Below are 57,434 nucleotides of genomic sequence, written 5' to 3' on the forward strand. Positions count from 1 at the left end.
TGGGCGACGAAGCCGCCGAGATTTCCGACCGAATTGATAGCGGCAAGGCCGGCTGCAGCCCCCGCGCCCTTGAGGAAACGTGAGGGCAGGCTCCAGAACACCGGCTGGGGCGCAAAGATCCCGGCGGCGGCGACGCAGAGGAAGGCGAATTGCAAGGTGTGGTTCGGGATCAGCGCCGAGAGCAGCAGGCAGGCGGCGCCGATGACAGCCGGAATGACGATATAGGGCGTCTTCGATTGCGCCTTGTCGGCCATGGCGGGAACGGCATAAAGCGCGATCGCGACCAGCACCCAGGGAATGATGTTGAGGAACCCGTTCACCGTGTTGCTGACGCCGAAAGCCTTGACGATCGTCGGCAGCCAATAGCTCAGCCCATAGGCCGAAAGCGGAAAGGCGACATAGCAGAGCGCCATCAGCAGGACGCGCGGGTCGATGAGCGCCTTGAAGCCGTTTCCGGCATTCTCGCCCATGCCGGCATTTTCAGAGGTGAGCCTGCGTTCGAGCCAGTCCTTCTCCTCGCTGCTCAGAAAGCTTGCACTTTCAGGCCGGCCGGGAAGATAGAAGAAGGTGACGATGCCGGCGATCACAGCCGGAACACCGGTCGCCAGGAAGACCCACTCCCAGCCGGCAAAGCCGTAGAGACCGTCGAGATCGAGCAGTACGCCGCCGAGCGGCGCACCGACGGCATTGGCGATGGCACTGAAGATCATGAACAGTCCGACCATCCTGCCGCGATAGGCGGAGGGAAACCACAGCGTCAGCAGATAGAGGACGCCAGGAAAGAAGCCGGCTTCGCAGACACCGAGCAGGAAGCGCAGGATATAGAACATCGTCGCGTTCTGCGTGAAGGCGAGCGCGATGGTGACGATGCCCCAGGAGACCAGAATGCGGGCGAACCAGACACGGGCGCCGAGCCTGTCGAGGAAGAGGTTGCTCGGCACCTCGAAGAGAAAATAGCCGATGAAGAACAGCGAAGCGCCGAGACCATAGGCATATTCGCTCATTGCGAGGGCATCGACCATCTGCAGCTTGGCGAAGCTGACGTTCTGCCGGTCGATATAGGCGATGAGATAAAGGATGCCGAGAAACGGCATCAGCTTCCAGGTGATTTTCGAGATCAGCCGTTTCTCGTCGACCATGCGTATCCTCCGGTATGACCATGCTTCGTCATGGCGTAGATAGCGCGGCCTGCCGATAATCAATTGCGCGTTGCATTTTCTCGGGGGGCCGCGCCCGATCATTGGGTCGCACCCGGACACCGGGTGCGACCAGTCTTCAGATCATTCGGCAGCGGCGACGGCGGCGCGGCGGCCGATCGTTACCTGGGTCAGCGCGAAGGCTGAGAAGGCGCAGAGCGCAATGCCGGCGGCCATCGGAACGGCTGTGCCGTCGAAGAAGACGCTCGATATGACCATGGCGACGGCGGCGATCACGAAATGCAGCGTCCCCATCAGCGACGAGGCGGTACCGGCGATCTCGCCGTGATCCTCAAGCGCAAGCACTGCGCTTGTCGGGATGACGAGGCCGAGGAAGCCGTAGCCGATGAACAGGAAGGTCGCCAGGACAGGCAGCTGGTTGAAGCCAGACGCCATCACCACCGCCATCACGACCATCGCAAGCGCATAAGCGCTGACCGCAATCCGCATGACGCGCACCAGGCCGAAACGCTCGCCGAGCCAGCCCGTGGCCTGCGATACCGCGAAGAAGGACACGGCGTTGATCGAGAAGGCGAAGCTGTATTGCGTCGGCGTCAGCCCGTAATGCTGGATCAGCACGAAGGGCGAGTTGGCGAGATAGACGAGGAAGCTCGAAATTCCGAGCCCGCCGATGAACGTCAGCGTCAGGAAATTGCGGTCGGTGAGCAGAAGGCGGTAAGCCGCCATGGCGCTGCTCAGACCGCTGCCGCTGCGTTCGTTCGCCGAACGGGTTTCGTCAAGCTGGGTGGCGAGCAGGACGAGGCCGATGAAGGCGGCGATCGTCACGGCCCAGAATACGCCGCGCCAGCCGTAGAACTCGATGACGGCGCTGCCTGTCAGCGGCGCCAGGATCGGCGAGATCGAGAAGACCAGCATCAGCAGCGACATCAGGCGCGCGGCCTGTACGCCAGTGTGCATGTCGCGAACGATGGCGCGCGGAATGACCATGCCGGCAGCACCGCCGATACCCTGAACGAAACGGAAGGCGATCAGCGTTTCGATGTCGGTCGCCAGCGCACAGCCGATCGAGGCCACGGCGAAGAGGCCGATGCCGAGATAGAGCGGCAGCGTGCGGCCCCACATATCCGACAGCGGACCGTAGACGAGCTGGGCGAGCGCAAAGGAGATGAAGAAAGCAAGAAGGGTAAGCTGGGTGACGTTGTTATCGGCATGCAGGTCCTGGCCGATGGACGGCAGCGCGGGCAGATACATGTCGATGGCGAAAGGCCCGATGGCCGACAGAAGGCCGAGAATGAGGGCAATGCGAAAGAAGGGAGCCGTCATAATGGTGATCTTTCATAAAAGCGCAGCGGAGGCACCGGATTGTCGCTCCGCCGCATTGCTCTGAGAGCGCCGTGCGTCCTCTCGGACGCACAAAGGACGCTCTAACACTTTCAATCTCGCATCGTGCTTTCCGAAAATCGGTTCCGATTTTCGGCCCGATGCGCGGGTTCAATGATGATCGTTCGCGCGAAGACGAAGTTGGGAGCTCATATCTTCAGCGGCGGAACCAGGAGTGTCAACAAATTTGGACACAGATGTAAAACTAGACGCCATTGTCTAAAACGTCAAGACGTCTTATCTTCGCTCTCATGAAAGATCGCATGACACCGGCAGCGCGGATGACGGGGCATACGCAGCGCGGACAATGCGCCAAGCGCATGTCGATCCTCGATGCGGCGGCCGACGTATTCTGCCGCCAGGGTTTTGCCGGCGCCAGCATCGACGAGATCGCCGCCGTCGCCTGCGTATCCCGCCAGACGATCTACAATCACTACCGGGAGAAGGAAACGCTGTTCGTCGCCGTCGTCGAAGACGTCATGAACCGCGCCAATGCCATGCTGTTCTCCGTGCTGTCGACCTTTCCTGATCGTGCCGACGATCTGGAAGACGAGCTGACGGCCTTTGCCGTGCGCCTCAACAAGAACTGCATCTGCAACCACGATGGAAAATTCCTGCGCAAGCTGGTGCAGACCGAGGGCGAGCGATATCCGCACCTCTTCGAAAGCTGGCGCCAGCAGGGGCCCGGCAAGCTGACCACGGCACTTTCCGCACTTTTTGCGCGGCTTGCCCACAAGCAAGCGCTCGTCATCGACGATTTCGACGTCGCCGCCTGGCAATTCGTGGCGCTTGGCAATGCCGACCTGCAAATGATGATCCTTCTTGGCGCAACACCCACCGATGAAGAACTGGAAAAGGCGGCGCGCAACGCCGTGCGTACCTTCCTCAAGGCCTATGGCAGTCCGGAGGCCGAAAAGGCCGGCCATCCGCCGCAGCTCGCAGCCATATCAGGCTGATCAGGTCTTTCAGATAAAGCCGGCAGATAAAGCCGGCAGATAAAGCCGGCAGATCAGGCCGGCCGATCAGGCAAAGATCGTCATCTGTGCGGGCACGACCGCGAACATGCCGACGCGGCGCGCGGCCAGATATTTCACCAGCTGCTCGACAACCGAAGGCATGACCGGCTTCTGGACCACGCCGACCGCGCCCTTGACGCCATCGGCGACCACCTCGGGATTGCCGGTCATGAAGACGACGGCAATGCCGTGCTCTTGCGCCAGCTGTCGGCCGATCTCAGGCCCGGTCGGGCCGTCGGCGAGATTGACGTCGACGAAAGCGATATCGGCAAGCGGCGCCAGCCGCAGCGCCTGTTCGCGATCATTCGCAAGGCCGGCGACCTGCATGCCCATGCCTTCCACCGTCGCCTCGAGATCGAGCGCGATCAGGAATTCATCTTCGACGATCAATACTCTCTGTTTCATGAGATCATCTCGTTGCCAGCGCCGCACGACATTGGTGGCCATGATACGTCCCCTTGGTTACGCCCATACTTCTAAAGAGGGATCCGCTCCGGCAGCCTATCCCACGCGAAACTCACGGTGGTAACGGGCAACTCAACGATATGTTCCGCGGTGGAACGCCATTTTTTGTATTTAAGATATTGTTAACGTTGATAAATTCTTAAAATGTCAAAAGCTGAAGCAAAAAGGCGGCACCATGGCCGCCTTGATAACGCACGACGGGGAGGATTAATCAGCCCTTGGCCTTCAGCACGAGGACCGGTTTGCCGCGGTAGTCGACCGGAAACAGCGACTTCAGGTTCTCGATTTTCGGCAAGTCGTTGTAGACGATATAGGGATAGGTCGGATTGAGCGTCAGGAAGTCCTGATGATAGGCCTCGGCAGGGTAGAAGCCGGTGGCATCAGAGACCTTGGTGACGATTGGCTGCGAGAAGACATGCGCCTTGTCGAGCTGGCTGATATAGCTCTCGGCGACCTTGCGCTGTTGCGGATCCGAGACGAACAGCGCCGAACGGTACTGCGTTCCCCGGTCCGGACCCTGGAAATTCAGCTGCGTCGGATTGTGTGCCACCGAGAAGAAGATCTGCAGCAATTTGCCGTAGCTCACCTGTTTCGGATCGAACTTCACCTGCACGGATTCGGCGTGACCTGTCGAGCCGGCGCTGACGGTTTCGTACTGCGCCGTTTTGGCGTCGCCGCCGGCATAACCGGAGACGGCACTCTCGACACCCTTCACGTGCTGGAAGACGCCCTGGACGCCCCAGAAACAGCCGCCGGCGAAAATGGCCGTCTCGGTGCCTGGCCCGGCGGCCTCGTCAACGGCCGGCGGCGGGATGACGACGGCATCCTCGGCCGCGCCCGCGGCACACACGCCGAGCGAGAAAATGGTGGCGGCAAGGAGCGCGGCAAGGCTCCTGCGGTGGGAAGACGTGGACATGGCGCTACCTCCTGCGATGGTCCAAATCCTTGCTCATCCTTGCAAAAGTCGCAAATCACAAGGCGGTCACTCACGCCGATGTGACAGCCAGACGAAAGCGCCTGTGCGAACATGAAACAGCGCTCAACTTGAGTTGACAATCTCGCGAGGAGTGAGGAGAGTGCCGCCGGTCAGAGCCAGCATTTCCGGGGGGAACCTATGTCCGTGCGCTCGTTCTTCGCTTTCGCGACAATCGCATTTTCCACGATCGCCATCAGCTTTCCCGCCGTTGCTGCGGACACTAAGCGCGACATCCAGACAATCAAGGACGCCGATTTCTTCGGCTTCGATCTTCGCACCGAACAGAACGTCTCGCTCGATCAGTGCAAAACCTCCTGCATCGGCGACAAGAGCTGCAAGGCCTTCACCTACAATCCCAAGGTGAAATGGTGCTTCCTGAAATCCGATTTCAAGACGATGAACGCCTTCCCCGGCGCCATCGCCGGCAAGATCGTCGAAACGGCCGGCCAGCAGGAGCCGGATATCGGGGCTGCGCCGCGCCTCACCTTCCTGACCAGCGACCTCATCCAGCAGGCCCATGATTTCAAGGACAATCTCGAACTCGCTGACGACCAGCAGGGCCAGGGCGTCGACAGCCTGACGGCCAATGCCCGCATCGACCTCACTGCCAACAACCTGGCCGACGCGCTGAAGTCCTTCCACGGTGCGCTGTCGATCACGCCCGACGATGCCGATCTCTGGCTCGAAACCGCCCGCGCCGCAGCGTCGCTTGGCAGCGCCGAAAGCAACACGACCGGCCAGGCCGTGCTCGACGCGCTGAACGGCTACGAGCTGACGCGCACCACCGCCAAACGCGCCGAGGCCTTGGCCGTGCTCGCCACTGCGCTGGAGCGGAATGCCAACTACCGCCCGGCGCTCGACGCCTATAAGGCGAGCCTGGCGCTTGTCGGCGCCAAGGATGTGCAGGCCGCCTACCTGCAGCTGAAATCGACGCAGGGCTTCCGCATCACCGAACACACTGTCGATGCCGACAGCGCCACGCCGCGTGCCTGCGTCACCTTCTCCGAGGCGCTGGTCAAAACCACCGACTACACGCCCTTCGTGACGCTGAACGGCGAAGCACCAAAGGCGCTCGAAACCAAGGACAAGCAGATCTGCGTCGAGGGGCTGACGCATGGCGAGACCTACAAGATCGCCTTCCGGACCGGCCTGCCATCCGCCGTCGATGAAGTTCTGGAAGCGCCTGTCAGCGTCGACGTCTACATCAAGGACCGCAGCCAGATGGTGCGGTTCACCGGTGACAGCTTCGTGCTGCCCTCGACGGCGCGCCGCGGCATCCCGATCGTTTCCGTCAACATGACGTCGGCGAACCTCAAACTCTACCGCATCGGCGATCGCGCCATCGCGCCGCTGCTGACCAATTCGCAGTTCCTGACCCAGCTCGACGGCTACAGCGCCCAGAACATTGAGGACCAGAGCGGCGAACTCGTCTGGCAGGGCTCGATCGACATCGCCAATGAGCTCAACAAGGACATCGTCACCAGTTTTCCGGTCGATGAGGCGCTGCCCGAGCGCAAGCCCGGCATTTACGTGATGACCGCAACGGCGGCAAACGGCCCCGCGCAGGACTGGGATTCGCAGGCGACGCAATGGTTCCTGGTCTCCGATATCGGTGTCACCACCTATGCCGGCACTGATGGCCTCAACGTCTTCACTCGCTCGCTCGCCTCGGCAAAGCCGATATCCGGCGTCGAACTGCAGCTGCTCGCCAAGAACAATGAGGTGCTCGGCACTGCGACCACCGACGAAAACGGCCGCGCCACCTTCACCGCCGGCCTGATCCGCGGCACGGCGGCGCTGACGCCGGCCGTCATCACCGCCAAAAACGGCACGTCGGACTATGTCTTCCTCGACATGACGCGCGCCGGCTTCGACCTCTCCGACCGTGGCGTGACGGGCCGTGCCGCACCCGGCGCGATCGACGTGCTGACGTTTACCGAACGCGGCATCTACCGCGCCGGCGAGACGGTGCATGCCCAGGCACTTGCCCGCGACACCGACGGCAACGCCATCGACAACCTGCCGCTCACCTTCATCTTCAGCCGTCCAGATGGTGTCGAAGACCGGCGGATCGTCAGCCAGACCAGCAATCTCGGCGGCTATACCATCGATTTCCCGACCCAGGAAAACGCCATGCGCGGCACCTGGACGATGAACATCTATACCGATCCCAAAGGCAGCGCGATCGCCACCAAGAGTTTCCTCGTCGACGATTTCGTCCCCGATCGAACCGACATGGAGATCAAGACCGAGGCCAAGGAAGTCGGTCCGGACACGCCAGCGACGATTACGGTTTCCGGCAAATATCTCTACGGCGCCCCGGCCGCCGGCCTGACGCTCGAAGGCGACGTCGTCGTCAAGCCGACGCGCGAGAGTGCGGCCTACAAGGGCTTCCTCTTCGGCCTCGCCGACGAAGAAGCGAGCGAGGATTCGCGCCTGCCGATCGACGGCCTGCCGGAACTCGACGAGAACGGCGAAGCCTCGACCGACCTGACCATCAGCGACCTGCCGGCAACGACACAGTTGCTCAACGCCACCGTCTATATGCGCATGCAGGAGGCGGGTGGCCGCGCCATCGAGCGCTCCTTGACCATTCCGGTGAAGAACCAGGGCGCTTCGATCGGCATCAAGCCGGAATTTTCCGACGATCTGCCGGAGAACGCGATCGCCAACTTCACGGTGATCAGCGTCAAGGCCGATGGACAGAAGCAGGAGACAAAGGGCCTGCGCTGGAAATTCTACAGCCTCAACCGCGAATATCAGTGGTATCGCGAGGGAACGGCCTGGAAATACGAGCCTGTTTACACCGCCGAGCAGGTCTCCAACGGCAGTGTCGACGCGACGATGGACGGCGGCAAGATCTCCGTGCCGGTGACCTGGGGCCGCTATCGTCTCGAAGTGGAAAGCGCCGATGCCGACGGCCCGACTTCCAGCGTCGAATTCGACGCCGGCTGGTTCGTGACCTCGACCTCGACCGAAACGCCCGACGGGCTGGAAATCGCCCTCGACAAGGACAGCTACAAGATCGGCGAAACCGCCAAGCTCAAAGTCACCTCGCGCTATGGCGGCGAGCTGATGGTGACGGCCGGAACCGAAAAGCTGGTCGCCGTACAGAACGCCACGATCGGCGAGACCGGCGGCGAGGTCGACATCCCCGTTACATCAGACTGGGGTGCCGGTGCCTACGTGACCGCCACGCTCTTCCGCCCCGGCGACGCGCAGGACAGCCACATGCCGATGCGCTCGATCGGAATCAAATGGCTGAAAGTCGATCCTGAACAGCGGGCGCTGCAGGTGACGCTCGCAACACCCGAAAAGATGCTGCCGCGGGGACCGTTGAATATCGGCCTGCAGGTGGCGGGCGCCGGCGCCAACGAGGATGCCTATGTAACGGTTGCTGCCGTCGATGTCGGCATTCTCAACCTGACGCGCTACGAACCGCCGAATCCGGAGGACTGGTATTTCGGCCAGCGCCAGCTCGGGCTTGAAATCCGCGACCTCTATGGCCGCCTGATCGACGGGTCGCTCGGCGCCACCGGCAAGCTCCGGACCGGCGGCGATGGCGGTGCCGTGGCACTGCAGGCAAGCCCGCCGACGCAGAAGCTCGTCGCCTTCTTCTCCGGGCCGGTGAAGCTCGACGCCGAAGGCAAGGCCAATGTCTCCTTCGACATTCCCCAGTTCAACGGCACGGCGCGCGTCATGGCGGTCGCCTGGTCGAAATCAGGCGTCGGCCATGGCGTCAAGGATGTCATCATCCGCGATCCTGTCGTGGTGACCGCAAGCCTGCCGAAGTTCCTCGCCCCCGGCGACAAGGCCAATCTGCGCCTCGACATCGCCAATACCGATGCGCCGGCCGGCGATTACAAACTGCAGCTGACCGGCAATGATGCGGTCGGCATCGATGAAGCCTCCGCCTCGCAGACGATCCGTCTCGAGGCCGGTGCGAAATCCGAGCTGACGCTTTCGCTCATCGGCAAACAGCCGGGCGCCGGCAGCGTCTCGATCAACCTCTCCGACGCTTCCGGTCTTTCGCTCGACCAGACGGTCGACGTGCCGGTGCGCCCGGCCTCCTTGCCGATTACCGAACGCAGGGTGCTGGCGCTGAAGCCGGGGGCAAAGCTCACCATCGACAAGAACCTGCTCGCCGACAGCGTGCTGCCCGGCGCCGCAATCAGCGTCAACGTCACCCGTTCGGCTGCCTTCGATATCCCAGCCCTGCTGATGACGCTCGACCGCTATCCCTTCGGCTGCGCCGAGCAGACCACCAGCCGGGCGCTGCCGCTGCTCTACCTCGCCGAAGTGGCGAAGCAGGCGGGCATGGAAAACGACGACGATGTGAAGAAGCGCGTCCAGGATGCGATCTACCGCGTACTCTCCTATCAGGCCTCGGCCGGAAGCTTCGGTCTCTGGGGACCGGATTCGGGCGATGTCTGGCTCGATTCCTACGTCACCGATTTCCTGACGCGGGCCCGCGAAATGAAATACGACGTGCCGGAAAGGGCTTTCGTGCAGGCGCTCGAAAACCTGCAGAACACGTTGTCCTACACCACCGACATCAAGGGCCAGGGCGACCAGATCGCCTATGCCGTCTACGTGCTCGCCCGCAACAAGAAGGCTGCAATCAGCGATCTGCGCTACTATGCCGATACGATGATCAACGACTTCCCGACGCCGCTCGCCAAGGCGCATATCGCCGCCGCACTGGCGCTCTACGGCGATGCGCAGCGTTCAAAGACCATCTTCCTCGATGCGCTGCAGATGTCGGAGCAGTCGATGGTGTCACGCGTGAACCTGTCGCGCACCGACTACGGCACGATCCTGCGCGACGGCGCGGCGATCCTGGCGCTCGCCGCCGAAAGCCGGCCGGTGCCGCCTGTCATCCCGGAGCTTGCCAAGGCCGTCACCAAGGAATGGGGTCGCAGCAAATATAAGAGCACCCAGGAAGAGGCCTGGATGCTGCTTGCCGCCCGCGCCATCCAGGGCGGTGACGACGGCCTCAAGGTCGATGTCAACGGCGCGCCGCATACCGGTGCCTATATGGCGAAGATATCCGGCGATGCGCTGAGCGACCATCCGCTGACGCTGACCAACCAGACGGGTGACGCGGTTTCGGCCGTCGTCACCACGGTTGCCGCGCCCACCGTGCCGTTGCCGGCCGGCGGCGACGGCTTCACCATCGAGCGCACCTATTACACACTCGACGGCGAAGAGGCGAATGTCAGCGAGGCGAAGCAGAACGAGCGCTACGTCGTCGTCATCCATGTGCGCGAAACCAACGCCTGGCCTTCGCGCATCGTCATCACCGATCTTTTGCCGGCCGGCTTCGAGATCGACAATCCGAACCTCGTCGACAGCGCGCAGATGACGAATTTCGACTGGATCGGAGAGATCTCCGCCGCCCATACCGAATTCCGCTACGACCGCTTCGTTGCCGCCTTCAACCGCGCAGAAGGCGACGAGCGCGAATTCAACGTCGCCTATGTCGTGCGCGCGGTTACCCCCGGCAGCTACGACCATCCGGCCGCAAACGTCGAGGACATGTACCGGCCGGAGCTTTCGGCCCGCACGGCAACCGGCAAGATGGAGGTCGTGACGGCGCAATAATGAGGCGGTGGCACAAGTTTGCGATCGGGTCCGCAGCCGGCATCGTTCTTGCCGGCGCGGCTCTCTTTGCGCTCGATGCCGCCGACAAGGCCTTTCCGCCGCCGCTCGACAGGGCGAATGCCGTCTCCGCCGAGGTGCTCGATGCCGACGGACAATTGTTGCGCGCGTTTGCGACGTCGGAAGGCCGCTGGCGGCTGACGACGGCGGTCTCCGACGTCGATCCGCAATTCCTGCGCATGCTGATCGCCTATGAGGACCAGCGTTTCTACGAACACGGCGGCGTCGACCTCTGGGCGCTCGGGCGCGCTGCCGTGCAACTGGTCAGCAACGGCCGTATCGTCTCCGGCGCCTCGACGCTTTCGATGCAGGTGGCGCGGCTGATCGAGCCGCGCGAAGGACGCTCGCTTTCGGCAAAACTGCTGCAACTGGTGCGCGCCGTGCAGATCGAACGCCGGCTGTCGAAGGAAGAGATCCTCGACCTCTATCTGACGCACGCGCCCTATGGCGGCAATCTGGAAGGCGTGCGCGCCGCAAGCCTTGCCTATTTCGGCAAGGAACCGCGGCGCCTGGCGGTCGCCGAGGCAGCGCTGCTCGTCGCCCTGCCGCAATTGCCGGAACGGCGCCGGCCGGATCGCAATCTCAAGGCAGCCGAGGCCGCACGCAAGCGCGTGCTCGACCGGGTGGCGGTCGCCAGAGCCGTTGGTGACGGCGAAGCGGAACGGGCCGAAGGCGTCGCGGTCCCGCCCCAGCGCATGCAATTGCCGGCCCTTGCCGCCCATGTCGCCGAAGCAGCACTGCGCAAGGAGCCGACGGTCCTCAAGCACCAGACGACACTGAAGAAGCAGGTGCAGCAGGGGCTGGAGGCGGTTGCGCGGGCAGCGGCATTCAAGCTCGGGCCGAAGCTCTCGCTTGCCATGGTGATGGCGGATGCGCAGACGGGCGCGATCGTCGGCGAGGTCGGCTCGGCCGATTATTTCGACGCCAGCCGCTCCGGCTGGATCGACATGACGCGCGTCAACCGCTCGCCGGGCTCGACGCTGAAGCCCTTCATCTATGGGCTGGCCTTCGAGCAGGGCCTGGTATCGCAGGAGACGATCATCGAAGACCGGCCCGCCGATTTCTTCGGCTACCGGCCGCGCAATTTCGACATGAGCTATCAGGGCGACGTCACCGTGCGCGAGGCGCTGCAGCTTTCGCTGAATGTGCCGGCCGTCAAGCTGCTCGATGCCGTCGGGCCGTCACGGCTGATGGCGCGCTTCCGCCGCGCCGAGGTACGCCCGGTCCTGCCGCCGAATGAGACGCCGGGGCTTGCGATCGGGCTTGGCGGCGTCGGCATCACCCTGAAGGATCTGGTGCAGCTCTATACGGCGCTCGCCAATCGCGGCCAGCCGGCAAGGCTCGGCGACGGCGTCACCGGCGCACCGGGCAAGCTCGACGGCGAACCGCTGCTGGAGCCGGTCGCGGTCTGGAACGTCGCCGATATTCTCTCCGGCGTCATTCCCCCCGCCGGCGCGCCGCAACGCGGCATCGCCTACAAGACGGGCACGAGCTATGGCTATCGCGACGCCTGGTCGGTCGGCTATGACGGGCGCTATGTGCTCGGCGTCTGGGTCGGACGACCTGACAATAGCGCCGTGCCGGGATTGACGGGCTATGGTACCGCCGCGCCCATCCTCTTTGAAGGGTTCGCCAAGTCAGGCATCGCGACGACGCCGCTGCCCCGCCCGCCTGCAGGCGCCGTACGCATCGCCCAGTCCGAGCTGCCGATCAGCCAGCGGCGTTTCGCCCTCAATGCCAGCGGCCTGCTCACCTCCGGCCGCGAGGCCGCGCCGCAGATCATCTATCCGCCCGAGGGCGCGCATGTCGATCTCGGCGCTGGGCAAGGCAACCTGTCACCGCTGATGCTGAAGCTCCAGGGCGGTCGCGCGCCCTTCCGCTGGCTTGCCAACGGCAAGCCGCTGCCCGACCTCTCCCGCCGGCGCATCCAGCAATGGCTGCCTGATGGCGGCGGCTACTCGAAACTGACCGTTATCGACTCGGCCGGACGCGCCGCAAGCGTCGGCGTTTTCATCGACTGAAGCATCGTTCTTTGCGCGTCTGAAAAGACACGCGGGCGCAGTAAGGGAACAAAAGCCGCGCTGCAACCGTTGGGGACAATCTCCTTCCAACGTCAGAAGGCCCCATGACACTTCCGACAGCGACCTACCGGATACAATTCCGCAACGGCATGACCTTTGATCGCGCCCGCGGGCTCGTCCCCTATCTCAAGACACTCGGCATCAGCCACCTCTATGCCTCGCCGATCTTCACCGCCGTCAGCGGCTCGACCCACGGCTATGACGTCACCGACGCCAACGAAATCGACCCGGCGCTCGGCGGCCGGGCCGGATTCGACCGGCTGACGGAAAGTCTTGCCTCGGCGGGCATGGGGCTGATCCTCGACATCGTGCCGAACCACATGGCAGCCTCGCCGGAAAACGGCTGGTGGCGCGACGTGCTGACATTCGGCCGGCAGAGCACCTATTTCCGCCACTTCGACATCGACTGGTGCGAGCCGCTGACCCTGCCGCAGCTCGGCCAGGATTTCGATCGCGCGCTGGCCGACGGCGAGCTGCGCATCGCACTCGACGAAACGCTTGGCAACTTCGCGTTCCGTTATTTCGAGACGCTGCTGCCGCTGAACCCCGGGAGTTACGGAGCGATTGCCAACCGGCTCGACGATCCGGTGGCAATCAGGATGGCGGAGGCGGCGGCCGTGACCTCCGGCGACAACTTCAACCGTGCGATGCGAGACATCCTCTTCGAAGGCGGCGATCGGGCAGTCCTTGAGCAAAAACTCGATGACGTCTCGGCCGATCGCGATTTCATGAGAAGCCTGCATGAGGCACAGCATTGGCGGCTGACGCACTGGAAGGCGGCGGCACGACATCTGAGCTATCGCCGTTTTTTCGAGGTGACCGGACTGGTCGGCACACGCGTCGAAGATCCCGCCGTGTTCGAGGACATGCATCGGCTGGTGATCGAGCTGGTGCGCCATGGCAAGGTCCAGGGCCTGCGCATCGACCATGTCGACGGGCTCGCCGAACCCAAGGCCTATCTCGACAGGCTGCGGGAGGCGGCGGGACCAGACACCTATATCGTCGTCGAAAAGATCCTGGGAGCCGGTGAGGTCCTGCCGGAAAGCTGGCCGATCGCCGGCACCACGGGATATGAATTCATCGCTGCCCTGAGCGAGCTGTTCATCGACGGCGGCGGCCTGCGCATATTGGACGATGCCTATCGCAGCATCGCCGCCGACACGGGTGATCTCGAGGAGGGCCGGCGAATTGCCAAGCGACTGATGGTCGAACGCAATTTCGCCGGCGAGACCGACAGGCTGGTGTCGATCGCGACAGGCATCTTTCCCGAGCTAAAAAGAGACGAGATCGCCACCGCCCTCAGTGAACTGCTGATCACCTTTCCCGTCTACCGCACCTATGGCGACGGCGGCCCGCTTTCCTGGCAGGATTCAGCAGTGCTTGCCGTCACGGCATCGCAAGCCATGGCGCGGCTCGACGATCGGCGTGCCTGCGACCATGTGCTGAAGCTTCTCGAAGGCAAGGCCAAAGGTGACGCGGCCCACGAGTTCCGTATCCGCTTCCAGCAATTGAGCGGGCCGGTGATGGCGAAAGCGACAGAGGATACGCTGTTTTATCGCTATAACAGGCTGCTTGCCGCAAACGAAGTCGGCGGCGAACCGGGCAAGGCGCCTGGCGGCCCGGAGGAATTCCACCGCCGCATGGCCGAGCGGGCGCGGCTGCAGCCGCATGGGCTTTCGGCAAGCGCCACCCACGACACCAAACGCGGCGAGGATGCGCGGGCAAGGCTTTATGCGCTGAGCGAGGGCGCGGATGTATTTGCACAGGCGGTCGAGCGTTGGCGCGAGATGAACCGGCCGTGGCTGAAGGATCTGCCCGAGGGTGCCGCGCCGGAACCAAATGTCGAATGGATGCTCTATCAGGCGCTGGCCGGGATCTGGCCGGAGGATTTCGACAGAGGACAGACAGAAGAACTGCGCGAACGCTTCACCGATTACGCGCTCAAGGCGGTACGAGAGGCGAAACTGCGCAGCGACTGGACAGAGCAGGATACCGCCTACGAGGAAGCGGTCACCACCTATGCCGCGGCGCTGGTCTCGCCTGACAATGACGTCTTTCTCGAGGATTTCGAAAGGGTGCTGCAGCCTTTCATCGCGGCGGGTTACCTCAACAGCCTGTCGCAGACGCTGCTCAAGCTGACGGCCCCCGGCATTCCCGATATCTACCAAGGTGCGGAGGGTTTCGATTTCAGCCTCGTCGATCCCGACAACCGCCGGCCGGTCGATCATGAGCGGCTGACGGCCTGGCTCGATGAAGCCGGGCCGATCGCCAAGCTGCAGGCGGCGGCGCTGAAGCAGCGCCTCGTCGGGATCGGCCTGCAGCTGCGTCAGCGGCAGGCGGAACTCTTTGCCAGAGGCGACTATCTGCCGCTGAAGGTGACGGGCGCCCGACGCGACCATGTGCTTGCTTTTGCCCGGGTGCATAAGGATGACATCGCAATCATCGCGGCGCCCCGGCTGATGTTCGGCTGGCTTGACCCCGGCGTGCTCTTTGCCGGCCCGGAATTCTGGGAGGATACGGCAATTGCAGTCCCCTCCCCGCTTCACGGTCTGAAGGCCGATCTGCTGACCGGAAAGACGGTGGAGCCCGGGGGCAGCATTTCGGTCGCCACCCTGCTCGGGAGCCAGCCGGTCGGGCTGATCACCCCGATCTGAAAATCAGCCGACGCAAAGATCATATCCATGAAAATAATGCTTGACCTTCCAGTCGCTGGAAGGTGGATAAGCCTATCCAACGGCCCCCGGGACCAGGAGATAGTCATGGATATCAAGCACGAACACGATCACCCTCACGGCCACCCCGACGGCGACGATCATTGCCATTGCGGCCATGAACAGGAGAAGGCTGTCAGCGCCATGATCCGTGATCCTGTCTGCGGCATGACTGTCGATCCACAGGCCGGCAAGCCCTCGCTCGATCATGACGGCCGCACCTATCATTTCTGCTCCGAGGGCTGCCGGACGAAGTTTACGGCGGCACCTGAGGATTACCTGAGTGCGAAGGACCCCGTCTGCGGCATGACCGTCGATCGCTCGACGGCGAAACACTTTCTGAAACACGAGGGCGAAAAATTCTACTTCTGCTCGGCCGTTTGCCAAGCGAAGTTCGAAGCCGACCCCTCAGCCTATCGCGACGGCAGCCGCCCGCCGGCAAAGCCGGCGCCAAAGGGCACGCTCTATACCTGCCCGATGCACCCTGAGGTCGTCAGCGATCGTCCGGGCGACTGCCCGAAATGCGGCATGGCGCTGGAGCCGATGGGCATTCCGCCTGATGACGAAGGCCCGAACCCGGAACTCGTCGATTTCGTCAGGCGGCTCTGGGTCAGCGCCATTCTCGCCATACCGTTGCTGGCGCTCAGCATGGGGCCGATGCTCGGTCTGCCGCTCCGGGAAGCGATCGGCGAGCCGCAAGCGACCTACATCGAGCTGCTGCTGGCAACGCCGGTGGTGCTCTGGGCGGCCCTGCCCTTCTTCCGCCGCGCATGGGCGTCTGTCGTCAACCGCAGCCCGAATATGTGGACGCTGATCGGTCTCGGCGTCGGCACCGCCTATGTCTACAGCGTCGTCGCCACGCTTTTACCAGGCATCTTCCCGATGAGCTTCCATGGCCATGGCGCGGCCGTGCCTGTCTATTTCGAGGCGGCGGCCGTCATCGTCGCGCTCGTCTTCGTCGGTCAGGTGCTGGAATTGAAAGCGCGCGAACGCACCGGCTCGGCAATCCGCGCCTTGCTCGACCTTGCGCCGAAGACGGCAAGGCGCATTGATGCCGGTGATCGCGAGAGCGACGTGCCGGTGGACGATATCCAGCCTGGTGACCGGCTGCGCGTTCGCCCCGGCGAGCGGGTGCCGGTGGACGGCTCCGTTCTCGAAGGCCAGTCGACGGTCGATGAATCGATGATATCAGGTGAGCCCCTGCCGCTGGAGAAGTCGAAGGGCGACCCGCTGACCGGCGGCACGATCAACAAGAACGGCACCTTCGTCATGACCGCAGAGAAGGTCGGCGCAGACACGGTGCTGTCGCGTATCGTCGACATGGTGGCCAAGGCGCAACGCTCGCGGGCGCCGATCCAGGGCGCGGTCGACCGGGTGTCGGCCATCTTCGTGCCGGCGGTGGTCGCCGCCGCCATCCTCGCCTTCCTCGTCTGGGCCGCGATCGGTCCGGAGCCGCGCATGGCGAATGGTCTGCTTGCCGCCGTTGCCGTTCTGATCATCGCCTGCCCTTGTGCGCTCGGCCTTGCGACGCCGATGTCGATCATGATCGCGACGGGGCGCGGGGCGCAGGAAGGTGTGCTGATCAAGGACGCCGAAGCCCTGGAGCGCTTTTCCAAAGTCGACACGCTGATCGTCGACAAGACCGGTACGCTGACGGAGGGAAAGCCGAAGCTTACCGACATCGTCAGCTTCGGCGGGGTCGGGGAAAATCGGCTGCTGTCGCTGGCGGCAAGCCTGGAGCGCGGCTCCGAACATCCGCTGGCCGAAGCGATCGTTTCCGGCGCCGAGGAGCGCGGTGTCCCCTTCGTCGAGGTCACCGGTTTCGAGGCAAAGACCGGCAAGGGCGTTCAGGGCCGTGCCGGCGGCACGACGGTCGCGCTCGGCAATGCGGCGATGCTTACCGATCTCGGCATCGATCCAGCGGTCCTTGCCGAGAAGACCGAAGCCCTGCGCGGCGACGGCAAGACGGTGATGTTCGTGGTGTTCGACGGCGCACTTGCCGGTCTCGTCGCCGTTGCCGACCGCATCAAGCCGACAACGGCAGCCGCCATCAAGGCACTGCACGAGAGCGGTCTGAAGATCATCATGGCGACCGGCGACAACGAGCGCACGGCGCGCGCGGTGGCAAAAAGTCTCGGCATTGACGAGGTCCGCGCCGATGTGCTTCCGGAAGGCAAGAAGGCGCTGATCGACGAGTTGCGTGCCAAGGGCGCCATCATCGCCATGGCCGGCGATGGCGTCAACGACGCGCCGGCGCTCGCCGCCGCCGATGTCGGCATCGCCATGGGTACCGGCGCCGACGTCGCGATGGAAAGCGCCGGCATCACATTGGTGAAGGGCGACCTGAACGGCATCGTCAGGGCACGACGGTTGGCGGAGGCGACGATGCAAAATATCCGGCAGAATCTCGGCTTCGCCTTCGGCTACAATGCGCTCGGCGTGCCGATCGCGGCCGGCGTACTCTACCCGATCTTCGGGCTGCTGCTTTCGCCGATGATCGCCGCGGCGGCGATGAGCCTCTCGTCCGTCTCGGTGATATCAAATGCGCTGAGACTGCGCTTTGCAAAACTATAGGAGATGGCGATGAATATCGGCGAAGCATCGGAACGAACCGGTCTGCCTTCGAAGACCATCCGCTACTACGAGGATATCGGCCTCATCCGCCCCGAAAGGGGCGGAAACGGCTATCGCGACTATGCCGCAACCGACGTCCACAAGCTGCGCTTCCTGCAGCGTTCGCGCGGTCTCGGCTTTTCCGTCGAGGAATGCCGGCAATTGCTGGCGCTCTATGAGGACAAGGACCGGGCGAGCATCGATGTAAAGGATATCGCTCAGACCAAGCTTGCCGAGATCGACCGAAAGATCCGCGAACTGACGGAACTGCGCCGGACGCTGGAGCACCTGGTGCATGCCTGCCACGGCAACGACAGGCCGGACTGTCCGATCCTCGAAGAGCTTTCGGACGGCGGCTGACTGTTCAGGAAAGCGGCGGCATATTCTGGTTGGCTGCCTGCGAGGACGGAGCCGGTTCGTCGGGCTCCTCATCTTCGCAGTCGTCGAGCACGGCATCATCCAGCCGATGCTTGATCGCCAGCGCATAGATCACGTCGAGAATATTGCGGTCCTTCAGATGAGGATCGCCCAGGGCGAGAAGCGAGGCCCGGACGATCTTCTTGCTGGTGGCCTTCGGACAGCGCGCCCTGACAAAATCAAAGAGCGCGTCATCCGTCAGCCCTTCCATGGCGCCGTCTACGAGCGCTTCGTAGACCCGCTTCTTTTCTTTCATTCTTTCTATTCCCCTGCAAATCAGCGGCGTCATGATCTGTCATGTAATTGTCATAAACAATCGCTGATTTGAGGCTTTCCTCCGCCGGGGAAGGATTTGACGTCTATCCAGCGACGGGCTTCCCGCCCTGACTTTTTTTAGTTCCGTCGGGAATAAAACCCGCCGCACGCGCGTATACTCAATCATGGAACGCAAAGAACGCCCCTTCGACGTCATCGGACAGCTTGCAGCGCTGAGGCGCTACGCTCGCTCGCTGGTGCGTAATTCGGACGAGGCGGAGGATCTGGTGCACGATGCGTTGGTGCGCGCCTTCGAGAAGCGAAAGAGCTTTCGCAACGGCGGCAACCTGCGCACCTGGCTGCTCTCCATCCTGCACAATGCCCATATCGATCGTCTTCGCCGCAACCGGTCGCTGACGCGCCGCCACGATGAAGCGGCTGTCGAATCCGAGCAATCGCTGCCGGCCGGCCAGGAACATGCCGTGCGCCTGCAGCAGGTGCGTGACGCCTTCTTCGCCCTGCCGGAGGAACAGCGCGAGGCGCTGCATCTCGTCGCAATCGAAGACCTTTCCTACCAGGAAGCCGCCCAGGCGCTCGGCATTCCTGTGGGGACGCTGATGTCGCGCATTTCCCGCGCGCGCGCGCAACTGCGCGAATTCGAGGAGAAGACGCCGCGGGTTTCGCATCTGAGACTAATCGGAGGGAACGGCAATGAAAGCAGTTGATCCGATCCTCGATGCCGACCTTAACGCCTATGTGGATGGCGAGCTCGATGTCGCCCGTCGCATCCAGGTGGAATCCTATCTTTCCGAGAATCCGGCGATTGCCGCCAAGGTCATGGCCGACCTCAGCGTGAGGGGCGAACTGCGTCTGGCACTGGCCGGCGAAAGTGCCTTTGGCCGCCCCGAGACCCGCGATGCCGCCCGCCGGCTGGAACGTGGCCTTTCCTATGGCCGCATCTTCCATTCCATGCAGCGCGTTGCCGCCGTCGGCATTCTGATCGCCGCCGGCTGGGTGGCGCACAATTCCTTCGGCGCCTTTTCGGCGACTGAGGTGGCGGCATCCGTTCCGGCACCCGCCTATGTCGAGGATGCCGTCCGCGCCTATCAGACGGCGGCTCTGCGCCAATCGATGCCTCCGCAAACGCCGGCCACCTATAGCGCCGACGATATTCGCGCCGCCACCGCGATCGTGATGCCCGAACTGCCCAGGGATTGGAAGGTCGCCGACGTGCAGATCTTCCCGTCCGAGTTCGGCCCCAGCGTCGAGATGGCGATCGAACAAGCAGATGGAAAGCAACTGTCGCTTTTTGCCGTCCGTCCGGGCGCCTTCGAGGTCAAGCCGGTCAGTCATCTCACGCTGGAAAAAGCAGAAGCCGCCTATTGGCAGATCGGCGAGGTCGCTTATGCGCTGATCGCAGAGGATAGCGGTCTCAATCTCGACCAGGCGGCCGAACGGCTCGCCCGCTCGCTCTATTAATTCAAACCGAGGAGATCAGCATGAACCCGATCAATCCCCGCTACGGCGCCGTCGCCGGCCCCCAGGCCCTCTTCGACGAAGGCCTGCGCCAGCATATGCTGCGCGTCTACAACTATATGGCTCTCGGCCTCGTCATAACGGGCCTCGTCGCCTTTGTCGTCGGCTCGACTCCAGCACTCTACGTCCCGATCTTCGGCTCGCCGCTGAAGTGGGTGGTGATGCTTGCCCCGCTCGCCTTCGTCTTCTTCTTCTCGTTCAAGATCCAGACGATGTCGGCCAGCACCGCTCAGATCACCTTCTGGGCCTTCTGCGCCGTGATGGGCCTGTCGCTCGCTTCCGTCTTCCTGGTCTTCACCGGGATGAGCATCGCGCGGACCTTCTTCATCACCGCGACGATGTTCGGCGCCACCAGCCTCTACGGCTATGCGACGAAGCGTGATCTCTCGCGCATGGGCTCGTTCCTGATGATGGGCCTCTTCGGCGTCATCATCGCCTCGGTCGTCAATATCTTCCTGGGCTCGAGCGCGCTGCAGTTTGCGATCTCAGTGATCGGCATCGTCGTCTTCGTCGGTCTGACCGCTTACGACACGCAGAACATCAAGGAACAGTATTCGGAAAACTTTGATCAGGAATCGAACCAGAAGCTTGCCGTCTTCGGTGCGCTCTCGCTCTACCTGAACTTCGTCAACATCTTCCAGCTTCTGCTCAACTTCACGGGCGAGCGGGAATAGCACCGCGCTTCTGGGGGCAAAGGAAGCGCAGAGCGCCCGGTCTGCAATCTGTGACAGGATTGCAGATCGGGTATTCAACTAAACGAGACGGCCGGGTCAACGCCCGGCCGTTTTCGTTTTTAAAGCGCATCGCGTCAAATCGGAATCATGCGACGCGCTTTAAGCCTTTGTTTTATGCCTGTCGTTGTCCCAAAACCGCTGCACACTTTTGGGCAACATGCATTAGATGATGCCCCAGGCGCGATAGCGGCCTCGGCCGGTGATTTCACGAATGCCGATCTCATTGACGAGGTTCAGCGCTCCGCGCGGTGTGATGCGCAGATGACGGGCGATCATCGCCGCCGAGACCATTGGCCGCGACAGAATGAAATCGGCAAGTTCCGGCAGGCTGCTGTTTGAACGGCGGCCGCGAAAGCGCAGCTCCATCTGCGTGCGTGCCAAGGACAAACGATCGATTTCCTTGAGGCCGGCCACAGCACCCAGATGCACCGCCTCCAGAAAGGCTTGCAGCCGCGTGGCGCGATCGCGCGCCCGACGGCGCTCATGGCGCACCAGCTTCAGCCCGCCGTAAAAAGAAAAGAGATGCGAGGCGACCTTGCCGCGGGCGCGTAGATGGCTTGCGACCAGAAGTCCGCCGAGCCAGTGCTGACGCCGCAATGGCTCGATCCTTTCCCAGGCTTCGAAGAGGATGACGGCGCCGAGAACCGGCGGCAAGCTGTCGGCCAATGGCTGGACGCTCCGCCACTCCGCAAGCCGCTGTTCCTCGTCCCACTCGTCGTCACCGAGCAAGCCGAGGGGATCTTCGTTGCGCCTTGCCGGGACAATGGCGGTCGTCTCGCTTGCCGGCGTTTTCCCTGTGTGGATATCGAGCAGCTTCTGCGAGCGGGCAAGAAGCGCATCGATCTCGGCCATCTCCGCAACGAGCGGCCCGTCTTCATGCTCGCCCTCCTCGTCGGTCTCGACCGGAACTGCGGGGCTCTTCGCGTCCGGCACTTTCCCCTCCCCTTCCCCGCCGGTCGCAGTCAGCGTCGCAAGACCCGTGACACCGAGTGCCCAGGAGGGTTCGCCGGTCCAGATGCGCCGACGTGCCCGCAGCACGGAATGGGCGATCGTCAGTTCGTGGGTGGGAGCGCGGCTATCCATATGCGCATCATGCAAAACGAGGTCCTCGACATGCACGAGTTCGCCGGCCACCCAGAGCGCGCCGGCGGCGTCGAAGAAATGGCTGCGTTCGGCAAATCCCTCGCCGACCGGCGAGCGCAACACACGTTCGTCCAGCCGCGCCACCGCATCCTCCGCCGCGGCAATGGCTGGAAGTAAGGTTTGAAGCATCGCACCGTCAATATCGTAGCGCATTGTTAAGCTTTACAGTTTTTCACAAATGGAAGCAAAACGAATGTTTCCTTCCGCCATGTATGACATGGTTAACAGTGTTTTTCAACAAAACTGCGGGAAAGGAAGCCGTCAAGAGGCCTGATCGACCGGCCGCATATGCTTCTAACCGTCGCAGCTGGCGCGAAGCTTTTTCATAGCCGTTCATCCGGTTTTCCTCGTCGTCGGACCATTTGCCCGCATCAGCGCCATCAGCATCGGGCCGAGCGAGAATTCGCCACGCTCGGCCCGCCGCGTCAGGTCACGCAGGTAGCCGCCGGCAGAGTTGATATGTCCGCCCCTTTCCAGAATGCAGGCGATCACCGTGGCGGCGTTTTCCGGCCCCATGACATCGCAGGCCAGCTGATAGGCGCTCGGGCTGACGCCAAGCGTGGAACGGACGATGACGGCCGCGGCCATCAGATCCCGCCAGCTGCCAATGCCGCCGCCCGGGCTATAAGCGACGATCTCCGGGCAGGACTGCAGAACCATGGCAAGGGGGAAGGATTTCGGCGGCTCCCGCCACCGCTGCGGTTCTTCCTCCGGCTTTGCGCCCTGCTTCGTTTCGAAGCCTGGTTCAAGTTCAGATGTTAGGTGTGGGTTTGAATTATGTATGTGCCGACCGTTTTGGTTATCATTGGCGTCTGTTTTTTCTGTTTTCGACTTCGATTCCAGCGTCTTGACGATCAATTCCCGGAAAGCTTCGAGATCCGCCAGCAGGCTTTCCATCTCGGCGGTCGACGGGCGGCGCGGCAGGCTCGCGGAAAGCAGATTGAAATGCTTCTGCATCTCGATCCATTCGCCGGCAATTTCCTCCTCCAGCGCGATCTCGATGAGCTTGGTGATGTCACGCCGGCAAAGTGTCAGGCGCTCTCTCAGGCGCTTCCATTCGAGTTTGGCGGCCATTACCTGAGCCGCCTGCGCCTCGATCTCGCGAGCGCGCACCAGGAGCGGCGCCAGGCTGAAGCCAAAAGCCTCACCAAGCCCGCCCTCGCCATTGCGGCGGGCAAAACGTTTCCCGTTCGGACTATCCCGCCGGATGATCAGGCCGGCTTCCACCAGCATCGCCAGGTTTCGCCGCAGCGTCGTGCCGGCCATGCCATGCGTGCGCAGCGACAGCTGCTCATTCGATGGGAAGACGACGAAACCGTTGGCCTCGGCAATCTCGTTCTTCGGGTAGAAGGTCAACAGCGCGTTGAGAACTGCCAGGGCACGGTCGGATACGCCGATCATGTCCTTTGCTTCGCACAGCGCACGAAAGATCTTCCACTTGTCGACCGATGCGTCCGGATCGACCTTGCTGGCGCTTTCCTGGCTTGCCAGCATGCCAAGCGTCATCGATCGCCGCCCAAAGGGCGTCGATACATATTGAGGCTCCATGTCCCTCACCTTTTTTCAAGGCAAAAGAAACCTACCACCCAAAAGGATGCCGAAGACGCTTGACAGTGATTCGAGGAAGTGCGATTCTCAGATTGTCCAGATATGAGAAAGGCTTCCGCGGCGGCAACGTTCGGAGGCTTTTTTCTTTTGCGGCCTATTCTCCTGCTTGCAACTTGCCGGCTCGATAGGCTTCATAAAGCTCATCGAGACGGCGTGAAATGTAAGCGCCGAAATCCGGCGCATCGCCGGTCTTCAACGCGATCGTGAAGGAATTGCCGGCGCTCTTGATTCGGCCGGCAATCTTGCCGCCGCTCTTCGGCTTCCAGTCAAATTCCGTGGTTTCGGGCTTCGCCTCTTTCTTGGCGAGCTCGGCAACCAAAAGCTCGAAACGGCGGTCGCTCTCTTCCGCCATGAAACCTCCCGAGGCAATGAGCTTCGCAAGCCGGGCGGCCGTCATCCCATTCCAATCCTGGGCCAGCGCCATCCACCGGCGTCGCCCGATGCCGGGTGCGGCGCCGACCGACCTGACGATCTCGGCGGGAATAGCTTTTGCAACGGATATCAGCTTCGATAGCTCCGTCTTGTCCGTCGACAGCGCTTTCATGATCACCGGGCGCTCAAAACCCTTGAGCTCGAGATTGAGGGCAAAGACCGCGCGCTCGATGTAGGAAAGGTTCCGACGCGCCGAATTCTCGATGCCCTGCGCGATGACGACATCGGTATCGTCGAGCTTACGGACGATCGCCTGCACCTTGAGACCGAGCAGCTTGACGGCCTGCAGACGGCGATGGCCGTAGGCGATCTGGTAGCGATCCTCATCATTGGGATGGCGGCGAACGAGGATCGGCACTTCCTGGCCGTTCTCGGCAATCGACTGCACCAACTCGTCCTCAATATCGAGCGGCTGGTCGACAAGGCGGTCGCGGACGAAGGAGGAATCGATCAGATCAGGATCGAGCTCGACGATGCGTTCACCGGAGAGCAAAGCCTCCTGCATCGCCCTGCTCTCTTCCTCCATGCGGCCAAGGGTCAGCGCCATCGTCCGAACCGGCCCGGCCGATCCGCGCGAAGATGGTTCCTCGTAGTTGGCCGCGGCCAACTCCTGCGCCGTATCGTCGAAAAGACCTTTCAGGCGATCGCGTCTGCTCATGCTCGACCCCAGGCTTTGTGAATACCGGCGAGAACCTCGCTGTTGGCGGCATTGACCGATTCCAGCGCCCGGTCATAGGTCGAGCGGCGCACCTGCCCCTTCTCGATCTCGTAGAGCGTCTGCTTGGTCAGGCCGACATCGGCGATCGCCGTCGACTTGAGAATGGTCGCCGTCAACACGTCGTCACTGAAGAGGCTGCGCAACAGCGCGACGATCTGCGACTGCGGCGCATCGAAAGGTTCGTGACGCGTGACGACATATTTGATGAAATCGTGCTGCAGGTCGCCGCCGGCCTTGCGCACGACGGAAAGCAGATCCGAAGTCATCAGCAGGAACTGCGACATGGAGGCGACATCGACCATCTGCGGATGGATGGTGATGAGCAGCGATGTGGCGGCACAAACGGCGCCAAGCGTGAGGTAACCGAGCTGCGGCGGGCAGTCGATCACCACGATGTCGTAGTCGGCCTCGACCTCGGCAATGGCAACGCCAACGCGGCGGAAGAACAGCTCGGCGGGCCGCTGCCGGTCGTTCAGTGCCCGTGGCGTCTCATGCTCGAACTCCATCAGTTCGAGATTGCCCGGCACCAGATCCAGCCCGTCGAAATAGGTCTTGCGGACGATCTCCTTCAGCGGCTTGCGGCCCTCATCATAGCGAATTGCGCCATAGAGCGTATCGCCTTCGGAAAGATCGAATTCGGGCTGAACGCCCAGCATGGAAGAGAGCGAAGCCTGCGGATCGAGATCGATGGCAAGCACCCGGTAACCCGCCAGCGCCAGATACTGCGCCAGATAGAGCGTCGTCGTGGTCTTGGCCGAGCCGCCCTTGAAATTGGTGACGGCAACCGTCTGCAGCTTTTCGCCAGGGCGGCGCCAAGGCTGATAGGAAAGCGCATCCTTCGGCTTGAGCTTGGCCATATACTGGCGCAATTCATTGATCTGGCCGAGCGTGTAGGAACGCCGGCCATTCTGGGCAAGATCCGGCTGGGGTCCCTTGCCATCCAGCGAAAGCTGGCGAAGGTAGCCGTCCGAGACGCCGATCATCTGGGCCGCCTCGCCGGAGGAGAATGTTCGTAGCGTCTTTTGCGAGAGCGGCGGAAACAGCTTGTCGCGGAGGAGCTTCAGTTGCCGCGAAAGCTGGTTCGCATGCCGCTCGATCCGTACATCTGTCGTCGATACGCTAATGTTGTCCAAAACACCCAATCCTTTTCGATGCGCTTTTCTTTCAACATAGCGTCAAAAAGCGTATCGAAAGTGACACGATTCGGGATTTGCAGCAACAATAGGGCTCAGCTGCCGCCCACAGGCCCGGTTGGCCGCGGCCAACTCCCGTTCTGCCCTTGCGACGACGAGGCTTTTTCGGCAAGACCGCCAAGACTCAACGGGGAGTATCCGCGTGAAGCATATCCATATCATCGGCATCGGCACGGGCAACCCGGAGCATCTCACCATACAGGCGATCAATGCGATGAACGCCGCCGACGTGGTTTTCCTGCCGGTCAAGGGCGCCGGCAAGGAAGAGCTCGCCGAGGTCCGGAGGGATATCTGCGACCGCTATATCACGCGGCCGGCTGGCAGGATTTCAGAATTCGCGGTGCCGCAAAGGCAGACGGCAGACAAGACCTATGTGCAGAGCGTCGATACCTGGCACGGCGAGATCGCCCGCATCTATGGAGAGCTGATATCCGGTCTCCCGGATGATGGCAGCGGCGCCTTTCTCGTCTGGGGCGATCCCAGTCTCTACGACAGCACGATCCGCATCATCGAACGCGTGCGGCGGGAAAGCAGCCTGGATTTCGATTACAGCGTCATTCCCGGCATCACCAGCATCCAAGCGCTGGCGGCCAGCCATAAAATCCCGGTCAACCTCGTCGGCAAACCGATCGAAATCACCACAGGGCGCAGGCTGGCGCGGGACGGGCTTCTGACCGACAGCACAGTCGTCATGCTTGACGGCGAACAGGCTTTTGCCAAGATCGACGATCCCGATGCCGAGATCTTCTGGGGCGCCTATCTCGGCACCAAGGACGAGATCGTCAGAGCAGGGCGACTTGGCGACATGGCCACCGACATTCTGACGCTCAGGGCCGAGGCCAGGCAACGGCACGGCTGGATCATGGACATCTATCTCCTGCGCAAGGGACGGGATTTCGAGGAATAGCGGTTTGAGCCTTTCCATCAGTTTTGCCGGGTCGGCCGCGATCATGTAAGAAATGATCAGAGGATCGAGAATGAACATCAAGGCCGCAAAGGCGAGCGAGAAGACAGGCGAGGCGGATCTGCACGATCGCCGGGCTGCGGAGATGCGCAGGCGCGGCGCCTGCCCCGCCCTTGCCGGGCCCATGCCGACCGGCGACGGTTTGCTGGTCCGGCTGCGGCCGGCCGGTGGCGCGTTGACGCTATCACAATTCGCAAGCCTTGCTCGTTCGGCCGCGGTCCATGGAAACGGCATTCTGGAAATCACCGCGCGCGGCAATCTGCAGATCCGCGGGCTGCGCGCCGAGACCGTCGGACAGCTCGCTGCCGATATCGATGCCGCCGGGATCACCGTGCCGGACGGACCAGTGATCGAGACATCGCCGCTGCACGGCATCGACCCGGAAGAAATAAGCGATGCGGCCGCAATGGAAGTGGCCTTACGCAGCACGCTCTCCGATCTGCTCGCCTCGGCGCGGCTCGCCCCGAAACTCTCGCTTGTCGTCGATGGCGGCGGATCGTTTAGCTTGTCAGCAGTTTCCGCCGATATTCGTGTCGTTGCTCAATCCCCCACAGATTGGCTTGTCGCGATCAATGGCGACGGTGAAACTGCAATGCCAGTCGCGATCGGTCCTGCAGAGGCTGCGATATCGGCCGTCGGCGAAATTCTGAGCCTGTTGGCGACCCTCGGGCAGGGAAGACGGACAAGGGATATCGATCCTACACTTTTGCGGGCGCGTTTTCCCGCGATGGAGGGCATTCCGTTCAATCCGTCCCGCGCAGCAGGGATACCGCTTGCCGGCACGCACAGGCTTGAGGACGGCAAAATCATACTCGGCGTCAGGCCGGAATTCGGGCAGATGAGAGCGTCTGATCTGATCGCTTTGCTTGACCTGGCAAAGGCCCTGGGCGCAACCGCCATCCGGCTTGCACCCGGTCGCGGTTTCTTCCTCATCGGGCTTCCAGCAGACACAGTGCCGCCTATGCAGATCGCCGCCGCTGGACATGGCTTCAGCACCCAGCCTGACGAGAATAACGAGCATATCGCCGCCTGCGCCGGCGCCGGTGCCTGCGGCTCGGCTTTCTACGAGACGCGGACCTTGGCCCGCCGTATCATTGCCGCGGCACCTGCCCTCTTCGACGGTTCGCTGACGCTGCATCTGTCCGGCTGCGCCAAGGGCTGCGCTCATGCCCGGCCGGCACTGACCCTGACGGGCTCGGCGGAAGGTTATGGCCTCATCCTCAATGGGCTTGCTGCGGATCAGCCGGACGAACGGATCGCTGGCGGTCGGATCGATTTCGCTATAGAGAGGCTCGCCCGGTCCATCGAAGACAACAAAGACGCTGGCGAATCGACCGCCGCCTGCCTTACACGGCTTGGCGCAACCGGCGTTTCGAAGGCGCTGCGACAGGAATAGGAATGCCAGACTACGATTATATCCGCAGCGGCGATGCGATCTACGAGCGTTCCTTTGCCATTATCCGTGCCGAGGCCGATCTTTCGCGCTTCACCGACGATCAAGCCGAAATCGCCGTGCGCATGATCCACGCCTGCGGGCTGGTCGAGGCGGCCGAGCATTTCCTGTTCTCCGCCGATTTCGTCAGCGCTGCGCGCGATGCACTGAAAGGCGGCGCGCCGATCTTCTGCGACGCGGAAATGGTATCCCACGGTGTGACCCGGGCGCGGCTGCCGGCGCTGAACGAGGTGATCTGCACGCTGCGCGATCCGGCAACTCCCGAGCTTGCACGCGAGACCGGCAATACGCGCTCTGCCGCCGCCATGCATCTCTGGCTCGACCGGCTCGGCGGCAGCGTTGTCGCGATCGGCAATGCACCGACAGCGCTCTTCCATCTGCTCGAACTCCTGCGCGACGGCGCCCCGAAACCCGCAGCGATCCTCGGCATGCCTGTGGGCTTCGTCGGCGCGGCGGAATCGAAGGATGCATTGGCGGAGAATTCCTACGGCGTCCCCTTTGCCATCGTCCGCGGCCGGCTCGGCGGCAGCGCGATGACCGCAGCCGCCATCAATGCATTGGCGAGGCAGGGCCTATGATGACAAGCGGCCGTCTCATCGGCGTCGGCACGGGTCCCGGCGATCCGGAGCTCCTGACCCTCAAGGCCGTCCGCGCCATCGAAGGCGCGGATGTGATCGCTTATTTCGCCAAGCAGGGCAGGGGCGGCAACGGCAAGGCGATCGTCGAGCCGCTGCTGAAATCCGGCGTGACGCTGCTGCCGCTCTATTATCCGGTGACGACCGAAATCGACAAGAACGACGAACGCTATCAGAGGCTGATCACCCAATTCTACGATCTGTCTGCCAAAGCTGTTGCCGGGCATCTCGATGCCGGGCTGACTGTCGCCGTTCTCAGCGAAGGCGATCCGCTCTTCTATGGCTCCTATATGCATCTGCATGTCAGGCTTTCCACACGCTACCCGACGGAAGTGATCCCGGGCATCAGCGCCATGTCGGGCTGCTGGTCGCTGGCGGGCATGCCGATCGTTCAAGGCGACGACGTGCTTTCCGTACTGCCCGGTACGATGGCCGAGGCCGAGCTGACGCGCCGCCTTGCCGATACGCAGGCCGCCGTCATCATGAAGGTCGGCCGTAATCTGCCGAAGATCCGCCGGGCACTGGCGGCCGCCGGCCGGCTTGCGGAAGCCGTCTATGTCGAGCGCGGCACCATGGCGAATGCGGCGATGGAAAAGCTTGCCGACAGGACCGACGGCGATGCACCGTATTTTTCGCTCGTGCTGGTGCCGGGCTGGGAGGGCAGCCGATGAGCGGCAGGCTTTTCGTGATCGGCACCGGTCCCGGCAACCCCGAGCAGATGACGCCGGAAGCGCTGGCTGCCGTCGATGCGGCGACGGATTTCTTCGGCTACGGACCTTATCTCGACAGACTGCAGCTCCGCCACGATCAGCTGCGGCATGCCTCGGACAATCGCGAGGAGCTCGGCAGGGCAGGGGCAGCACTCGCCATGGCAGCGGATGGCGTCCAGGTCTGCGTCGTCTCCGGCGGCGACCCGGGCGTCTTTGCCATGGCGGCCGCGGTCTGCGAAGCGATCGAGAACGGGCCGGCCGCGTGGCGCGCAGTCGATCTCATCATCCTGCCCGGCATCACGGCGATGCTGGCGGTGGCGGCAAGAGCCGGAGCACCACTTGGCCACGACTTCTGCGCCATATCGCTGTCTGACAACCTAAAGCCTTGGAATATAATAGAAACCCGCCTTGTATTGGCGGCAAAGGCAGGTTTCGTCATCGCGCTCTATAATCCGATCAGCCGGGCGCGGCCCTGGCAGCTCGGCGAAGCCTTCAAGCTGTTGCGCGACCATCTGCCTGCCACAACACCGGTTATTTTCGGGCGTGCTGCCGGGCGCCCGGACGAACGCATCGCCGTCCAGCAGCTGTCGCAGGCAGATGCGTCGATTGCCGATATGGCGACCTGCATCATCATCGGCTCGGCCGAGACACGCATCGTCACGCGGCCAGGCCGGCTGGACCTCGTCTATACGCCGCGCTTCATGGCGGGGGGGAACAGGTGATCGATCACCGCCAGCGCCGCCTCGACAGTGTCGACCGCCTTGACGATCGGGGCCGGGGCGCGCGCGACCATCATCACCTCGATACCAAGCAGGCGGGCTGCCTCGATCTTCGCATAGGTGGCGGCACCACCGCTGTTCTTGGCAACGATGACGTCGATGTGGTGCTGCCTCAGCAGATCGCATTCACCGTCCAGCGTGAACGGACCACGCTCGAGGACATAGTCGACATTATCAAGCGCAAGCGGCGGTTCGACGGGATCGACGCTGCGGACGAGGTAGTGATGCTGAGGGGCGGCTTCCGCATGATGGGCACCCTGACGGCCCGTCGCCAGGAAGACATGGCGGGGGGAGGGCCCGAGCGCTTCGATGGCAGCCGGAATGCTCTGCACCTCCCGCCAGCGATCGCCCGGCCGGCGGTGCCATTCGGGACGGCGCAGAGCGATGGCAGCAATGCCGGTGGTCTCGGCCGCAAACGCGGCATTGGCCGAAATGCGCTCGGCGAAGGGGTGCGTGGCGTCGGTCAACAGATCATATCCGCCGGCCTTGAGGAAATCGGCAAGTGCGGCGGCGCCGCCGAAACCGCCGATCCGGACCGGAACAGGCTGCGCGGCCGGTTTATCGGTGCGGCCGGCAAGCGACAACAAAACATCGCAATCACCACGCGCCGCGAGCGCCTCGGCCAGCAGCCGCGCCTCGCTGGTGCCGCCAAGGATCAGGATGCGGGGTCTTCCCATGTCTGATGTCTCTCCTGCGTCCGGCCAGCGCTGGCTGACTATTATCGGCATCGGCGAAGATGGTCCAGAAGGGCTGGGCGAGGAGGCGAAGAGGCTGATTGCGACCGCGCCTGCCGTCTTCGGCGGCGCACGGCACCACGCGCTTGCCGCGACGCTGATCACGGGCGAAAGGCTTTCCTGGCAGAGCCCGTTCGAGCGCTCGGTCGAGGCTATCCTCGAAAGGCGCGGCACGCCTGTTGTCGTGCTCGCCTCCGGCGACCCGTTTCTCTATGGCGTCGGCGCAACGCTTGCCCGCCATGTGGCGGCGGCAGAGATGCGCACCATCCCGGCGCCCTCGGCCTTCAGCCTTGCCGCATCCCGCCTTGGCTGGCCGCTGCAGGAGGTCGCGACGATCTCGCTGCATGGACGGCCGATCGATCTGATCCGGCCGCATCTGCACCCCGGGCGGCGCATCCTCGCGCTGACTTCGGACGAGAAGGGGCCCGGCGAACTGGCAGCCCTGCTGACTGCTGCTGGCTTCGGTCAGTCGCAGCTTACCGTGCTCGAGGCGCTTGGCGGCGCTCGGGAACGGCAAAGAAGCGTAGCGGCGACGGATTTCGACCTCCTGGACATCGATCCCCTGAATGTCTGCGCACTCGATATCGCAGCAGGGGAGGGGGCGCGCGTTCAGCCTTTTGCCGCCGGGCTCGAGGATGAGCTGTTCGAGCATGATGGGCAGATCACCAAACGTGAAATCCGGGCGATGACGCTTTCGGCGCTCGCGCCGCGTCACGGCGAACTGCTCTGGGATATCGGCGCGGGCTCGGGCTCGATCGGCATCGAATGGATGCTGGCCAATCCCAGCCTCAAGGCAATCGCCCTCGAACAATCGCCGGAGCGGGCCGCACGGGTCGCCCGCAACGCAGCCGCCTTCGGGGTGCCGCATCTCGCCGTCATTGAGGGTACGGCGCCCGATGCACTGAAAGGCCTGCCGGAGCCGGATGTGATCTTCCTCGGCGGTGGCGGCAGCGAGCCGGGTGTTATCGATACTGCGATTGCCGTGCTGAAACGGGGAGGGCGGCTCGTTGCCAATGCCGTGACGCTGGAGATGGAAGCAGTACTGCTCGCCGAACATGGCAAACGCGGCGGTTTCCTCACGCGGATCGAAATATCGCGCGCCCAGCCTGTCGGCGGCATGAGCGGCTGGCGGCCGGCGATGCCGGTGACGCAGTGGCGCTGGACGAAAGGATGACGAGATGACGGTGCATTTCATCGGCGCGGGACCAGGTGCTGCGGATCTGATCACGGTGCGTGGCCGCGATCTCATCGCCCGATGCCCGGTCTGCCTTTATGCCGGCTCGATCGTCTCGCCCGGACTGCTGCAATATTGCCCGCCGGACGCACGCATCGTCGATACGGCGCCGATGTCGCTCGATGAGATCGAGGCGGAATATCTTCGCGCCGCCGCGGCCGGCCAGGATGTCGCCCGGCTGCATTCCGGCGATCTCTCCGTCTGGAGTGCGGTCGCCGAGCAGGTGCGCCGGCTTCAAAAACACGGCATCGACTATACGATGACGCCAGGCGTTCCGGCCTTTGCCGCCGCAGCCGCAGCGCTCGGCCGAGAACTGACGATCCCAGCCGTGGCCCAAAGCCTGGTGCTGACCCGCGTGTCCGGCCGCGCGTCACCGATGCCGAACGACGAGACACTGGCGAAGTTCGGCGCGACGGGCGCCACGCTGTCGATCCATCTGGCCATCCACGCGCTGAAGCAAGTGGTCGAAGAGTTGACACCGCTTTACGGCGTCGACTGCCCCGTCGCGATCGTCGTCAAGGCCTCCTGGCCGGACGAGCGCATCCTGCGCGGCACGCTTGCCGATATCGAGGCAAAGGTTGCAGCCGAACCGATCGAACGCACGGCAATCATCTTCGTCGGCCCTTCGCTCGCGGCCGCGGATTTTCGCGAGAGCTCACTCTATGATCCGGCCTATCAACGCCGCTTCAGAGGCAGGGAATAACGTCAGGCAATTGGCCGCGCCAGCGCGGCCAATCGTGACAATCGTCCCCGTCCAGTCCCACCGCCGATGGCGGCATCAGGCGACGTTTCGCCCAGGTCTCAAACCCGCGCGCTGAGGTAATCCATGCTGGCACGAAGCGCACCGGCCGGGTCCTTGACCGCATGAACTTCCGCGGCAAAGGGTTCAAAGGAGAACGGACCCTGATAGCCCGCCTGCAGCAGCGCCCTGATCTGCCCGGCATTATCGAGCCGGTCGTCGCCGTCCACGAGCACGCGATGGGAATCGCGCATATCGGCAACGGAAACGGAAGCATCGCTGACCCCGGAAATGTGGACGAGGCCGGCCAGCTCAGGAAAGGTCGCCGCTTCGCCGGCAAGGTGATGGTGGAAGGTGTCGTGGACAAGCCTGAAGGTCGATTCCGCGCCGAGCTCCCTGATTGCTTCGGCCGCCTCGGTCTTCGAGCGCAGTGAGCAGATCTCGAAGCCGAGCGGCTCGACGAGACCGATAATGCCGGCTTCCTCGAGCATCGGCTTCAGCGCGGCCAGCGACTGGCGCAGATTGGCCTGCCGTTCGCCATCGGCGCAGCCGGTGCCGTCATTCTTCGGCACGAGGACGAGCGCCTTGGCGCCGGATGCGCCGGCATAATCGATCAGCTCCTGCGCTTCGGCGGCCCGGGTCGCATTCCACTCGTTGAAGCGCTGCAGGGCGTTGATCGAGATGATCGTCACGCCATGGCGGGCGGCGGCCTCCCTGATCACCTCGGGTTTGGTGCCATCGAGAATGGCATTGCCGGGAAGGTCGTTGCGGATCTCGACGGCATCGATGCCGAGCGATCGGGCCAGCGCGAAGAAATCGCCGATGGTAAGCGACTGCGCGGCCATATGATTGAGCGCAAAACGGATCGACGTCATGATCGGTATCTCCTCCTGATCTCCGCGTCAGGGCGGAGCGGTCCTCGTGAATGGGTCGGCGAATCTCTATCGGAATTCGCGTCGCAATCCATCCGTCATCGCCGGCGTCCGCTTTCATTGCTGAGAGAATGTCGAACGGAATGATGGAATTCCATCATTGCTTAGATGTTCTCCGAAATATGAATATCGAAAGGCAGGAAGAGCTGTCCGGGAACAGCCGTTTCACCGTTTTCGATGGCACCCGTCATCAAGACCATCAACTCCTTACAGAGAGCGGGCAGGGGGGTTCCGATCGCCATAGCGACGATATCGTCGGCAAGGCCGGCTTTGCTGTCGGGCGTCAGCTCGTTGACCACCAGGACGATCTTGCCGCCGACGCCTTCTTCGCGGAATGCCGAAATTGCCCCCTCCATGCCGCCGCCGCAGACATAGAGGCCGACGAGATCGGGATGTTTCTGCAGCAGCGTCAACGTCGCCTCGTGGGTGATCTCGGCGGTCTCGAGATTGATCAGCGTGTCGACGACATCGAAATCAGGCGCATTCTCGCGAAAATAGGAGCGGAAGCCGATTTCCCGCAGCTCATGGCCGTGAAAGCGGTGGCTGCCGACGAAACAGGCGACCTTGCCGGGCCTGCCGGCCGTGCGCGCAATCGTCCAGGCGGCGGTGCGCCCGACCTTGCGGTTATTGACGCCGACATAGGCGTCGCGCACGCCCGTTGCGAGGTCGGAGAGCAGCGAGAACACCGGAATGCCGCGCTCCTTCAACTCCTCGACCGCCGTCGTCACCGCCGGATAATCCGGGCCAACGAGAGCAACGGCCTGGTTGCGAGCGCCGAGCGCCTTGATCTTTTCGACGATCGCTGCCGGTGTCGCGGCTGACGGAAAGTCGATCTGCGTCTGGATGCGCGCAGACGTCAACGCGCGCGCTGCGGTCTCGATCTCACGCACGAAGCTCTGATAGAAGGGCTGCATCGGCTTCTGCAGCAGGAAGGCGAGCCTGTATTGCGGCAGATCCTCAAAGACGCGCTGCTTGATCAGGCCGACAGCGTGATAGCCGATCGACTGCGCCGCATCATAGACCCGTCGCGCTGTTTCCTCGCGCACCCGGTGGCGCGCATTAAGAACCCGGTCGACGGTGGCGACACTGACGCCGGAGGCGCGGGCGAGATCGGAGATGGTGGGGCGGCGCATCGGCGTTCCTGATGGATTCAATCATGAATGCAAGCCATTCATGATGGCTTTTGATAGATTATATCAAGCCTGCATTGAGCGCTTTCCAAAGTCAACCTATTCTCCAGGCAAGGGCAACGGGAGGCGGATAATGGCGACCCAGACGAAGAAACGTGACTACGACCTTCTCGGCGAAAGCGGCCGCACTGCCGTCGAGACGGGGCTGGCGGCAGCCGAATGGTATCACACCGACATTCCCCGCAAGGAGATGAAGGCGCTGATGCAGCGCTCCGATGCGCCAGCGATCCGCGACACGATCATCTGGCTCGGCGCCATGGCAATCTTTGCCGGGCTCGGCATCTATTTCTGGGGCTCGTGGGTGGCCGTGCCCTTCTTCCTCGCCTATGGCGTGCTCTACGGGTCGGCCACCGACAGCCGCTGGCACGAATGCGGTCACGGCACCGCCTTCAAGACGCGCTGGATGAACGATGTCGTCTATCAGATCGCCTGCTTCATGATCATGCGCAACCCGGTGACATGGCGCTGGAGCCATGCGCGCCATCATACCGATACGGTGATCGTCGGCCGTGATCCCGAGATCGCCGTGATGCGGCCGCCGGATCTCTTCCGGGTGGTGCTTAATTTCTTCGGCATCCTCGACGCCTGGCATGCGATCGTCGATATGCTGCGCAATGCCTTCGGCGTCGTCAGCGCGGCGGAAAAGACCTTCATTCCCGAGATGGAGCAGCCGAAGGCGATCCGCATTGCCCGCATCTGGCTGGCGATCTATCTGGTGACGATCGCAACCGCAATCGCCATGGGTTCGATCCTGCCGCTGGTGCTGATCGGCCTGCCGCGCCTCTACGGCGCCTGGCACCATGTGCTGACCGGACTGCTGCAGCATGGCGGCCTTGCCGACAATGTCATCGATCATCGGTTGAACAGCCGCACGGTCTACATGAACCCGATCAGCCGCTTCATCTACTGGAACATGAACTATCACGTCGAGCATCACATGTTCCCGATGGTCCCTTACCACGCGCTGCCCAAGCTGCACGCGATGATCAAGCACGATCTGCCGGCGCCGAACCTGTCGATCTGGTCCGGCTATCGCGAGATGATCCCGGCCTTCCTGCGCCAGCTGCGCAACGAGGATTATTTCCTGAAGCGCGACCTGCCGGCCACCGCGCGGCCCTATCGCGAGGAATTCCACAACGAGATGGCCCCGGCCGCGCAATAACGACAATCGAGGGAGGACAAGATGAGCGGAAACTGGATCCAGGTCTGCGACAAGGACGAGATCGACGAAGAGGATGTCATCCGCTTCGATCACGACGGGCGCACCTTCGCAGTCTATCGCAGCCCGGACGACGAATTCTTCGCAACCGACGGGCTCTGCACGCATGAACATATCCATCTCGCCGACGGGCTTGTCATGGATGAGATCATCGAATGTCCAAAGCATAATGGCCGCTTCAACTACAAGACGGGCGAAGCCAAGGGTGCGCCGGTCTGCGTCAATCTCAAGACCTATCCGGTCAAGATCGAAGACGGTGCCGTCTTCATCTCGCTCTGACGGAGGCCGGCATGGCTCATTTCGTCATCCTGGGCGCCGGCGAATGCGGTGCGCGCGCCGCCTTCGCCTTGCGGGAAAAGGGCTTTGCCGGCGAGATAACGCTGGTTGGCGCCGAGCCCCTTCATCCTTACGAGCGGCCGCCGCTTTCGAAGGCCGGCTCCGCCGATGCGAGCGATCCGAAATTCATCGCCGCGGCGGAAAAATATATCGAAAACGGCATCCGGCTGCTGACCGGCCTGGAGGCCAGGGATTTCGATCCCGCATCCAGGATCGTCACGCTTTCGGACGGGACGGCGCTCTCCTACGACAAGCTTCTGCTTGCGACGGGTGCGGCCGCGCGTTCGTTCCCCGGTGCGCCGGTGGGCAGCCGGCATATTCGCTCGCTGAGGACGCATCACGATGCCGCGGCGCTGCGCGAAGCAATGAAGCCGGGCCGGCATATCGCCATTATCGGTGGCGGGTTCATCGGACTGGAACTTGCGGCAACGGCGCGGCTGCTTGGCGCCGAGGTCACCGTCATCGAGGGGCTGGAACGCGTGCTGAAGCGTGGCGTGCCGGAAGAGATCGCCCATCTCATCACCGAGCGCCACCGCGCCGAGGGCGTCGATATCCGCTGCGGCGTCTCCATCGAGGCGCTGACCGAGGAGACCGGAAAAGCCCTGATCCGATTGTCGACCGGAGAGGTGATCGAAGCCGATCTCGTCCTCGTCGGCATCGGCGCACGGCCGAATGTCGAGATCGCCGAAAGGGCAGGCCTCGCAATCGACAATGGCATTGCCGTCGACACTTATCTCCAGACCTCAGCAGCTGATGTCTTTGCGGCCGGCGACTGCTGCTCCTTTCCGCTGCCGATCTATGGCGGCCGGCGGGTGCGGCTGGAATCCTGGCGCAATGCCCAGGAGCAGGGCACCTTGGCCGCGGCCAACATGCTCGGCTTTAACGAAGCCGTTTCATCAGTGCCGTGGTTCTGGTCGGATCAATACGACATGACGTTGCAGATATCAGGCCTTGCCGAAGGGGCAGCCATGCATCAGCGCCGCGATCTCGGCGCAGGCGCCTTCATTCTTTTCCATCTCGACGCCGACGGACGTTTGATCGCCGCAAGCGGCATCGGACCGGGCAATGCGGTGGCGCGCGACATCAGGCTCGCCGAAATGCTGATCTCAGCACGGGCCCATCCGAACCCGGCAGCACTCGCAGCCAGCGACATCAAGCTGAAATCCCTGCTGGCCGCCTGAGCTCTCCGATATTTTCAAAGGAATAGATGATGAAGAAACATAAACGCGCAACCGTCGCCGATCTGCTTGCGGAAAAAGGCAAGCGCCAGCTCACCATGCTGCGCGTCACCTCGCTGGAGGAGGCGGACGCCGCCGAAAAAGCGGGGATCGACATCGCCTCGGTGCCGCCCTCGCTGCTCGGGCCGGTCTTTCGCGAAATCGCCCCCACTCTCTTTGCCATTCCGGGGCTCGAATATGGCGACCATGTCTCAGCCGAGGACTATCTGCGTGCGGCCTTCGCGGCGCTGAAGGCAGGCGGCGATGCGGTCTATTGCGCCGCAAGCCTGCAGACGATCCGGCGCATGCGCGATGAAGGCATTCCCGTCTGCGGCCATCTCGGGCTGATCCCTTCAAAAGCGACCTGGACGGGCGGCTTCCGTGCCGTCGGCAAGACGGCGGCGAGTGCGGCCGAAATCTGGCGGCAGACCAAGGCCCTGGAAGAGGCCGGCGCCTTCGCCGCCGAAATCGAAGTCGTCCCAGGGGATGTCGCTGCCGCCATCAGCAGCAACACCTCGATGCTGATGATCTCCATGGGGGCAGGCAGCGGCTGCGATGCCCAATATCTCTTCGCCGACGACGTGCTTGGCGCCAATCGCGGCCACACTCCGCGCCACGCCAAGGTCTATCGCGACTTTGCCGCCGAACACGACCGGCTGCAGCGCGAGCGCATCGCCGCCTTCACCGAATTTGCCGAGGATGTCAGGACCGGCGCCTATCCGGAAAAGCGCCATCTCGTCGGTATCGACGACGCGGAACTGGAAATCTTCCTGCAGGGGCTGAAAAGCGAGACGGGCAACAGCTGAGGGCAAACGCGCTCTGTTGCCTCGATGATGTGGGAAGCGCGGCAAAGGCGCTTCCTCTCCATTGGCTTCCGTCCCGGCCTGTGTCAGGAATTATCCGTTCGATTCATTCGGAACGGAGTATTCGGTCCCCTGTGACGATCGGCTTTGCGCATGCGGAATTGATTGCGGTGCTCGTCGCGGTGACGGGGGACGAACCGCGCGTGATGACCATCCGCTCCGGCAACGCGCTGCCGTCTGGCCCTTTCGAGATGGGGCATCGCACACTGCAATCGGGCCTGCGCGAATGGGTGCAGGAGCAGACGGAACATCCCGTCGGCTATCTCGAACAGCTCTATACCTTCGCCGATCGCGACCGGAACAACGACATCCCAGGCGGGCGGACGATCTCGATCAGCTATCTCGGCCTCGTCAACGAGCAGTCGGGCGCCGGCCGGCCGGGATGGCACGGCTGGTACGAATATTTCCCCTGGGAAGACCATCGGCAGGGACGGCCGGCCGTGCTTGACGAGATCATGGCGCGTCTGGGGAGCTGGGCCGATGCCGATCCGGCAAGACGCGACCATCGCCATCGCCGGGCGGATTTCACCTTCGGCCTTGATGGCGGCGGCTGGAACGAGGATCTGGCCCTGCAGCGCTACGAACTACTTTACGAGGCGGGGCTCGTCTCGGAAGCCGGATGCGGGGCGGAGGCCAATCTCGGCCGGGCAATGTTTGCCGATCATCGCCGCATTCTCGCGACCGGCATCGCCAGGCTGCGCGCCAAGATCAAATACCGCCCCGTCGTCTTCGAGCTGATGCCGGAGAACTTCACGCTGCTGAGGCTGCAGCGCACCATCGAAGCCTTGGCAGGGCTGACGCTGCACAAGCAGAATTTCCGCCGCCTCATCGAACAGCAGGATCTCGTCGAGGAAACCGGCGGAACCGAAAGCGAAACCGGCGGCCGGCCGGCCAAGCTCTTCCGCTTTCGCCATACCGTTCTCGAAGAACGGGCGCTGGCAGGAACCAAATTACCGCTCTCCCGCAATTGACATATGCTCACAACGAGAATATCTCTTTGCGCATGATATGCTCAAACAGAGCATAATTAGGAGCCGGTCATGAATTATCCTGTTTCCGCATCCTCGCTCTACGAGCGCGTCAGCCGTGTCATTCCCAAAGCCGAATGGATGACATTCGAAAATGACGTCGACGCGATCCTCGAGCTCAAGCGCCGCCGCAATGCCGTCATTCTGGCGCACAACTATCAGACACCGGAGATCTTCCACGGCGTGGCCGATATTGTCGGCGACAGCCTGGCACTTGCCCGCAAGGCGATCGAGGTCGACGCCGATGTCATCGTGCTTGCCGGCGTGCATTTCATGGCCGAGACCGCCAAGCTGCTAAACCCCGAGAAAACCGTGCTGATCCCGGATCTGGGCGCCGGCTGTTCGCTGGCGGATTCGATCACGCCGGAGGATATCGCCCTGCTGCGCCAGGCCCATCCCGGCGTGCCCATCGTCACCTATGTCAACACCTCGGCCGCGGTGAAGGCTGCCTCCGACATCTGCTGCACCTCGGGCAATGCCAAGCAGGTAGTAGAATCGCTCGGCGTGCCGAAGGTGCTGATGATCCCGGACGAATATCTGGCGCGCAACGTCGCCCGCGAAACTAATGTCGAGATCATCGCCTGGCATGGCCATTGCGAGGTGCACGAACTCTTCACCGCCGAGGATGTGCGCCAGCTGCGCGAAAACCATCCGGGCGTCACAGTACTCGCCCATCCGGAATGCCCGCCCGAGGTGGTGGCCGAAGCCGATTTCGCCGGCTCCACCGCCGTGATGTCGGACTATGTCGGCAGGCAGAAGCCGGCGCGCGTCGTGCTGCTGACCGAATGCTCGATGAGCGACAATGTCGCCGTGCATCACCCTGATGTCGAGTTCATTCGCCCCTGCAATCTCTGCCCGCATATGAAGCGGATCACACTGGCCAATATCCGCGCAGCACTCGAGGAAAATCGCCACGAGGTCACGGTCGATCCGGCAATTGCGGTGGCCGCGCGCCGCGCCGTCGAGAGGATGCTGGCGATATGACCGAGATACTCGAGCATCTCACTGGACGCACGGTGATCGTCGGCAGCGGCATTGCGGGGTTGATGACCGCGCTGACACTGGCGCCTGAACCCTCCATCATCGTCACCCGCGCGGCCCTTGGCGCGGAGACATCGAGCGCCTGGGCGCAGGGTGGCATCGCCGCCAGCATGGGCGCCGACGACAGCGCAGCGCTACATCTTGCCGATACGCTTGCGGCCGGCGACGGGCTCTGCGATCCGGCCATTGCCGCCGGCATCATCGCCGAGGCCCCGGCGGCGATCGCCGCGTTGGAGCATGCCAGCGTCCGTTTCGACCGAAATGCCGCCGGCGAACTCTCGCTCGGGCTGGAGGCGGCCCATAATCGCCGCCGTATCGTCCATGCCGAAGGCGACGGCTCAGGTGCGGCGATCATCGCCGCGCTGATCAAGGCGGTGATGGAAACGCCGGCCATATCAGTGCTCGAAGGTTTCGAGGCGCGGCGGATTCTGATGGACGGCGAGCAAGTCGCCGGCCTGCTTTGCGCGACCGCGAATGAAGCCGCCATTCTGCCGACCTCGAAGGTGGTGCTCGCCACTGGTGGCATCGGCGGGCTTTACGACGCGACCACCAATCCGATGGGTAACTTCGGCCAGGGGATCGCGCTCGCAGCAAGGGCGGGTGCCGCGCTCGCCGATATGGAATTCGTCCAGTTCCACCCGACCGCGCTCGATTCACGCCGCAGGCCGCTGGCGCTCATCAGCGAGGCGGTGCGCGGGGAGGGGGCTTTGCTCGTCAACGAACGCGGCGAACGGTTCATGGCCCGCATATCCGGCGCCGAGCTTGCACCGCGTGACGTGGTGGCGCGCGCGATCAGCGCCGAAATCGCCCGCGGCGGACGAGTCTTTCTCGATGCCCGCGATGCTCTCGGCAGCCGCTTTGCCACACGCTTTCCTGTCATCTCGAGCCTTTGCGGCGAGGCCGGCATCGATCCGGCGAAAGACCTCATCCCTGTGCGCCCGGCCGTTCACTATCACATGGGCGGTGTGGCCACGGATGCAAATGGCCGCAGCTCGGTTCCAGGTCTCTGGGTCACCGGAGAGGCGGCTTCGACCGGCCTGCACGGCGCAAACCGGCTTGCCAGCAATTCGCTGCTGGAGGCGGCTGTCATGGGCATGCGGGCGGCGCGCGACATATCAGGCGTGCCCGCAGGTGCCATCAGCACCAGCTTCGCCGAGAGACTGCCGGCGGCTGCCGATGCATCGCTCGTCCGGCCGATCGTCTCGCGCCATCTCGGCGTGCTGCGCAATGCCGGCGCCATTCAGGGCGCGATCGCCGCACTGCTGCCGCTTGCCGAAGGCAACGGCCCTGCCGCCGATCCGGCCATCATCGCGCTGCTGATCGCCGTCTTTGCCAGCCTGCGGATGGAATCGCGCGGCGCCCATGCCCGCACCGATTTTCCGCTGAAGCTCGCCAATGCCAACCGGCGCCGGATGTGCCTTTCCGATGTTCTGGAGATCGCCCGCGCGACGCCGCCCTATGCCCTTGCAAGGAGTGCCTGAGATGAGCCTCGTTCCCCTTCCGCGCCTGATCGTCGAGCCGCTGGTGCGGGCGGCCCTGCTCGAAGATCTGGGTCTTGCCGGTGACATCACCTCGGCCTCGGTCATTCCTCGCGATCACCGTTCCACGGTGGTGATGGCGGCCCGTCAGCCGGGCGTGATCGCCGGTCTCGATGCCGCCGAACTCGCCTTCACCCTCGTCGATCCCGAGATCGTCATGCGCCGCCATCTTCAGGATGGCGATGCGGTCAAGCCCGGCGATGTGATCGCCACCATCGAGGGGCCCTCGCGTGGCCTGCTGAGCGGCGAGCGCACCGCGTTGAATTTCCTCGGCCACCTCTCCGGCATAGCGACTGTGACGGCTGAGGTTGCCGCTGCCATTCGGGGCACCAGGGCTTCCGTTGCCTGCACGCGCAAGACGACGCCGGGGCTGAGGGCGCTGGAGAAATATGCGGTGCGGGCCGGCGGCGGTATGAACCACCGTTTCGCGCTTTATGACGCGGTGCTGATCAAGGATAATCACGTCGCCATCGCCGGCGGCGTCACTGAGGCGATCCGCCGGGCGCGGGCAGGCGTCGGCCATATGGTAAAGATCGAGGTCGAAGTAGACACCCTCGATCAGTTGCATGAAGCGATGGAGACCGGCGTCGACGCCGTGCTGCTCGACAATATGACGCCGGATCAACTGCGCGAGGCCGTCGCCATCGTCGCCGGCCGGGCCATCACCGAAGCGTCCGGCCGCGTCACGCCGGCAACGGCCGCCGCCATCGCGGCTTCCGGTGTCGACCTCATTTCGGTCGGCTGGTTGACGCACAGTGCGCCGGTGCTGGATATCGGGCTTGATTTCGTAGAGGCCACAACCGCTACGGAAGTAAGCCCAAGACGGATTGCACAGGTGCTGTAATCCTCAGGCGTGTTTCGGCTGGACCTCCTTGTCGCTGTCGAATTCCAGCAGTTCGATCATCACGGCGAGATCGGGCACCGTGTCGTAATAGGCATAGCGTCCGTGGACTGACGATGCCGTCGCTAGAGATATGCGGGTCCCTCAGCCGTTGAAACAGCTGAATCGTAAAGGTGACGGCCCCAAAGTTCCCTTCTCGACTGCGGCTGAAACGCCAATTCATGATCATCTGGGCGATCTCGTGCGCTTCGGCATATGCTCGAGTTCAACTTCAGACATGCTGACGGCCCAAGGCAATGGGCGATCGCCTGCATACGAAGGAGGCATTGGAAACCGTCCAGATGCGGGTCGCTCACAAGAAAAAATGCGCCGGAAAACGCAGATGCAAGCTGAAGGTGCGACAAGAAAATTACGAGCTAAGCGCTCTAAATATTAGAACGCTTATTTCTTCAGCCGCCGCCCCGCTCGGCTGCAGAGGAATTTATGCTTTGATTTCAATCCAATAGATGACGTGCCTGCCCACCTCAACCTCAATGCTGTGAATTTCGCCTGTTTTTTCAGCACGAGAATTGAAGCGTTTAAAATCTTGCAGAACGCCGGAAATTCATGAGACAAAAGACCTGCGAGTAGAAGCGGTCTGAGCCTCGGTTCTGGACATTGCTCGACGGGTAAATCTGTCGAGGAGATGTCCTAATGCAGGGAATAACCAGTGATCTCGCCCCGAAATCCGCAGAGATCGACGCTGGAGCTGGTCACCTTCGCGCGCATCGTTGCTTTGCATGCCTGAGCAGCAAGCGTTCTGAAAAACGCGATTGCGCAATTGCCAGGCTCGTCGCGGATGGCTTCGATCCGGAGCGCGTCGCCAATCACTATCCGTCCTTAAAAACCGAACACTAGTTGCGAAAGGTCGACCCATGTCCCGCACCAAGCTTGCCTTCTATGCACTTGCCGCAACCCTTTCTGCCGGCGCCACCTCCGCCGCCGACAAGGTGATCTTTCAGCTCGATTGGCTGCCGGGTGGCGACAAGGCGCCGATCTACGTCTGCATCCAGGAAGGTTTCTGTTCGGACGCCGGCCTTGAGGTGGAGATCGCCTCCGGTCGCGGCTCGACCGACGCCATCTCGCGCCTTGCCGCCGCGTCCTCCGACATCGGTGTTTCCGATATCGGCGCCCTGATGGCCGCCCGCGCCAATGAAGGCGTGAAGGTGACCGCCGTCATGTCGCTGTTTAACAAGGGGCCGCATGCCTTCTACGTCGCCAAGGGCGGTTCGATCGCAAGTGTCGCTGACGTCAAGGGCAAGACGATCGCGACGTCGCCCTTCACATCCTCGAATGTCTACCTGCCGCTGGTGCTCAAGGATGCCGGCATCGACATGGCGGATATCAAGCTTATCAAGGCCGATCCCGGCGCACTCGGCCCGATGCTGATGACCGGCAACGCCGATGGCATCATCGCCTGGATGACCGACCTGACGCGCTATAGCAACCAGGGCAAGGAAGCTGGCAAGGAGATCGTTGCCCTGCCATGGTCGGCAGCCGGGCTCGAGCTTTATTCCGCATCTCTCATCGCCAGCGACGATTTCCTCGCCAAGCGTCCGCAGGTCGCCGCCCGCTTTATCGCCGCCTACAAGAAATCCGTCGAGTTCGCCAAGGCGAATCCGGAGAAGGCTGCCGCTGCTGTCACCGCCATCGTACCGGAACTCGGCTCGGAAAATGTCCAGGGTTCCCTCAAGGACACGCTGCCGTTGATCTTCAACGAGGTGACGGAGAAGGACGGCCTCGGTGCCTTCGAAACCGCCCGCCTCGCCGAAACCTGGCGCCGTGTCTCTGAAGCGCAGGACATCGATCCGGCCAAGCTCGATCCGGAAACCGTGGTCAACCGCACCTTCGCCGTAGCGGAGTAACCGCCATGGTGATGCCCGCTATCCGCTTCGACAGGCTTGGACAGGTTTTCGAAACCCGATCCGGGCGCACGGAAGCCCTGCGCGACGTCAGTTTCGATGTGGCCCGGCATGAGTTTGTCTCGATCCTCGGCCCTTCGGGCTGCGGGAAATCGACCCTACTGCGCATGATCGCCGGCCTGTTGAAGCCGACGTCCGGCTCGGTAGACGTCTTCGGTCTGCCGGTGACGGCCCCGCGTGACGACATCGGGATCGTCTTCCAGAAGCCGACGCTGCTTCCCTGGGCGACTGTCGAAGACAATGTCGTGTTTCCCGCCCGCCACAAGACCGGCCGGGTAACGGCAGAGGAGCGCGGGCGGGCGGGTGAATTGCTGAGCATGGTCGGGCTTGCCGGCTTCGAGAAGCGCCTGCCGGACGAACTGTCCGGCGGCATGCAGCAGCGTGTCGGCATCGCCCGCGCGCTGCTGATGGACCCGGATATCCTGCTGATGGACGAACCCTTCTCGGCGCTGGATGCCCTGACGCGCGAGGTGATGGGCTTCGATCTGCTGCACATCTTCTCCGAACGTCCGAAGACCGTGGTCTTCATCACCCACTCCGTCAGCGAGGCGGCGCTTCTGTCCGACCGCGTTTTGGTGATGACGGGACGGCCGGGCTCGATCCTGACCGAAGTCACCGTTCCCGTCGGCCGGCCACGCGGCCCTGAAACTGCAAAGGACAAGGCGATCCATGACCTCTCCGATTACCTCCGCGATCTCCTCCTCACCCGTCATGCGGCGTGAGGCCATGCAGAGCCGTACGCCGGTCGCGCTCCTCAAGCAGCTGCTGGCATTGCCGGGCATCACGACCGCCGCGGCCCTGATCGGCACGGTGCTGCTATGGGAAGCGGCGGCGCGGCTCCTGTCGATCCCGACCTATCTGCTGCCGCCGCCAAGCGCGATCCTCGGCTCGTTCTCCTCCATCGGCTTCGAGCGCTGGATGGGTCACATCGCCGCGACGTTGCGGGTGGCGCTGATCGGTTATGCGATGTCCATCGTTATCGCCATTCCACTCGCGGTGGTCATGATGCGATCGCCATTCCTGTCGCGAACGCTCTATCCGCTGCTCGTCGTAGTGCAGTCGACGCCGGTGGTGGCGATTGCGCCGATCATCATCGTCGTGCTCGGGGCCGGCGATGCGCCACGCATCGTTATCACCTGTCTCATCACCTTCTTTCCGCTCGTCGTATCCACCGCAACGGGCCTTGCGGCAACCCCGCCGGAGCTGATCGAGCTGTCGCGAAGCCTGCGCGCCTCGGGCTTCCGCGAGATCACCCAGATACGCCTGCCGTTTGCGGTACCCTACATCTTCTCGGCGCTGAAAATCTCGATCACGCTTGCCGTCATCGGCGCCGTGGTTGCGGAGTTCTGCGCATCCGAAGCCGGCGTCGGCTATTTCATCCAGCTGTCGACCTCCCTGTTCAAGCTGCCACAGGCCTGGGCCGGCTTGCTGGTGCTCGCCGCCATGTCGCTCTTGCTGTTTCAGGCCGTGGTCCTGACGCAGAAGCTCCTCTTTCCCTGGAGCCTGCCGAAAAACGGCTGAACCCATCCGGAGTAGAAGCAGTCGGGCCTTGCCCGGACATTGCTCCTCAACCGCCGGTTCGCCGGCATTCACGTAAGGAGAATGATATGAATATCCAGACAGACACCCTCGCGGAACTCGCCAAGGAAGCGACCATCGGCGGCATGGGCACGACAGTTGACCGGGAAATCCCCGTCATCGACCTTTCTGACTTCGACATCCGCAAGCACGAGATCGCTGATGCACTCTGGCAGGCCTCGGTCGATATCGGTTTCTTCCAGGTCTACAATCACGGCATCGCCCAGGACGATATCGACGCGGCCTTCGAAACGGCCTGGACATTCTTCGCACTGCCGGCGGAGGTTAAGGCGAAAACCCCAATGCCGAAGGGCATCAATGCCGGCTGGGAATTCAAGGCGCAAGTCCGCCCCTCCACCGGTACGCCGGATAACAAGGAGAGCTTCCAGCTCACCCGGCCGGACATGATCCGCCTCAACCTGTGGCCGAGCGAAGACGATCTTCCGGGCTTCCGGGAAAAGATGCTCCGCTTCGAGCGACAGAACTGGGAACTCGGCATGCGCATCCTCTCCTGCTTTGCGCTGAAGATGGGCTTTGCCGAGGATTTCTTCACCAAGGCGCATGACCCGTCTTCGGACCAGTATCAATCGACGCTGCGCCTCATCCATTACATGTCGATGGAAGGCGCCAAGCCGGAAGACTTCTCGTCGTGGCGTGCCGGCGCGCATTCGGACTTCGATTGCTTGACCATCCTTCACCAGAAGGAGGGCGAAGGCGGGCTCCAGGTGTGCCCGGGCAAGGATGCAGCCCTGAAGGAATGGACGGATGTTCCGCCGCGCAAGGGCTACATCACCTGCAACATTGGCGACATGCTGATGCGCTGGTCGGACGACCAGCTGCAGTCGACGCTGCACCGGGTGCGCATGCCGCGCGAGAATGAGTACATGGGCCGCCGACTGTCACTGCCCTTCTTCTGCCAGGCAAACCGCGATGCCGTCATGCAGGGTCCGCTCGGCAAATACGAGGCGATCACCGCCGGCGAATACCTGACCCGGCGCATCAACGCCAATTTCGCCAAGAAGTAACGTTGAAGATGGTCCGTTGCGGTGACATCGTGGAACAGTCAATCCGACTCCCGTCAGGCAACGGACCCATCATGCTTCATGGACGCGCGCTGCGTTATATCGACGAGGTGGCCCGACAGGGCTCCATCCGCAAGGCGGCAAAGACATTGCATGTCGCCGCCTCTGCGGTGAACCGCTATATCCTTGAGCTTGAGGAAGAGCTGCAGGCACCCATTTTCGAGCGCCTGCCGCGCGGCCTGAAACTGACGAGTTCCGGCGAGATCCTCATCCAGCACATTCGCGAGACACTGCAGGCGCATCAGCGGATGCGGGCGCAGATCCAGTCCCTCAAGGGGCTCAATCGCGGCGAGGTGGTGCTGGCGACCATGGCAACGCTCGCTGCGGGCCGGGTTGCCGAGATCGTTGCCGCCTACCGAGAAAAACATCCGCAGGTCAGCCTGCGGATCATGGTCGGCGACCGGACGACTGTTGCGGAGATGGTTGCGCTCGGCCAGGCCGATCTCGCCATTGCCTACAACCTGCCGGACGATACCCGGCTGCAACGCGCCGCCGAATTCCGCCATGCGCTGGGAGCCGTCGTCGCGCCCGCCCATCCCCTCGCAAACCGCAAGACCGTGCGCATGTCCGATTGCCTGCTCTATCCGCTGGTTCTGGCGGATCGATCGCTGTCGCTGCGCGAGGTCGTCGAGGCGACTGCCCCGGCGCGTGCCACCCTTGTTCCCGTCGTCGAGACCAATTCGATGGAACTGATGAAGCGCCTTGCCCGGACAACGCCTCACATAACCTTCCTCAACCGGCTCGATGTCGACCGCGAAATGGCGACCGGCGACCTGGTCTTCATTCCGCTGACGGGAACCGGCTCGCTGCAACGGCTCAATATCCTCCACCGCGCCCGCGGCTCGCTTTCACCCGCCGGCAGCCATTTCATGCAATTCGCGCAGGAGCGTCTGCTCGCCTCGTTCGACGAGAGCTGACCGCTCGGCAAGCCATCCGATAGAGACCCACCATGAACGATCTTTCCCTGTTTCCCACCCTTGCCGCCCGTCTGGCGAGACAGGAGCGCATTCGTCTTGCGAAGGCGCGCGTCCCGGTCGCGCTGCTTGCAGCTGACGTGCCTGGTGGTGGAGAGGTAGACCGGGACGGTTCCGCCCTCGTCGATATTCTGGTCGAGAACGGCAGGATCGCGGCGATAACGCCGGCCCTTGCCGATGGTGGCGAAGATGCAGTCGCGCTCGACGGCCGCCATGTCTGGCCGCTTCTGATCGACGCGCACGCCCATCTCGACAAGGGCCACACCATGGGACGTGCGCCCGATTCTGGCGGCACGCATCCCGGCGCGCGCGCCGCGACGACGGCGGACCGGCTTGCCCACTGGAATGCCGACGACCTCCTGCGGCGGATGGAATTCGCTCTTGCAACGGCTGACGCCCATGGCGTGGCCGCTATTCGCACCCATCTCGACAGTCACGAGGGGCAGGCGGAAATCACCTGGAGCGCGTTTGCCGAAACGCGCGAACGTTGGAAAGGCTGCATCACCTTGCAGGCTGCCGGCCTCGTGCCGCTCGATGCCTATCGCGACGACTATGGCACCCGCCTTGCCGATATCGTTGCCGTCCACGGCGGCTTGCTCGGCGGCGTCACCCGCGCCTCCGGGGGCACCCATGGGTCAGGCCTCGACGACATCGACCTGCTGCTCGACCGGTTGTTTGCGCTGGCAAAGGAACGGGAACTGAATGTCGATCTACATGTCGACGAGGCGGCACAGGCCGATGCCCTGCCGCATGTCGCGCGTGCCGCCATCCGCCACGGTTACGAGGGGCGCGTGACGTGCGGCCACTGCTGTTCGCTTGCGCTTCTGGGCGAGCAAGAATTGCGCGACACGATCGCGCTGATCGCCGATGCCGGCCTCTCGATCATCACGCTGCCAACCGTCAACATGTATCTCCAGGATCGCGAAAACGGCCGCACGCCGCGCTGGCGCGGGGTCACGCCCGTGCAGGAATTGCAGGCGGCTGGCATTCCGGTCGCTGCGGCCGGCGACAATTGCCGCGATCCGTTCTTTGCCTATGGCGATCACGACATGCTGGACACCTGGCGGCAGGCGGTGCGCATCCTGCATCTCGACCACCCTTACGCGGATGCGCCCGCTCTTGCCGGCCCGGCTCCCGCTGGCATCATGGGCATCGACGCCGGTACGATCGGCGTCGATCGTCCGGCAGACCTGATGATCCTGGAAGCCTGGAGCCTCGACCAGGTTATCGCCCGTCCGCACTCCGACCGCGTCCTCCTCCGCAAGGGGATCTTCGCCAACAGGACATTGCCCTCCTACAGCATGCTCACAGATTTCCAGACCGCGTGAGCCGCTCTCTGGGGAGCAAAAAAAGGGACTGGCGAAGCCCACCGGTCCCCCTTGTCTGTTCAGTCCCGATGTCCGCTATATGACCGCCGATACCAGACCTCCCGGTGCTGGGGCCGCTTTCCGTGCCTGGATCTTCCTGAACAGGAAGAAATAGAGCTTGATGTACTGGCCGACCAGGATCGCGTTGATGGGCATCGTCAAGTTTACGATGCTCGTACCACTTTCCCGCGAGATAAAGGCTGAGCATATCGTCACCGAGCATGACAATCCGGCCGATTGGCGCCGCTTCGCCCGGCGTTCGATCGAGCCATCAAAGCGCTCGGACTACACGGTGGCTGCAATTTGATCGAGAACAGCCCGTGATACGGACCGTCAATAGCTCAATAACCTGCCGCCAGGGAACGCAAACCGTATCCTGATGACAGTGTTGATCAAGCATCCCCTGCGCGAGTGACACGCGAATATGCAAATATTCGACGAAATTTCTGCTTTTTAAAGCAAAACCGCTATGCGCCGGGCTCTTATGGCTCTAACATGTCTTTGATTGGCCGGTGCGCTTGTGCGCCTTGGCTTTCAGGGGTGAGAACCGAGATGCGATGGACATCCGGAAGATGCTGACGAACAGGCTGTGCCTGCTCGGAAGACCGCGATTGCTGGCGGCGGGGAAGGAACTCCCCTTGCCGGAGAAGTCTTATTTTCTCCTCGCCATGCTCGCCGCCGAACCCAATTTCGAACTCGACCGCGAAACCGTCAGGCGACAGCTCTGGCAATCGGAGCTGCCGGAAAAACGAGCCGGCAGCCTGCGCCAGCTGCTGGCGCGCATCGAGCAGAGCGTTCCCGCCGGCCTTCCACCGCTGCTTGCCGCGACCCGTACCCATATCGGCCTTGCCGATGGCTGGGAGGTCGACGTTCATATCCTGAAACAGAAAGGGCCGCTTGCACCCGAAGACGGCGGCCTGCTGAACGGCGAATTGCTCGAAGGCGTCAAATCGCCGACGCAGGGCGCCGAGGACTGGCTGACCTATGAGCGCCAGCGTGTCGGTGAACTGCGCTCAACCCATCTCACCCGGCTGGTCGAGACATCAGAAGACAGATCGGATGAAGAGCAGGTCACGCTTGCCAGGCGCCTGCTGGAACTCGACCCTGCCAGCGAGACGGCCTATCGCGCCTTGATGCGCACCTATGTCAGGATGAACGATCCGGCAGCGGCGCGTCAGGCCTATCTGAAGTGCAAGAGCCAGCTGAAGGACGATTTCGACACCGAGCCGGAAGAAAGCACTACCGCTCTTGCCCGCGAACTTAACCTGGCGCCGGCAGCACAGGCGACGTCGGGACATCCTCAGTCGGCGCTTAACCTTTCCGTCGGTCCGCTTGGTCAGCCGCGTATCATCATCCTGCCGCCGGAAAGCATTTTCACAGATCCGCTGATGGAGCGCGTCGGCAGGGCCCTTCTCGAAGACGTCACCATCGGCCTTAGCCAGCAGCGCGGCTTCAAGGTGATCGCGGCGCATACGAGCCTGGAGATCCTCAGCCGTTCGATCGATCCGTCGCGCGCCGTGCCCGGTCCGCTCGACCTCAGTTTCGACTATGCGGTCTACGTCACCATCCAGGGCCGCGACGAGGATGTCTTTGCGACCTGCCGGCTGACGCGGACAACGACATCTGAGGTAATCTGGGCCATCGAACTGCCGCTGGTCATGCAGAAGATCAGCGAATCCTTCGCGCATCTGACGCGGCGGATCGTCTCGTCGCTCGCCGACACGATCGAGCGTCACGAACTGGCGATACCGATCGGCGAGGCGCCGCCGTCCGCCTACCGTCTCTACCTGGAAGGCAAGCGGCTGATTGCCCAGACCGATCTGCAGCATCTGCGCCAGGCGCGCAAATGGTTCAAATCCTCACTCAATCGTTATGAACATTTCTCCGCCGCCCATGCCGGCATGTCGCGCGCGCTCGGCATGGAATGGCTGATCCGCGGCATGCGGGACAAGGAACTGCTCGACGAGGCGAACGGTGCTGCCCGGCAGGCGCAGCAATCCGACCCGAACAGCGGCCGGGCTTACCGCGAGCTCGGCTTCGTGGCGCTTTATCGCCGCCGCTTCGACGAAAGCCTGGAATATTTCCAGCAGGCCCAGGATCTCAATCCCAACGATGCCGATATCCTCGCCGATTTCGCCGACGCGCTATCCCATGATGGCGATTTCGATCGAGCACTGGAGCTCAGCCGTGCTGCCTTCAAACTCAATCCGCTGCCGCCAGACTATTATTACTGGAACCTCGGCGGCATCCACTTCATGCGCGAAGAATATGAAATGGCGATCGAGGCGCTGGAGCCGGTGAAGGCGAAGCAGGCAACAGCCCGTCTGCTCGCCGCGTCGCATGCCATGGCAGGCGATACGGGCAAAGCCAGGAATTACGCCAGGGTGGTGCTGGAAAACTTCCCCGATTTCTGCAGCGAGGAGATCCGCCATTTCGTCCCCGATCGCGATCCCGCCTATACGGAACCGCTGATAAAGGGCCTGCAACTTGCTGGTCTTCCGTGATTGCACGGCCTTTTAACGAAGCCTGTAACGCTTAAATGACGGAGGCAATGTTTCTTTCCGATGGTTAACGGCAGCAAGGCGCTGCCCAACCAATCGGAGATGGAACATGAAGACGAATGCTGAAACCACCGCAGCTCAGACACAGTCGCTGCGCTTTTCTGCCGCCGCCAGGGCAGCCCTGAAGCAGGACGAACTCAACGTTTCCGCCAATGCGCTCGAGAGCCTGACGCATGCGCTGAGGTTCCGCTAAGGAACAGATCGTTATGTCCGCTTTCACCGACCTTGAAACGCTTGCCGGTGACCTTAAACGATCATCGGCCGGTGTCAGCGATTATCATGACCGCGCGGTCACGCCGGCTCAGACCCTCGCGGCCATCAGGCCGCATCTGCGCGAATTCGGCATCACGCGCGTCGGTCTGCTGACAGCACTCGACGTCTTGAACATCCCCGTCGCCTTCGCAACGAGGCCGAACAGCCATACGCTCTCGGTGTTTCAGGGCAAGGGTATCGACAATGATGCCGCCATGACCTCGGCGGCGATGGAAGCGGTCGAGACGCGGATCGCCGAAATTGCCCCCGCCGACCTGACGCAGGCGACGGTCGACAGCATGCGGGCGGAGCATGCGGCGATGATCGATCTCGACAATGTCGCACGCTGCGCGCCCGATGAGATCGGCAGCAGTCCTATTGCCTGGTGCACGGGGCTCGACATCCTTTCCGGCAGCAGCGTCTTCGTGCCGTGGTGGCTCGTCGGACTCGACCATCGCGGCGAGAGGCCGGCGGGCTTCGAGCAGTCGAGCGATGGGCTCGCCTCCGGCAACACGCCGTCCGAAGCGGTCCTGCATGGGCTTTGTGAGCTGGTGGAGCGCGACGCCTGGGCCTTGACCCAGCTGAAATCGCCTGAGCGGCTGAGGGAGAGCCGCATCGACCCCGCCTCCTTCGGCGATGCGGTCATCGACGTCATGACCGACCGGATCACGCGCGCCGGCATGAAACTGCTGCTGCTCGACATGACGACGGATATCGGCGTTCCCGCCTTTCTGGCCGTCATCATGCCAGGAAATCTTTCCGACCGTGTCGACGCGCGCTGGTCGCATGTCTGCGGTGGCTGCGGCTGCCACCCCGATCCCGTGCGCGCCGCGCTGCGTGCCATCACCGAAGCGGCGCAGAGCCGGCTGACCGCGATCGCCGGCAGCCGCGACGATTTCTCGCCGCGCATCTATCAGCGGCTCGACCGGAGTGCGGCGATGCAGCAGGTGGTCGAACTCTGCGAAGGCGATGGCCGGATGCGCTCGTTCCAGGCCCGCCATCGCCGCCCGGCGACGATCCAGGAATCCATCGGCCATATTGCCGATCGGCTGACGGCGACCGGCATCGAGCAAATCGTCGTCGTGCCGTTTCCGCATCGAGCCCTGCCGATCTCGGTCGTCAGAGTGATCGTGCCGGGACTGGAGGTCGATATATCAGGCCAATACATTCAGCTCGGCATGCGCGCGGTCAACACCATCAGAGGAGCTGAATCATGAAGGTGCTGTTCGTCGGCCCGAGCCTTGGCAGTGATCTTGCCGCGGCAAGAGCCATGTCTCCTTGCATCGATTTCCGGCCGCCGGCCGCCGCCGGAGACATCCTGAAGGCCGTTCGGGACGGCGCCACCGCAATCGGCGTCGTCGACGGCTATTTCGGCGATCTGCCTTCGGTCTGGCACAAGGAAATATTGTACGCACTCGAACATGATGTCGCCGTTGCCGGCGGGGCCAGCATGGGGGCGTTGCGGGCAGCAGAATGCGCCCCATTCGGTATGGTCGGGCTCGGCTCGATCTTCGAAGATTACGAGTCCGGACGGCTGCTCGACGATGAGGCCGTCGCGTTGGTGCATGCGCCGCAGGAGCTCGGCTGGCTGCCGCTTTCCGTTCCCTGGGTCGATTTCGAGCCGACGATCGATGCGCTTTACGCCAGCGGCGAGATTACGCCCGGCGAGCGCAAGAAGCTGTTGCTGGCCGGCCGGTTTTTGCATTTCTCCGAGCGCACCTATGCGAAGGTGGCCGACGAGTGCCATTTCCGCAAGCCGCGCCGCGACCATATCCTCGCCGCCATCCGCGGCAGCCGCGTCGAGCGCAAGCGCAACGACGCGCGACTGGTGCTGGACTGGCTGCGCCGGGATAAATTCCTCCCCGTCAACCGTGACTGGCGCTTTGCCGCGACCTCACATTGGGAGCTTCTGCATGCCGAAGTCACGCGCAATTCGGTTCCTGTAACGCTTGAATAACGGTCGCGGCGGAAAGATGCAGCACAGTTGGAATCGTAGGGTTCCACGACCAAAGAGGCGGGAACGATGTTTGATCAATACAACGAGGGTACCGGCAGCGAATACGCAAGGATCTTCCGGCTGCTGTCGGCAGCCAAGGATGAGGCTGAAAAGCTTCAGCTGCGTAACCTGATGCACCTGACGAACATGGCGCTGCTGCAGGTCGTCATCGATTGGGACGGCTTAGATCCCGACAGGGAGCTTGACGTCAATCTCGAGAAACTGCTCGGCAGCAAAGCCAAGATCGCAATGAAGGATGCCAGCGAGAATCTAATCCTGATCGATCGCCATTGAGCCCGATCGATTGCTATTGATCCTCATGCCTGATGCCTCATGCGGTCCGTTGGGATCGCGTGAAGGACTTTACTCAGCCGCTTCAGAGTCCAACTGTTCGGTGTGGGCAATCGCCTGGACGAGCTTCAGGATCTTCTTGCGAAGCGCTTCGTTCTTGATCGAAAAGAACGCCGCATTGAGAAGCACGCCTTCACGCGAAATAACGAATTCCTCGCTCGGAGCGGGGTTGTCGTTGGCCGTATCAGGGGTCGACATGTCGTCGAAAAATGTCCTGACGTCGACCTTCAGCGCGCCGGCGATTTCGACCAGCATGCTGGCGGAAACGCGGTTGGAACCCTTTTCGTATTTCTGGATCTGCTGGAACGTTACGCCGACACGATCGCCCAGTTCCGTCTGAGAAACCTTCCTCAACAGACGCTGGATACGGATCGTCTTTCCGACGTGAACATCGACGGAATGCGGTGCTTCTTTCATCTCATTTTCCCTTCTGAAGGCAGCGGACAAGGGGGTATTCGCCATATCCGTGTCAACAACTTTTAGCCGAGATAAATAAGGCTAGCAATTGCTTGCATGTAGATAGCGTTAAGGCCGAAAATCGGGCGTTTTTTGTCCCGGAATAGTACAAAAAACATGCCGAAATGGCACGTCGACGAGATCGGTTGCTTCATTTTGTGACGTCAGAGCGACCAGAGGCGCTGTGCGTTGGCGAAAAGCAACTTCGAGCGCTCTGCCTCGCTCACGCCGGAAAGCATCGCATGGGTTGCCGCGACCCAGGTAGGGAGGCCGCCACCGAGCGTGCAGACCGGCCAATCGCTGCCCCAGACGACGCGGTCCCAGCCGAAGCTGGCGATCACATGTTCGATATAGGGCCGCAGCGTTTCTGCCGTCCATGTCTTCGCATCGGCATAGGCGACCACGCCGGAGACCTTGCAGACGACGTTCGGCCGCCGGGCAATCTCTGATATGCCGGCCTTCCATGGCTGGAAGGCATCCGAGCGGATATCCGGTACGCCGCAATGGTCGAGCACGAACTGCACGTCGGGCGCAAGATCGACGAGGGCGGTCACACGGCCCGCCTGATGCGGCAATGTGCAAAGGTCGAAGGTCAGGCCGCTGCCGCTGATGCGCCTGATGTTTTCGCGAAACAGGGCGCCTTCGGAGACATCATCAGGCACGACATGCAGCACGCGGCGGAACCCCTTGACGAAGGGATCGGCCTTTTGCCGCTCGAGATAGGCGGCAAAGCCTTCCTCTTCCGGCCGGCAGGAGACGATGGCGCCGGTAATCAGACTGCCTTCCTTGTTGGCGATGCCGGCGACGTGATTGGTCTCGGCCTGCATGGCGGCGGGATCGACGTCGACCTCCATATGCAGCGCCGTGGTGATGCCGCAGCGCCGGGCCTCAGCCGCATAGGTCTCGTAGAGGAAATCATGATCGAGAGCGGGCACGCCAGAGAGCCAGGGATAAGGCAGGGCCGATCGATCGATGATGTGCAGATGGGTGTCGATGAACACGCACTTCTCCTCCCAGAGTGGTTTTGTGGCAAACCTATTCCTGGTGAATGGATTGTTCAAATAGAAATTCTTAGGCCTCAGGCGGGGTTAACGACATCGGCGCCGGCAAGCAGCGAAAGCTGGGCGGCGGTCTTCTGCACCAGTGTGACCGCCTGCGTGATGTCGGGAGCGGACGGCGCATTGACAAGCGCAATGAAGGGGCAGGTGAGGGCGGCGATACAGCGGCGGTCCGGTCCAAGAACGGGCGCGGAAAGATTGTAGACGCCTGATGTCTGGGCGCTCGCCATCATCTCGTAGCCGCGCTCG

General features: G+C 62.8%; 52 protein-coding genes (2 of these 52 running past the window's edge). 37 read left to right on the forward strand and 15 right to left on the reverse strand.

Annotated features, from left to right (window positions below; all coding sequences use genetic code 11):
* Both C3Y91_RS03995 and C3Y91_RS04000 read right to left on the reverse strand, forming a co-directional pair.
* On the reverse strand, positions 1–1,139 hold the 5' portion of the coding sequence (locus C3Y91_RS03995) for an MFS transporter (RefSeq protein WP_168575040.1). Its footprint begins 154 nt before the window's first position; the window shows 1,139 of its 1,293 coding nt (coding positions 1–1,139); the start codon lies at positions 1,137–1,139; its stop codon lies off the left edge, out of view.
* Between the two features lie 141 nt (positions 1,140–1,280).
* A complete protein-coding gene (locus C3Y91_RS04000; protein ID WP_168575041.1) occupies positions 1,281–2,480 on the reverse strand; it encodes a multidrug effflux MFS transporter in 1,200 nt (399 codons plus the stop codon).
* 272 nt (positions 2,481–2,752) lie between these two features.
* Between C3Y91_RS04000 and C3Y91_RS04005 the strand changes: the two genes are divergently transcribed.
* The gene (locus C3Y91_RS04005; protein WP_168575042.1) at positions 2,753–3,493 is read left to right on the forward strand and encodes a TetR/AcrR family transcriptional regulator; all 741 of its coding nucleotides are present in this window, start codon (positions 2,753–2,755) and stop codon (positions 3,491–3,493) included.
* 66 nt (positions 3,494–3,559) lie between these two features.
* Here C3Y91_RS04005 and C3Y91_RS04010 read toward each other — a convergent pair whose 3' ends face one another.
* Both C3Y91_RS04010 and msrA read right to left on the reverse strand, forming a co-directional pair.
* Positions 3,560–4,000 (reverse strand): response regulator, encoded by a 441-nt coding sequence (locus C3Y91_RS04010; RefSeq protein WP_024321703.1) that lies wholly within the window; start codon positions 3,998–4,000, stop codon positions 3,560–3,562.
* Between the two features lie 229 nt (positions 4,001–4,229).
* Positions 4,230–4,934 carry a peptide-methionine (S)-S-oxide reductase MsrA gene (msrA, locus tag C3Y91_RS04015; RefSeq protein ID WP_027690065.1) on the reverse strand — a complete coding sequence of 235 codons (705 nt, stop codon included), beginning with the start codon at positions 4,932–4,934 and terminating at the stop codon, positions 4,230–4,232.
* Between the two features lie 198 nt (positions 4,935–5,132).
* Between msrA and C3Y91_RS04020 the strand changes: the two genes are divergently transcribed.
* The 5 genes from C3Y91_RS04020 to cueR all read left to right on the forward strand — a co-directional run bounded on the left by C3Y91_RS04020 (position 5,133) and on the right by cueR (position 18,420).
* A complete protein-coding gene (locus C3Y91_RS04020) occupies positions 5,133–10,598 on the forward strand; it encodes an alpha-2-macroglobulin family protein (RefSeq protein WP_168575043.1) in 5,466 nt (1,821 codons plus the stop codon).
* On the forward strand, positions 10,598–12,676 hold the full coding sequence (pbpC, locus tag C3Y91_RS04025; protein WP_168575044.1) for a penicillin-binding protein 1C: 2,079 nt from the start codon (positions 10,598–10,600) through the stop codon (positions 12,674–12,676). The genes C3Y91_RS04020 and pbpC overlap by 1 nt, the downstream gene beginning before the upstream one ends.
* 104 nt (positions 12,677–12,780) lie before the next feature.
* The gene (gene treY / locus C3Y91_RS04030; protein ID WP_168575045.1) at positions 12,781–15,390 is read left to right on the forward strand and encodes a malto-oligosyltrehalose synthase; all 2,610 of its coding nucleotides are present in this window, start codon (positions 12,781–12,783) and stop codon (positions 15,388–15,390) included.
* Positions 15,391–15,495: 105 nt separating this feature from the next.
* Positions 15,496–18,021 (forward strand): heavy metal translocating P-type ATPase, encoded by a 2,526-nt coding sequence (locus C3Y91_RS04035; RefSeq protein ID WP_168575046.1) that lies wholly within the window; start codon positions 15,496–15,498, stop codon positions 18,019–18,021.
* Between the two features lie 9 nt (positions 18,022–18,030).
* Positions 18,031–18,420 carry a Cu(I)-responsive transcriptional regulator gene (gene cueR, locus C3Y91_RS04040; RefSeq protein ID WP_018494455.1) on the forward strand — a complete coding sequence of 130 codons (390 nt, stop codon included), beginning with the start codon at positions 18,031–18,033 and terminating at the stop codon, positions 18,418–18,420.
* Between the two features lie 4 nt (positions 18,421–18,424).
* On the opposite strand, the gene C3Y91_RS04045 is transcribed toward cueR, so the two are convergent.
* Positions 18,425–18,733, reverse strand: coding sequence for a hypothetical protein (locus C3Y91_RS04045; RefSeq protein ID WP_018494456.1), 309 nt, complete (start codon positions 18,731–18,733; stop codon positions 18,425–18,427).
* A gap of 184 nt (positions 18,734–18,917) precedes the next feature.
* Between C3Y91_RS04045 and C3Y91_RS04050 the strand changes: the two genes are divergently transcribed.
* The 3 genes from C3Y91_RS04050 to C3Y91_RS04060 are packed head-to-tail and all read left to right on the forward strand — an operon-like array spanning position 18,918 to position 20,942.
* Positions 18,918–19,457, forward strand: coding sequence for a sigma-70 family RNA polymerase sigma factor (locus C3Y91_RS04050; RefSeq protein ID WP_168575047.1), 540 nt, complete (start codon positions 18,918–18,920; stop codon positions 19,455–19,457).
* Positions 19,444–20,211 carry an anti-sigma factor family protein gene (locus C3Y91_RS04055; protein WP_168575048.1) on the forward strand — a complete coding sequence of 256 codons (768 nt, stop codon included), beginning with the start codon at positions 19,444–19,446 and terminating at the stop codon, positions 20,209–20,211. The genes C3Y91_RS04050 and C3Y91_RS04055 overlap by 14 nt, the downstream gene beginning before the upstream one ends.
* A 20-nt stretch (positions 20,212–20,231) precedes the next feature.
* The gene (locus tag C3Y91_RS04060; protein ID WP_018071582.1) at positions 20,232–20,942 is read left to right on the forward strand and encodes a Bax inhibitor-1/YccA family protein; all 711 of its coding nucleotides are present in this window, start codon (positions 20,232–20,234) and stop codon (positions 20,940–20,942) included.
* Positions 20,943–21,164: 222 nt separating this feature from the next.
* On the opposite strand, the gene C3Y91_RS04065 is transcribed toward C3Y91_RS04060, so the two are convergent.
* The 4 genes from C3Y91_RS04065 to repA all read right to left on the reverse strand — a co-directional run bounded on the left by C3Y91_RS04065 (position 21,165) and on the right by repA (position 26,036).
* On the reverse strand, positions 21,165–22,298 hold the full coding sequence (locus C3Y91_RS04065) for an RHE_PE00001 family protein (protein WP_168575049.1): 1,134 nt from the start codon (positions 22,296–22,298) through the stop codon (positions 21,165–21,167).
* A 180-nt stretch (positions 22,299–22,478) separates the two neighbouring features.
* Complete coding sequence (gene repC, locus C3Y91_RS04070) at positions 22,479–23,693, reverse strand: plasmid replication protein RepC (RefSeq protein ID WP_168575050.1); 1,215 nt, start codon at positions 23,691–23,693, stop codon at positions 22,479–22,481.
* A gap of 154 nt (positions 23,694–23,847) precedes the next feature.
* Entirely contained in the window at positions 23,848–24,843 is a 996-nt protein-coding gene (repB, locus tag C3Y91_RS04075; RefSeq protein WP_018071585.1) for a plasmid partitioning protein RepB, read from the reverse strand.
* On the reverse strand, positions 24,840–26,036 hold the full coding sequence (repA, locus tag C3Y91_RS04080; protein ID WP_024321713.1) for a plasmid partitioning protein RepA: 1,197 nt from the start codon (positions 26,034–26,036) through the stop codon (positions 24,840–24,842). The genes repB and repA overlap by 4 nt, the downstream gene beginning before the upstream one ends.
* A gap of 202 nt (positions 26,037–26,238) precedes the next feature.
* Between repA and cobF the strand changes: the two genes are divergently transcribed.
* The 5 genes from cobF (at position 26,239) to C3Y91_RS04105 (ending at position 30,580) form a co-directional block, all read left to right on the forward strand.
* Entirely contained in the window at positions 26,239–27,003 is a 765-nt protein-coding gene (gene cobF, locus C3Y91_RS04085) for a precorrin-6A synthase (deacetylating) (protein WP_164586214.1), read from the forward strand.
* Between the two features lie 70 nt (positions 27,004–27,073).
* Positions 27,074–28,456 (forward strand): precorrin-3B synthase, encoded by a 1,383-nt coding sequence (cobG, locus tag C3Y91_RS04090; RefSeq protein ID WP_168575051.1) that lies wholly within the window; start codon positions 27,074–27,076, stop codon positions 28,454–28,456.
* A gap of 2 nt (positions 28,457–28,458) precedes the next feature.
* Positions 28,459–29,091 carry a precorrin-8X methylmutase gene (locus tag C3Y91_RS04095; protein ID WP_168575052.1) on the forward strand — a complete coding sequence of 211 codons (633 nt, stop codon included), beginning with the start codon at positions 28,459–28,461 and terminating at the stop codon, positions 29,089–29,091.
* A complete protein-coding gene (locus tag C3Y91_RS04100; RefSeq protein ID WP_164034259.1) occupies positions 29,088–29,819 on the forward strand; it encodes a precorrin-2 C(20)-methyltransferase in 732 nt (243 codons plus the stop codon). The genes C3Y91_RS04095 and C3Y91_RS04100 overlap by 4 nt, the downstream gene beginning before the upstream one ends.
* On the forward strand, positions 29,816–30,580 hold the full coding sequence (locus C3Y91_RS04105) for a precorrin-3B C(17)-methyltransferase (protein ID WP_130698974.1): 765 nt from the start codon (positions 29,816–29,818) through the stop codon (positions 30,578–30,580). The genes C3Y91_RS04100 and C3Y91_RS04105 overlap by 4 nt, the downstream gene beginning before the upstream one ends.
* On the opposite strand, the gene C3Y91_RS04110 is transcribed toward C3Y91_RS04105, so the two are convergent.
* Positions 30,544–31,314, reverse strand: coding sequence for a cobalt-precorrin-6A reductase (locus C3Y91_RS04110; RefSeq protein ID WP_168575053.1), 771 nt, complete (start codon positions 31,312–31,314; stop codon positions 30,544–30,546). The two genes, C3Y91_RS04105 and C3Y91_RS04110, sit on opposite strands and share 37 nt — an antisense overlap.
* Here C3Y91_RS04110 and cbiE point away from each other — a divergent pair.
* Both cbiE and cobM read left to right on the forward strand, forming a co-directional pair.
* Complete coding sequence (gene cbiE, locus C3Y91_RS04115) at positions 31,313–32,545, forward strand: precorrin-6y C5,15-methyltransferase (decarboxylating) subunit CbiE (protein WP_168575054.1); 1,233 nt, start codon at positions 31,313–31,315, stop codon at positions 32,543–32,545. The genes C3Y91_RS04110 and cbiE overlap by 2 nt on opposite strands.
* 4 nt (positions 32,546–32,549) lie before the next feature.
* Positions 32,550–33,308: a precorrin-4 C(11)-methyltransferase gene (cobM, locus tag C3Y91_RS04120; RefSeq protein WP_130698971.1), complete on the forward strand. Its 759-nt coding sequence runs from the start codon at positions 32,550–32,552 to the stop codon at positions 33,306–33,308.
* 98 nt (positions 33,309–33,406) lie between these two features.
* Here cobM and C3Y91_RS04125 read toward each other — a convergent pair whose 3' ends face one another.
* Together C3Y91_RS04125 and C3Y91_RS04130 are read right to left on the reverse strand one after the other, a co-directional pair.
* Positions 33,407–34,219 (reverse strand): TIM barrel protein, encoded by an 813-nt coding sequence (locus tag C3Y91_RS04125; RefSeq protein WP_168575055.1) that lies wholly within the window; start codon positions 34,217–34,219, stop codon positions 33,407–33,409.
* Between the two features lie 161 nt (positions 34,220–34,380).
* Complete coding sequence (locus tag C3Y91_RS04130; protein ID WP_130798583.1) at positions 34,381–35,409, reverse strand: LacI family DNA-binding transcriptional regulator; 1,029 nt, start codon at positions 35,407–35,409, stop codon at positions 34,381–34,383.
* Between the two features lie 130 nt (positions 35,410–35,539).
* Here C3Y91_RS04130 and C3Y91_RS04135 point away from each other — a divergent pair, with 130 nt between their 5' ends.
* The 21 genes from C3Y91_RS04135 (at position 35,540) to C3Y91_RS04235 (ending at position 55,614) form a co-directional block, all read left to right on the forward strand.
* Entirely contained in the window at positions 35,540–36,628 is a 1,089-nt protein-coding gene (locus C3Y91_RS04135) for a fatty acid desaturase family protein (protein ID WP_168575056.1), read from the forward strand.
* Between the two features lie 21 nt (positions 36,629–36,649).
* Complete coding sequence (locus C3Y91_RS04140; protein WP_003548266.1) at positions 36,650–36,964, forward strand: MocE family 2Fe-2S type ferredoxin; 315 nt, start codon at positions 36,650–36,652, stop codon at positions 36,962–36,964.
* A gap of 11 nt (positions 36,965–36,975) precedes the next feature.
* A complete protein-coding gene (locus C3Y91_RS04145; protein ID WP_168575057.1) occupies positions 36,976–38,202 on the forward strand; it encodes an NAD(P)/FAD-dependent oxidoreductase in 1,227 nt (408 codons plus the stop codon).
* 26 nt (positions 38,203–38,228) lie between these two features.
* The gene (locus tag C3Y91_RS04150) at positions 38,229–39,044 is read left to right on the forward strand and encodes a 3-methyl-2-oxobutanoate hydroxymethyltransferase (protein WP_174826933.1); all 816 of its coding nucleotides are present in this window, start codon (positions 38,229–38,231) and stop codon (positions 39,042–39,044) included.
* Between the two features lie 29 nt (positions 39,045–39,073).
* Positions 39,074–40,072, forward strand: coding sequence for an NUDIX hydrolase (locus tag C3Y91_RS04155; protein WP_024321727.1), 999 nt, complete (start codon positions 39,074–39,076; stop codon positions 40,070–40,072).
* Between the two features lie 69 nt (positions 40,073–40,141).
* Complete coding sequence (gene nadA / locus C3Y91_RS04160; protein ID WP_024321728.1) at positions 40,142–41,113, forward strand: quinolinate synthase NadA; 972 nt, start codon at positions 40,142–40,144, stop codon at positions 41,111–41,113.
* Complete coding sequence (locus C3Y91_RS04165; protein ID WP_168575059.1) at positions 41,110–42,651, forward strand: L-aspartate oxidase; 1,542 nt, start codon at positions 41,110–41,112, stop codon at positions 42,649–42,651. Before nadA ends, C3Y91_RS04165 begins: the two co-directional genes overlap by 4 nt.
* Positions 42,629–43,552, forward strand: a complete 924-nt coding sequence (gene nadC, locus C3Y91_RS04170; RefSeq protein WP_130693219.1) for a carboxylating nicotinate-nucleotide diphosphorylase — start codon at positions 42,629–42,631, stop codon at positions 43,550–43,552. Before C3Y91_RS04165 ends, nadC begins: the two co-directional genes overlap by 23 nt.
* Before the next feature lie 690 nt (positions 43,553–44,242).
* On the forward strand, positions 44,243–44,446 hold the full coding sequence (locus tag C3Y91_RS04175; RefSeq protein WP_155249527.1) for a hypothetical protein: 204 nt from the start codon (positions 44,243–44,245) through the stop codon (positions 44,444–44,446).
* A gap of 17 nt (positions 44,447–44,463) precedes the next feature.
* Positions 44,464–45,453, forward strand: coding sequence for an ABC transporter substrate-binding protein (locus C3Y91_RS04180; RefSeq protein ID WP_168575060.1), 990 nt, complete (start codon positions 44,464–44,466; stop codon positions 45,451–45,453).
* Positions 45,454–45,458: 5 nt separating this feature from the next.
* Positions 45,459–46,232, forward strand: coding sequence for an ABC transporter ATP-binding protein (locus C3Y91_RS04185; RefSeq protein WP_024321733.1), 774 nt, complete (start codon positions 45,459–45,461; stop codon positions 46,230–46,232).
* A 4-nt stretch (positions 46,233–46,236) separates the two neighbouring features.
* Positions 46,237–47,031 carry an ABC transporter permease gene (locus C3Y91_RS04190; protein ID WP_018071608.1) on the forward strand — a complete coding sequence of 265 codons (795 nt, stop codon included), beginning with the start codon at positions 46,237–46,239 and terminating at the stop codon, positions 47,029–47,031.
* Positions 47,032–47,117: 86 nt separating this feature from the next.
* Complete coding sequence (locus C3Y91_RS04195; RefSeq protein WP_024321734.1) at positions 47,118–48,113, forward strand: isopenicillin N synthase family dioxygenase; 996 nt, start codon at positions 47,118–47,120, stop codon at positions 48,111–48,113.
* A 2-nt stretch (positions 48,114–48,115) separates the two neighbouring features.
* Positions 48,116–49,087, forward strand: a complete 972-nt coding sequence (locus C3Y91_RS04200) for a LysR family transcriptional regulator (RefSeq protein WP_020397509.1) — start codon at positions 48,116–48,118, stop codon at positions 49,085–49,087.
* A 32-nt stretch (positions 49,088–49,119) separates the two neighbouring features.
* Positions 49,120–50,472 carry a cytosine deaminase gene (locus C3Y91_RS04205; protein ID WP_024321736.1) on the forward strand — a complete coding sequence of 451 codons (1,353 nt, stop codon included), beginning with the start codon at positions 49,120–49,122 and terminating at the stop codon, positions 50,470–50,472.
* Between the two features lie 187 nt (positions 50,473–50,659).
* Positions 50,660–50,818, forward strand: coding sequence for a hypothetical protein (locus C3Y91_RS04210; protein WP_165513255.1), 159 nt, complete (start codon positions 50,660–50,662; stop codon positions 50,816–50,818).
* 250 nt (positions 50,819–51,068) lie between these two features.
* Positions 51,069–53,015, forward strand: coding sequence for an AfsR/SARP family transcriptional regulator (locus C3Y91_RS04215; RefSeq protein ID WP_168575061.1), 1,947 nt, complete (start codon positions 51,069–51,071; stop codon positions 53,013–53,015).
* Positions 53,016–53,121: 106 nt separating this feature from the next.
* Positions 53,122–53,265: a hypothetical protein gene (locus C3Y91_RS04220; protein ID WP_003553391.1), complete on the forward strand. Its 144-nt coding sequence runs from the start codon at positions 53,122–53,124 to the stop codon at positions 53,263–53,265.
* Positions 53,266–53,278: 13 nt separating this feature from the next.
* Positions 53,279–54,541 carry a YcaO-like family protein gene (locus tag C3Y91_RS04225; protein ID WP_024321738.1) on the forward strand — a complete coding sequence of 421 codons (1,263 nt, stop codon included), beginning with the start codon at positions 53,279–53,281 and terminating at the stop codon, positions 54,539–54,541.
* Entirely contained in the window at positions 54,538–55,281 is a 744-nt protein-coding gene (locus tag C3Y91_RS04230) for a TfuA-like protein (RefSeq protein WP_024321739.1), read from the forward strand. The genes C3Y91_RS04225 and C3Y91_RS04230 overlap by 4 nt, the downstream gene beginning before the upstream one ends.
* Positions 55,282–55,347: 66 nt before the next feature.
* Positions 55,348–55,614 (forward strand): hypothetical protein, encoded by a 267-nt coding sequence (locus tag C3Y91_RS04235; protein ID WP_018071615.1) that lies wholly within the window; start codon positions 55,348–55,350, stop codon positions 55,612–55,614.
* A gap of 69 nt (positions 55,615–55,683) precedes the next feature.
* Here C3Y91_RS04235 and C3Y91_RS04240 read toward each other — a convergent pair whose 3' ends face one another.
* The 3 genes from C3Y91_RS04240 to C3Y91_RS04250 all read right to left on the reverse strand — a co-directional run.
* Positions 55,684–56,088: a helix-turn-helix domain-containing protein gene (locus tag C3Y91_RS04240; RefSeq protein WP_018071616.1), complete on the reverse strand. Its 405-nt coding sequence runs from the start codon at positions 56,086–56,088 to the stop codon at positions 55,684–55,686.
* A 203-nt stretch (positions 56,089–56,291) separates the two neighbouring features.
* On the reverse strand, positions 56,292–57,128 hold the full coding sequence (locus C3Y91_RS04245) for an amidohydrolase family protein (RefSeq protein ID WP_168575062.1): 837 nt from the start codon (positions 57,126–57,128) through the stop codon (positions 56,292–56,294).
* 77 nt (positions 57,129–57,205) lie between these two features.
* Positions 57,206–57,434, reverse strand: the end of a protein-coding gene (locus C3Y91_RS04250) for an IclR family transcriptional regulator (RefSeq protein WP_024321741.1). 557 nt of this gene lie beyond the right edge of the window; 229 of the gene's 786 nt are visible here — the last part of the coding sequence; its start codon lies off the right edge, out of view — the gene reads right to left on this strand; its stop codon occupies positions 57,206–57,208.

The sequence above is a fragment of the Rhizobium ruizarguesonis genome, from assembly GCF_012349115.1.
GTDB lineage: Bacteria > Pseudomonadota > Alphaproteobacteria > Rhizobiales > Rhizobiaceae > Rhizobium > Rhizobium ruizarguesonis.

Bases quoted from the DNA above. Each gene is read 5' to 3' on its own strand.
- cbiE (WP_168575054.1), top strand. From the start codon at position 31,313: ATGTCTGATGTCTCTCCTGCGTCCGGCCAGCGCTGGCTGACTATTATC.
- C3Y91_RS04060 (WP_018071582.1), top strand. From the start codon at position 20,232: ATGAACCCGATCAATCCCCGCTACGGCGCCGTCGCCGGCCCCCAGGCC.
- C3Y91_RS04230 (WP_024321739.1), top strand. From the start codon at position 54,538: ATGAAGGTGCTGTTCGTCGGCCCGAGCCTTGGCAGTGATCTTGCCGCG.
- cueR (WP_018494455.1), top strand. From the start codon at position 18,031: ATGAATATCGGCGAAGCATCGGAACGAACCGGTCTGCCTTCGAAGACC.
- C3Y91_RS04140 (WP_003548266.1), top strand. From the start codon at position 36,650: ATGAGCGGAAACTGGATCCAGGTCTGCGACAAGGACGAGATCGACGAA.
- C3Y91_RS04105 (WP_130698974.1), top strand. From the start codon at position 29,816: ATGAGCGGCAGGCTTTTCGTGATCGGCACCGGTCCCGGCAACCCCGAG.
- nadA (WP_024321728.1), top strand. From the start codon at position 40,142: ATGAATTATCCTGTTTCCGCATCCTCGCTCTACGAGCGCGTCAGCCGT.
- C3Y91_RS04050 (WP_168575047.1), top strand. From the start codon at position 18,918: ATGGAACGCAAAGAACGCCCCTTCGACGTCATCGGACAGCTTGCAGCG.
- C3Y91_RS04130 (WP_130798583.1), bottom strand. From the start codon at position 35,409: ATGCGCCGCCCCACCATCTCCGATCTCGCCCGCGCCTCCGGCGTCAGT.
- C3Y91_RS04065 (WP_168575049.1), bottom strand. From the start codon at position 22,298: ATGCGCTACGATATTGACGGTGCGATGCTTCAAACCTTACTTCCAGCC.
- pbpC (WP_168575044.1), top strand. From the start codon at position 10,598: ATGAGGCGGTGGCACAAGTTTGCGATCGGGTCCGCAGCCGGCATCGTT.
- C3Y91_RS04035 (WP_168575046.1), top strand. From the start codon at position 15,496: ATGGATATCAAGCACGAACACGATCACCCTCACGGCCACCCCGACGGC.
- C3Y91_RS04100 (WP_164034259.1), top strand. From the start codon at position 29,088: ATGATGACAAGCGGCCGTCTCATCGGCGTCGGCACGGGTCCCGGCGAT.
- C3Y91_RS04150 (WP_174826933.1), top strand. From the start codon at position 38,229: ATGATGAAGAAACATAAACGCGCAACCGTCGCCGATCTGCTTGCGGAA.
- C3Y91_RS04020 (WP_168575043.1), top strand. From the start codon at position 5,133: ATGTCCGTGCGCTCGTTCTTCGCTTTCGCGACAATCGCATTTTCCACG.
- C3Y91_RS04195 (WP_024321734.1), top strand. From the start codon at position 47,118: ATGAATATCCAGACAGACACCCTCGCGGAACTCGCCAAGGAAGCGACC.
- C3Y91_RS04045 (WP_018494456.1), bottom strand. From the start codon at position 18,733: ATGAAAGAAAAGAAGCGGGTCTACGAAGCGCTCGTAGACGGCGCCATG.
- C3Y91_RS04235 (WP_018071615.1), top strand. From the start codon at position 55,348: ATGTTTGATCAATACAACGAGGGTACCGGCAGCGAATACGCAAGGATC.
- repB (WP_018071585.1), bottom strand. From the start codon at position 24,843: ATGAGCAGACGCGATCGCCTGAAAGGTCTTTTCGACGATACGGCGCAG.
- C3Y91_RS04135 (WP_168575056.1), top strand. From the start codon at position 35,540: ATGGCGACCCAGACGAAGAAACGTGACTACGACCTTCTCGGCGAAAGC.
- cobG (WP_168575051.1), top strand. From the start codon at position 27,074: ATGAACATCAAGGCCGCAAAGGCGAGCGAGAAGACAGGCGAGGCGGAT.
- C3Y91_RS04165 (WP_168575059.1), top strand. From the start codon at position 41,110: ATGACCGAGATACTCGAGCATCTCACTGGACGCACGGTGATCGTCGGC.
- C3Y91_RS04175 (WP_155249527.1), top strand. From the start codon at position 44,243: ATGCAGGGAATAACCAGTGATCTCGCCCCGAAATCCGCAGAGATCGAC.
- C3Y91_RS04000 (WP_168575041.1), bottom strand. From the start codon at position 2,480: ATGACGGCTCCCTTCTTTCGCATTGCCCTCATTCTCGGCCTTCTGTCG.
- C3Y91_RS04180 (WP_168575060.1), top strand. From the start codon at position 44,464: ATGTCCCGCACCAAGCTTGCCTTCTATGCACTTGCCGCAACCCTTTCT.
- C3Y91_RS04095 (WP_168575052.1), top strand. From the start codon at position 28,459: ATGCCAGACTACGATTATATCCGCAGCGGCGATGCGATCTACGAGCGT.
- C3Y91_RS04185 (WP_024321733.1), top strand. From the start codon at position 45,459: ATGGTGATGCCCGCTATCCGCTTCGACAGGCTTGGACAGGTTTTCGAA.
- C3Y91_RS04110 (WP_168575053.1), bottom strand. From the start codon at position 31,314: ATGGGAAGACCCCGCATCCTGATCCTTGGCGGCACCAGCGAGGCGCGG.
- repC (WP_168575050.1), bottom strand. From the start codon at position 23,693: ATGGAGCCTCAATATGTATCGACGCCCTTTGGGCGGCGATCGATGACG.
- C3Y91_RS04205 (WP_024321736.1), top strand. From the start codon at position 49,120: ATGAACGATCTTTCCCTGTTTCCCACCCTTGCCGCCCGTCTGGCGAGA.
- C3Y91_RS04240 (WP_018071616.1), bottom strand. From the start codon at position 56,088: ATGAAAGAAGCACCGCATTCCGTCGATGTTCACGTCGGAAAGACGATC.
- C3Y91_RS04010 (WP_024321703.1), bottom strand. From the start codon at position 4,000: ATGGCCACCAATGTCGTGCGGCGCTGGCAACGAGATGATCTCATGAAA.
- msrA (WP_027690065.1), bottom strand. From the start codon at position 4,934: ATGTCCACGTCTTCCCACCGCAGGAGCCTTGCCGCGCTCCTTGCCGCC.
- C3Y91_RS04210 (WP_165513255.1), top strand. From the start codon at position 50,660: ATGGGCATCGTCAAGTTTACGATGCTCGTACCACTTTCCCGCGAGATA.
- C3Y91_RS04055 (WP_168575048.1), top strand. From the start codon at position 19,444: ATGAAAGCAGTTGATCCGATCCTCGATGCCGACCTTAACGCCTATGTG.
- C3Y91_RS04220 (WP_003553391.1), top strand. From the start codon at position 53,122: ATGAAGACGAATGCTGAAACCACCGCAGCTCAGACACAGTCGCTGCGC.
- C3Y91_RS04190 (WP_018071608.1), top strand. From the start codon at position 46,237: ATGCAGAGCCGTACGCCGGTCGCGCTCCTCAAGCAGCTGCTGGCATTG.
- C3Y91_RS04125 (WP_168575055.1), bottom strand. From the start codon at position 34,219: ATGACGTCGATCCGTTTTGCGCTCAATCATATGGCCGCGCAGTCGCTT.
- C3Y91_RS04225 (WP_024321738.1), top strand. From the start codon at position 53,279: ATGTCCGCTTTCACCGACCTTGAAACGCTTGCCGGTGACCTTAAACGA.
- treY (WP_168575045.1), top strand. From the start codon at position 12,781: ATGACACTTCCGACAGCGACCTACCGGATACAATTCCGCAACGGCATG.
- cobM (WP_130698971.1), top strand. From the start codon at position 32,550: ATGACGGTGCATTTCATCGGCGCGGGACCAGGTGCTGCGGATCTGATC.
- C3Y91_RS04215 (WP_168575061.1), top strand. From the start codon at position 51,069: ATGGACATCCGGAAGATGCTGACGAACAGGCTGTGCCTGCTCGGAAGA.
- C3Y91_RS04145 (WP_168575057.1), top strand. From the start codon at position 36,976: ATGGCTCATTTCGTCATCCTGGGCGCCGGCGAATGCGGTGCGCGCGCC.
- nadC (WP_130693219.1), top strand. From the start codon at position 42,629: ATGCCCTTGCAAGGAGTGCCTGAGATGAGCCTCGTTCCCCTTCCGCGC.